48 protein-coding genes and 2 riboswitches (2 of these 50 cut by a window edge) are annotated in these 57671 nt (G+C 39.4%); of the genes, 32 read left to right on the top strand and 16 right to left on the bottom strand.

The window, feature by feature from the left end; all coding sequences use genetic code 11:
- Positions 1-463, top strand: partial view of an RNA polymerase sigma-I factor gene (sigI, locus tag MKZ10_RS18385; protein WP_342506650.1) — the 3' portion only. 293 nt of this gene lie to the left of the window's left edge; only the last 463 of its 756 coding nucleotides appear in the window; its start codon lies off the left edge, out of view; the stop codon is at positions 461-463.
- Positions 460-1509, top strand: coding sequence for an anti-sigma factor domain-containing protein (locus tag MKZ10_RS18380; RefSeq protein ID WP_342506648.1), 1050 nt, complete (start codon positions 460-462; stop codon positions 1507-1509). The genes sigI and MKZ10_RS18380 overlap by 4 nt, the downstream gene beginning before the upstream one ends.
- Before the next feature lie 36 nt (positions 1510-1545).
- On the opposite strand, the gene MKZ10_RS18375 is transcribed toward MKZ10_RS18380, so the two are convergent.
- Positions 1546-2112 (bottom strand): hypothetical protein, encoded by a 567-nt coding sequence (locus MKZ10_RS18375; RefSeq protein ID WP_342506646.1) that lies wholly within the window; start codon positions 2110-2112, stop codon positions 1546-1548.
- A gap of 172 nt (positions 2113-2284) precedes the next feature.
- Here MKZ10_RS18375 and MKZ10_RS18370 point away from each other — a divergent pair, with 172 nt between their 5' ends.
- A complete protein-coding gene (locus tag MKZ10_RS18370; protein WP_342506644.1) occupies positions 2285-3631 on the top strand; it encodes a hypothetical protein in 1347 nt (448 codons plus the stop codon).
- 176 nt (positions 3632-3807) lie between these two features.
- Here MKZ10_RS18370 and MKZ10_RS18365 read toward each other — a convergent pair whose 3' ends face one another.
- Positions 3808-5547, bottom strand: coding sequence for an ABC transporter ATP-binding protein (locus MKZ10_RS18365; RefSeq protein WP_342506642.1), 1740 nt, complete (start codon positions 5545-5547; stop codon positions 3808-3810).
- A 169-nt stretch (positions 5548-5716) separates the two neighbouring features.
- On the opposite strand from MKZ10_RS18365, the gene MKZ10_RS18360 reads away from it, so the two are divergent.
- From MKZ10_RS18360 to MKZ10_RS18345, 4 genes are all read left to right on the top strand, one after another.
- Entirely contained in the window at positions 5717-7093 is a 1377-nt protein-coding gene (locus tag MKZ10_RS18360; RefSeq protein ID WP_342510278.1) for an ABC transporter permease, read from the top strand.
- A gap of 13 nt (positions 7094-7106) precedes the next feature.
- A complete protein-coding gene (locus tag MKZ10_RS18355) occupies positions 7107-8603 on the top strand; it encodes an ABC transporter permease (protein WP_342506641.1) in 1497 nt (498 codons plus the stop codon).
- Between the two features lie 29 nt (positions 8604-8632).
- A complete protein-coding gene (locus MKZ10_RS18350; RefSeq protein WP_342506639.1) occupies positions 8633-10447 on the top strand; it encodes an ABC transporter substrate-binding protein in 1815 nt (604 codons plus the stop codon).
- A gap of 546 nt (positions 10448-10993) precedes the next feature.
- Positions 10994-11563, top strand: a complete 570-nt coding sequence (locus MKZ10_RS18345; protein WP_342506637.1) for a DUF6434 domain-containing protein — start codon at positions 10994-10996, stop codon at positions 11561-11563.
- Positions 11564-11566: 3 nt separating this feature from the next.
- Here MKZ10_RS18345 and MKZ10_RS18340 read toward each other — a convergent pair whose 3' ends face one another.
- Together MKZ10_RS18340 and MKZ10_RS18335 are read right to left on the bottom strand one after the other, a co-directional pair.
- Complete coding sequence (locus MKZ10_RS18340; RefSeq protein ID WP_342506635.1) at positions 11567-12574, bottom strand: IS1595 family transposase; 1008 nt, start codon at positions 12572-12574, stop codon at positions 11567-11569.
- Between the two features lie 446 nt (positions 12575-13020).
- Positions 13021-13929, bottom strand: coding sequence for an AraC family transcriptional regulator (locus MKZ10_RS18335; RefSeq protein WP_342506633.1), 909 nt, complete (start codon positions 13927-13929; stop codon positions 13021-13023).
- A gap of 168 nt (positions 13930-14097) precedes the next feature.
- On the opposite strand from MKZ10_RS18335, the gene MKZ10_RS18330 reads away from it, so the two are divergent.
- A complete protein-coding gene (locus MKZ10_RS18330) occupies positions 14098-16221 on the top strand; it encodes a glycoside hydrolase family 3 N-terminal domain-containing protein (RefSeq protein ID WP_342506631.1) in 2124 nt (707 codons plus the stop codon).
- Between the two features lie 110 nt (positions 16222-16331).
- On the opposite strand, the gene MKZ10_RS18325 is transcribed toward MKZ10_RS18330, so the two are convergent.
- The gene (locus tag MKZ10_RS18325; RefSeq protein ID WP_342506629.1) at positions 16332-17093 is read right to left on the bottom strand and encodes a DeoR/GlpR family DNA-binding transcription regulator; all 762 of its coding nucleotides are present in this window, start codon (positions 17091-17093) and stop codon (positions 16332-16334) included.
- A gap of 317 nt (positions 17094-17410) precedes the next feature.
- Between MKZ10_RS18325 and ugpC the strand changes: the two genes are divergently transcribed.
- The 8 genes from ugpC to MKZ10_RS18285 all read left to right on the top strand — a co-directional run bounded on the left by ugpC (position 17411) and on the right by MKZ10_RS18285 (position 24741).
- Positions 17411-18490: a sn-glycerol-3-phosphate ABC transporter ATP-binding protein UgpC gene (gene ugpC, locus MKZ10_RS18320; protein WP_342506627.1), complete on the top strand. Its 1080-nt coding sequence runs from the start codon at positions 17411-17413 to the stop codon at positions 18488-18490.
- Positions 18490-19362: a sugar ABC transporter permease gene (locus MKZ10_RS18315; protein ID WP_342506625.1), complete on the top strand. Its 873-nt coding sequence runs from the start codon at positions 18490-18492 to the stop codon at positions 19360-19362. The genes ugpC and MKZ10_RS18315 overlap by 1 nt, the downstream gene beginning before the upstream one ends.
- 19 nt (positions 19363-19381) lie before the next feature.
- Positions 19382-20221 carry a carbohydrate ABC transporter permease gene (locus tag MKZ10_RS18310; RefSeq protein ID WP_342506624.1) on the top strand — a complete coding sequence of 280 codons (840 nt, stop codon included), beginning with the start codon at positions 19382-19384 and terminating at the stop codon, positions 20219-20221.
- 23 nt (positions 20222-20244) lie between these two features.
- Positions 20245-21549, top strand: coding sequence for an ABC transporter substrate-binding protein (locus MKZ10_RS18305; protein WP_342506621.1), 1305 nt, complete (start codon positions 20245-20247; stop codon positions 21547-21549).
- 18 nt (positions 21550-21567) lie between these two features.
- On the top strand, positions 21568-23010 hold the full coding sequence (locus MKZ10_RS18300; RefSeq protein WP_342506619.1) for a CehA/McbA family metallohydrolase: 1443 nt from the start codon (positions 21568-21570) through the stop codon (positions 23008-23010).
- Entirely contained in the window at positions 23003-23713 is a 711-nt protein-coding gene (locus MKZ10_RS18295) for an HAD family hydrolase (RefSeq protein WP_342506617.1), read from the top strand. The genes MKZ10_RS18300 and MKZ10_RS18295 overlap by 8 nt, the downstream gene beginning before the upstream one ends.
- A 355-nt stretch (positions 23714-24068) precedes the next feature.
- A complete protein-coding gene (locus tag MKZ10_RS18290; RefSeq protein ID WP_342506615.1) occupies positions 24069-24383 on the top strand; it encodes an SMR family transporter in 315 nt (104 codons plus the stop codon).
- Positions 24384-24390: 7 nt separating this feature from the next.
- Positions 24391-24741 (top strand): multidrug efflux SMR transporter, encoded by a 351-nt coding sequence (locus tag MKZ10_RS18285; protein WP_342506613.1) that lies wholly within the window; start codon positions 24391-24393, stop codon positions 24739-24741.
- A gap of 166 nt (positions 24742-24907) precedes the next feature.
- On the opposite strand, the gene MKZ10_RS18280 is transcribed toward MKZ10_RS18285, so the two are convergent.
- A complete protein-coding gene (locus MKZ10_RS18280; protein WP_342506611.1) occupies positions 24908-25840 on the bottom strand; it encodes a response regulator in 933 nt (310 codons plus the stop codon).
- 4 nt (positions 25841-25844) lie between these two features.
- Positions 25845-27074 (bottom strand): sensor histidine kinase, encoded by a 1230-nt coding sequence (locus MKZ10_RS18275; RefSeq protein WP_342506609.1) that lies wholly within the window; start codon positions 27072-27074, stop codon positions 25845-25847.
- Positions 27075-27350: 276 nt separating this feature from the next.
- Between MKZ10_RS18275 and MKZ10_RS18270 the strand changes: the two genes are divergently transcribed.
- The 10 genes from MKZ10_RS18270 (at position 27351) to xylF (ending at position 39976) form a co-directional block, all read left to right on the top strand.
- Positions 27351-28142, top strand: a complete 792-nt coding sequence (locus MKZ10_RS18270; RefSeq protein ID WP_342506606.1) for a transporter substrate-binding domain-containing protein — start codon at positions 27351-27353, stop codon at positions 28140-28142.
- A 143-nt stretch (positions 28143-28285) separates the two neighbouring features.
- The gene (locus MKZ10_RS18265; protein WP_342506604.1) at positions 28286-28930 is read left to right on the top strand and encodes an amino acid ABC transporter permease; all 645 of its coding nucleotides are present in this window, start codon (positions 28286-28288) and stop codon (positions 28928-28930) included.
- The gene (locus MKZ10_RS18260; RefSeq protein ID WP_342506602.1) at positions 28927-29655 is read left to right on the top strand and encodes an amino acid ABC transporter ATP-binding protein; all 729 of its coding nucleotides are present in this window, start codon (positions 28927-28929) and stop codon (positions 29653-29655) included. The genes MKZ10_RS18265 and MKZ10_RS18260 overlap by 4 nt, the downstream gene beginning before the upstream one ends.
- A gap of 945 nt (positions 29656-30600) precedes the next feature.
- On the top strand, positions 30601-31707 hold the full coding sequence (locus MKZ10_RS18255) for a sugar-binding protein (RefSeq protein ID WP_342506600.1): 1107 nt from the start codon (positions 30601-30603) through the stop codon (positions 31705-31707).
- Between the two features lie 90 nt (positions 31708-31797).
- Positions 31798-33318 (top strand): sugar ABC transporter ATP-binding protein, encoded by a 1521-nt coding sequence (locus MKZ10_RS18250; RefSeq protein ID WP_342506598.1) that lies wholly within the window; start codon positions 31798-31800, stop codon positions 33316-33318.
- 11 nt (positions 33319-33329) lie between these two features.
- The gene (locus MKZ10_RS18245) at positions 33330-34505 is read left to right on the top strand and encodes a sugar ABC transporter permease (protein WP_342506596.1); all 1176 of its coding nucleotides are present in this window, start codon (positions 33330-33332) and stop codon (positions 34503-34505) included.
- 223 nt (positions 34506-34728) lie between these two features.
- A complete protein-coding gene (locus MKZ10_RS18240) occupies positions 34729-35706 on the top strand; it encodes a substrate-binding domain-containing protein (protein WP_342506594.1) in 978 nt (325 codons plus the stop codon).
- Complete coding sequence (locus MKZ10_RS18235; RefSeq protein ID WP_342506592.1) at positions 35706-37175, top strand: histidine kinase; 1470 nt, start codon at positions 35706-35708, stop codon at positions 37173-37175. Before MKZ10_RS18240 ends, MKZ10_RS18235 begins: the two co-directional genes overlap by 1 nt.
- Entirely contained in the window at positions 37150-38697 is a 1548-nt protein-coding gene (locus MKZ10_RS18230) for a response regulator (protein WP_342510276.1), read from the top strand. Before MKZ10_RS18235 ends, MKZ10_RS18230 begins: the two co-directional genes overlap by 26 nt.
- A gap of 205 nt (positions 38698-38902) precedes the next feature.
- The gene (gene xylF / locus MKZ10_RS18225) at positions 38903-39976 is read left to right on the top strand and encodes a D-xylose ABC transporter substrate-binding protein (protein WP_342506590.1); all 1074 of its coding nucleotides are present in this window, start codon (positions 38903-38905) and stop codon (positions 39974-39976) included.
- Between the two features lie 763 nt (positions 39977-40739).
- Here the strand turns inward: xylF and MKZ10_RS18220 are convergent.
- The 3 genes from MKZ10_RS18220 to MKZ10_RS18210 form a co-directional block, all read right to left on the bottom strand.
- Positions 40740-41126, bottom strand: a complete 387-nt coding sequence (locus MKZ10_RS18220; protein WP_342506588.1) for an SET domain-containing protein — start codon at positions 41124-41126, stop codon at positions 40740-40742.
- A gap of 28 nt (positions 41127-41154) precedes the next feature.
- A complete protein-coding gene (locus MKZ10_RS18215; protein ID WP_342506586.1) occupies positions 41155-42240 on the bottom strand; it encodes a CotH kinase family protein in 1086 nt (361 codons plus the stop codon).
- Between the two features lie 88 nt (positions 42241-42328).
- Positions 42329-42523 (bottom strand): hypothetical protein, encoded by a 195-nt coding sequence (locus tag MKZ10_RS18210; RefSeq protein WP_342506585.1) that lies wholly within the window; start codon positions 42521-42523, stop codon positions 42329-42331.
- 323 nt (positions 42524-42846) lie between these two features.
- On the opposite strand from MKZ10_RS18210, the gene MKZ10_RS18205 reads away from it, so the two are divergent.
- The 4 genes from MKZ10_RS18205 to MKZ10_RS18190 all read left to right on the top strand — a co-directional run bounded on the left by MKZ10_RS18205 (position 42847) and on the right by MKZ10_RS18190 (position 47290).
- Positions 42847-43332: a hypothetical protein gene (locus tag MKZ10_RS18205; RefSeq protein WP_342506583.1), complete on the top strand. Its 486-nt coding sequence runs from the start codon at positions 42847-42849 to the stop codon at positions 43330-43332.
- A 73-nt stretch (positions 43333-43405) separates the two neighbouring features.
- On the top strand, positions 43406-44941 hold the full coding sequence (locus MKZ10_RS18200) for a DUF2642 domain-containing protein (protein WP_342506581.1): 1536 nt from the start codon (positions 43406-43408) through the stop codon (positions 44939-44941).
- Between the two features lie 49 nt (positions 44942-44990).
- On the top strand, positions 44991-45659 hold the full coding sequence (locus MKZ10_RS18195; RefSeq protein WP_342506579.1) for a DUF2642 domain-containing protein: 669 nt from the start codon (positions 44991-44993) through the stop codon (positions 45657-45659).
- A 272-nt stretch (positions 45660-45931) separates the two neighbouring features.
- A complete protein-coding gene (locus tag MKZ10_RS18190; RefSeq protein WP_342506578.1) occupies positions 45932-47290 on the top strand; it encodes an arsenic transporter in 1359 nt (452 codons plus the stop codon).
- Between the two features lie 179 nt (positions 47291-47469).
- Here the strand turns inward: MKZ10_RS18190 and mnmH are convergent, their stop codons facing one another.
- Positions 47470-48519, bottom strand: a complete 1050-nt coding sequence (gene mnmH / locus MKZ10_RS18185) for a tRNA 2-selenouridine(34) synthase MnmH (protein WP_342506576.1) — start codon at positions 48517-48519, stop codon at positions 47470-47472.
- Between the two features lie 21 nt (positions 48520-48540).
- Complete coding sequence (gene selD / locus MKZ10_RS18180) at positions 48541-49590, bottom strand: selenide, water dikinase SelD (protein WP_342506574.1); 1050 nt, start codon at positions 49588-49590, stop codon at positions 48541-48543.
- A 151-nt stretch (positions 49591-49741) separates the two neighbouring features.
- A riboswitch (SAM riboswitch) is annotated at positions 49742-49849 on the top strand.
- Positions 49850-49971: 122 nt separating this feature from the next.
- Here selD and MKZ10_RS18175 point away from each other — a divergent pair.
- On the top strand, positions 49972-51840 hold the full coding sequence (locus MKZ10_RS18175) for a bifunctional homocysteine S-methyltransferase/methylenetetrahydrofolate reductase (RefSeq protein ID WP_342506572.1): 1869 nt from the start codon (positions 49972-49974) through the stop codon (positions 51838-51840).
- A 119-nt stretch (positions 51841-51959) separates the two neighbouring features.
- Here the strand turns inward: MKZ10_RS18175 and MKZ10_RS18170 are convergent, their stop codons facing one another.
- The gene (locus MKZ10_RS18170; RefSeq protein ID WP_342506570.1) at positions 51960-52946 is read right to left on the bottom strand and encodes an iron-siderophore ABC transporter substrate-binding protein; all 987 of its coding nucleotides are present in this window, start codon (positions 52944-52946) and stop codon (positions 51960-51962) included.
- A gap of 258 nt (positions 52947-53204) precedes the next feature.
- On the opposite strand from MKZ10_RS18170, the gene MKZ10_RS18165 reads away from it, so the two are divergent.
- On the top strand, positions 53205-54047 hold the full coding sequence (locus MKZ10_RS18165; RefSeq protein ID WP_342506568.1) for a pirin family protein: 843 nt from the start codon (positions 53205-53207) through the stop codon (positions 54045-54047).
- A 55-nt stretch (positions 54048-54102) separates the two neighbouring features.
- Here MKZ10_RS18165 and metC read toward each other — a convergent pair whose 3' ends face one another.
- The 3 genes from metC to MKZ10_RS18150 all read right to left on the bottom strand — a co-directional run.
- Positions 54103-55293 carry a cystathionine beta-lyase gene (gene metC / locus MKZ10_RS18160; protein ID WP_342506567.1) on the bottom strand — a complete coding sequence of 397 codons (1191 nt, stop codon included), beginning with the start codon at positions 55291-55293 and terminating at the stop codon, positions 54103-54105.
- Entirely contained in the window at positions 55290-56411 is a 1122-nt protein-coding gene (locus MKZ10_RS18155; protein ID WP_342506565.1) for a methionine biosynthesis PLP-dependent protein, read from the bottom strand. The genes metC and MKZ10_RS18155 overlap by 4 nt, the downstream gene beginning before the upstream one ends.
- Before the next feature lie 126 nt (positions 56412-56537).
- Positions 56538-56644: riboswitch (SAM riboswitch) on the bottom strand.
- A 74-nt stretch (positions 56645-56718) separates the two neighbouring features.
- A protein-coding gene (locus tag MKZ10_RS18150) for an AI-2E family transporter (protein WP_342506563.1) crosses the window boundary here: on the bottom strand, positions 56719-57671 show its 3' portion. The gene runs 76 nt beyond the window's last position; the window shows 953 of its 1029 coding nt (coding positions 77-1029); the start codon falls outside the window, past its right edge — the gene reads right to left on this strand; its stop codon occupies positions 56719-56721.

Here is a 57671-nt window from a genome sequence, read left to right as displayed (position 1 = left end):
CGATCATTTTCGAAAAGAAGCAGCAAGAAATGGCGCGATTCACTTACTGAAAGGTGAAGATGAAACGGCAGCCTCTGATGCTCAACGTTACGTATTTGATCAAGCATCGATTGTATCCTATTCGAGTGAACAACAAGCAGCAGAACGCCGTGAAGAGATCATGGAATATAACAAACTGTTAAAGGACTTTGGTTTATCTTTTCAAGAGCTTTCCAAGTCATCTCCGAAACATACAGATTCAAGGAAGACAGCCTTTCAGATTGCACAAATCATAGCTGAAACACCGGATTTTTATGCTTATCTTATGGCAAATAAAAGATTGCCGATGAAAGAACTTGAATCGACTGTTGAGGTTTCGAGAAAAACGATAGAACGACATAGAAAATATATAATCGCAGTGACGTTACTACTGAATAGTCATTTTGTGTACATAAAGGAATATATAAAAGGGGAACTAATATGATGCGGACATACAGAGGCGTTGTTTGCGAAAAGAAAAATAAATATACTGTATTCCTAACGGATAAAGGCGATTTTCTACGGGGCATTCCAATTGGTAAAACACCAGATATTGGAGAAGAAGTCGACTTTCATCCTGTTTTTACTCCTGCTCTTTTTGGTATGAAAGTAAAGCCGCGATTCGCTGGAGCAGTGATGATTGCTGCAATGCTTCTACTTGCCATCGTAGCATCTTTATTTCCCATGAATGATAAAGTGATGGCTTATGTTCAATTAGAAAACGGTATGGCATTGGAGTTTGGTGTCAATCAGGCTGGAGAGGTCATTACCTTACGTTATTTGAACGATAAGCCAATTGAACACGAAAAGAAACTTGGCGATTGGAAAGGCCAGCCAATCAGTACAGTATTAGACACAGCTGTAACGGAATTATCAGCAGAAAACAATGTAATAATTACGACAATCTTTCCAAACGCCAAAAATCAACAGAAGGTGCAAGGAATTGTTGAAAGTGCAGTTCGAGAAGTACGAAATGCGAATCAAGAATTGACTATCGAAATTGGCGAAGGTACAGCGGAGGAAAGAGTGAAGGCCAATCAGCATGAAATGTCCATTCACAAATTCAAGGCAAGTCAACAAGGCACTCCGATGAATGAAAAGAAACCATCAACAGAAATCAATGACGATAAAACAAATTCAGGAAATCAGCAAAAAGGTCAAGATGAGCTCAAAAAACCGGATAAGCAATCAGTCCCTTCAGCACCTGCTGACAAGAAAAACAATGGAAATGAAGAACGGAAGGATTCAAATGAGCTTAAAGATCCGAAACTGAAAAAACCTGATACAAAGCCGAAGAATGAGCAGGATGAAAAACTGAAGCATTCTCCAACAGAGAAGGAGAAATTATCTAATCCCGCATCGGAAAATAAAAATTCCAATAACGGAAATCAAAACCCGGCATCTAAGCAGCCTAAGGAAAATCAGAACCCGCAGAAACAAAATGGCTATGGAAATCAAGCGCCTCCAGCTGTTGGAAACAGTGAGAAATAATCCTACTGCTCAAGTTTTTTAGAATCAATCTAAACACTATTTCAGCACTAAGATGGCTTTAATCCTACGAAGAATAAATAAACCTAATTCCATCCAAAGCCAACTATAGAGAAGTGAAAAGATGAAAATAATAAGCAAGACCGCTGGATTGAATGAAGAGGAGACGGTTGGGCCGAAAACAGGAAAGCCGAATACGTACAATGGGGTGCAAATCCCTATACTTAATAGTAAAGCATTCGTTATGATAATTTCCGTGCGCTTACTTAGCAAGTGGAATGACCACCCCAACCCTAATCCAAGCAATCCGGTAGTGAAGGGGAAAATAACTAGCTCACTTGGCTCAATCAATACTAATAAACAGATGGTTACGATATAAGTGAAAATCCCTGAGCGCAGGGCCATCAAGGCGACTAACAATATAGGAGCGGTAGCGAAGGGACTAATGGCGTATCCGATACCAGGTAAAAATCCCCCAGCTGATTGTAAAATCGCTGCAAGCGCTGCCATCAACGCCATAAAAAGCAGCTTTTTTGTAGACGACCAGCTAGTAAGTATTCGATGAATATCCTTTGGATGCGTTGGAATAGATTTCGTAAAAGACATGATCCCACCCCCTCTTCCTTCCCTATAAATCTCCAACTGTTCAATATCACTCAAATCTCAAGCCCTATTCTTATACTATTTTTCAAGAAGTATTCTGTGACTGTTATAGGTAGCGGATAGGTGGGCGTCTGCATAAAGTGATAAGGAATATGGAGAGAGGGGATAGGCGTCTATGTCTGAACAGGGATTTCAGAATCAGGCTCATTCAAATCAACATAAAAATCCACAACGAAAACTAGAACCTAAAGATATCCTGTTGCCACCTGGCTATACGATAGATGTGTTTGCAACGGGGTTAACGACACCTATTAATGTCACTTTTACGAGCAAGGGAGAAATGCTCGTTGCTGATTCGGGAATAACGGATGGGAATGGAAAGGTGTTAAAACTGACGGAGCATGGTTTTATTACAATAGCTGATGGATTCCATCCACCATTAACAGGAATTACTGAATATCAAGGGAATATCTATGTTGCACATCGTCGCTATGTCACAATCATCCAGCCTGATGGATCGAAAAAGGACATTATCGAAGGGCTACCAAGTAATGGCGATCATCATAATAATCGAGTGATATTCGGCCCCGATGGAAAAATGTATTTTGGTCAAGGCACCGCTACTAACAGTGGTGTTGTAGGGAAGGACAATGATTGGGTGAAGGAGCATCCTTTCTTTCATGATTATCCCGGTAGCAGGATTACTCTAAGTGGCCAAAACTTTCAAACATCCGGATTTTTAAAGAGCTTTCAAAATCGAACCGTCACTACCGGTGCATATGTACCTTTTGGAGTCGAAACATACTCGGGGAAAATGGTGGATGGAATCAATCGCGCAAGCGGAAGCATATTACGGGCAAATCCTGATGGATCGGAGCTTGAGCTCGTTGCATGGGGTCTTAGAAATCCTTTTAGATTACGGTTCGATCGATTCAATCGATTGTTTACCGCTAATCATGGGATGGATGTTCGGGGAAGCCGCCCGGTCGCCAACTCTCCAGATGAATTTCAATGGATTCGTCCAGGATTGTGGTATGGATTTCCCGATTTCACCGGAGGGTTACCAGTTACGTTACCCCAGTTCCAACCCGAGGGAAAACCTCAACCAAGCTTTTTGTTAAGGGAACATCCAATGCAACCCCCACATCCGGTTGCCAACTTTCCGGCCCATTCTGCTACGATGGGCTTCAGTTTTAATGACAACCCTTCATTCGCGCCGATTGGGGATGTTTTTATTGCCGAGTTTGGAGCGAATGCACCAGGTACGACAGGAGGGAAACCACTCCCACGTGTCGGCCATCGCGTTTCTCGTATCGACATGCAAACAGGGCAAGTACATGGGTTTGCATTGAATCGATCTGGTCTGCCAGCTTCTGAAACAAATGGGGGCGGATTTGAACGACCTATTGATGCCGTGTTCGACGCAAATGGCACACTTTATGTAGTAGATTTCGGTTTGTTTTCTGGAGCGGCGGCTGTTCCACGTACTGGAGTTATTTGGAAAGTGACGAGGGCATCATAACTTTCGCTGCAGGGCCAGTTACCGAAAGAAGACTTCCTCTTCAATCAAGTAAAGCGTGTAGTCCAGTGAGAAGTGTGAGATGAATTTTGGTTGGTCAACGAGACAAAAAAGTAGCCTCTTTACAGTTTTAATTAGCTGCGAAGAGGCTACTTTTTAGTTTCAAGTGCTGTGTCAAATCATTTAATAGGAACAGCCACCCAATGCCCTTTGGATACCTCCACAAATTCAGAATTCCCCAGTTGGTAGCGATCTTCTGTCGTTTGTTCCTCCATCAGTACTCGCTTTTTCTTCGATTCGATACGGGGATCTGGAATTGGAATGGCGGCCAGTAATGATTTTGTATACGGATGTTGCGGATTGTTGTATAGCTCTTCACTTTCGGCAAGTTCAACAATTTTTCCAGCATACATAACTGCGACTCTGTCACTGATATGTTTGACCATCGACAAATCATGGGCAATGAACAGATAGGTTAACCCCAGACGATGTTGAAGGTCCTCTAGTAATTCTACGATTTGTGACTGGATCGATACGTCGAGTGCTGATAAAGGCTCGTCACAGACGATGAAGTCTGGCTCTACGGCCAATGCACGTGCGATGCCGATTCGTTGGCGCTGTCCGCCTGAAAATTCATGTGGGTACCGCATAGCGTGCGACGGTTCCAAGCCGACCATGACGAGCAATTCCTCTACTCTCTTTTTACGCTCTTCATTATTTTTACTTAAGCGATGAATATCAAGTGCCTGACCGATAATATCGAGTACTTTGAAGCGCGGATTCAAGGATGAATAGGGATCTTGGAAAATCATTTGCATATGGCGCCGCATCGTTTTCATTTCATTTTTTGATAATCGATTGACTGCCATTCCTTGATAAAGTACATCACCATCGGTTGGCTCATGAAGACGTAAAATCGCACGGCCTGTTGTCGATTTTCCTGAACCAGATTCGCCAACGAGTCCCAGTGTTTCACCAGGTCGAATATGAAAGCTGATGCTATCCACAGCCTTCGTCAAGTTTCCTTTTCCGGCATCAAAATACTGCTTTAAGGACTTTACCTCAAGTAAAGGGCTAGCAGGATCTAAGCCTTCTTTAATACGGGGAGGTTTTTTGGTCTTTTTCTTTTCATCTAATCTTGGCAGTGCGTTCAATAGCTTTTTTGTATAAGCATGCTGTGGATTTTCAAAAATTTCATTTGTTGTACCCGTTTCTACAATTTCTCCATCTTTCATAACAGCAACACGATCACACATCCCAGCAACAACACCAAGATCATGCGTAATTAAGATGATGGATGTACCGAAACGTTCTTGCATATCTTTCATTAAATTTAAAATTTGGGCTTGAATCGTTACATCTAGCGCAGTTGTCGGTTCATCAGCAATCAGTAGAGAAGGGCGGCAGGCAAGTGCCATGGCAATCATGACACGTTGGCGCATGCCTCCCGAAAATTCATGAGGGTATTGATTGAACCGAGCTTCGCTATTGTGAATACCGACTACTTTTAGTAAATCTAGCGCTTCCTTTTTAGCTTCTCGCTTTGAAAGGTTTTGGTGCTTCATCAAGCTTTCAGCAATCTGTTTACCAATTTTGATTGTTGGGTTAAGAGATGTCATCGGATCCTGAAAAATCATACTAATATCTCGTCCGCGAATGCTTTCCATCTCTTTTTCCGTTTTTAGCGTAAGGTTCTGACCTTGGAATTCAATTGTGCCTTCTTTCATATAGGAAGGGGGAGATGGTAGAAGACGCATGATAGAGCGGGCCGTTACACTTTTACCACTACCCGACTCACCTACGATTCCTAGTGTCTCTCCCTTTTTAACTTCGAAACTAACACCGCGCACTGCATTGAAATCTTCCTCTTGGGATACAAAGGAGACATGCAAATCGGTAACTTTTAAAACAGTATCCAATGTAGACACCTTCCTGTTGACATATTTAGTAAGAAAAGATAATAGAATTGACAATATTAATCTCTTTACATATAGTATAGTTTACAGGTAGGGATAATGCAATTTAGGGAGGAGGTTTTATTAAATGAAGCAAGTGGTGTCGGATATCCTTCAACAATCCCATCGAAAGATGCAAGGGAGATGGATGTATAAGTATCTGCTTTTACTAGCCGGTATTCCAATTCACTTGATCACTTATTTATTCTACTTATTTAAAAGAAAGGATCACACCTATTTTTCTTCTCTGGCAGAAGTGAGGAGCGAGATGATTGCGGCTGGTTATAAGGAAGAATTACTAGGTTTGTATAAAGAGCAATTGCTAAAGAAACAAGTTTTCTTTAGAGAAGAGGAAAATATAGAGAAAACAAATCAGCAAGCGATTCAACTGGCTGAAGAACAATTTGAAAAGAAGGCTATTGAAAAGACGGATGAGATTACTGGACAAAAAGGGATAGGCAAGCCGAGCTATTCCAGCTATTTTGAGTCGCTATTTGCTCGATCTTCCTTTTTACTAGTTTCTTTTGTTCCTGGTATTTTCATGTATGTTCTTCTTTTTTTGCTCAGTAATCCGTTTGTTAAATATATAGTAGAGCGACTTATACAAAGTATTTTTGTTATTGCGGGTGTTGCTGTTCTTGTGTTTACAATACTATACATATCACCATTTGACCCCGCCTCCAATATTATTGGGGTCTCTGCAACAAAAGAACAAATAGCTTCATTTAATCATTTGTATGGATTGGATTTACCTTACTGGCAGCAATTGTGGAATGCTGTCAAGGGGATTGCAACATTCGATTTGGGTGCATCTTTTGCCGGCAATGAAGATGTAGCAGCAAGCATTGCAAAAAAATTCCCAATCACTTTTACAATTGCGATGTATTCTGTGTTGATGGCAATACTAATCGCCATTCCAGTTGGCATCATTTCCGCGACAAAGCCAAACTCTTTTCTGGATTATACATTTATGTTCATTGCGCTGATAGGCCTATCCATCCCAAACTTTTGGCAAGGACTGATCTTCATCTTGAACTTTTCGATAAAACACCAATGGTTGCCTGCTACGTTTAGCCCAAACAATGCGCTGTCGATGATTATGCCGATTATTGTGCTGGGAACAGGGCTGACGGCATCAGTGGCTAGAATGATGCGCTCTTCTTTATTGGAAATCATTCATGAAGATTACATCATTACTGCCAAAGCTAAGGGGTTAAACAAACATCAAGTGTTATGGAAACATGCGGTGGGAAATGCAATGATTCCAGTTATTACGGTCATTGGACTGTTATTTGGAGGTATGTTGGGCGGAGCGGCAGTCACGGAAAAAGTTTTTAATATTAAAGGAATTGGTAGCTATATCGTTGATAAGCAGTTCATTCCGGATATTCCAGCCATTATGGGTGGGGTTGTTTATATTGCGATTACCATTTCACTGGTCAATTTGCTTATCGATATTTTGTATGCTTTCCTTGATCCACGTATTCGTTCCAAAATGAAACAATCGTAAAGAAGGTGTGAAAATGAAAGCAACATCAACCAGAGGGCATGCTATAAAATTGTCTGGGGAATATTCACAGTCCATTTTCACATGGATTATTACCCTGGCCTTGACGGTAATTTTTCTTTCGAACAGTTTCAATTTTAAAACTGGTGATATAAACAGGAATATGCTTATCCTTTCTATTTCGTATGCTGTGTTCACGCTTATTCAAGTATTCATTACTTGGAGAGTAAAAAGAGATTTAACTAGATACGGTGATATTCAAAAGGCAACAAGACGCCTAGGTTTCATTCAATTATTTAGCTTGTGTACTGGAAATATTTTCACCATTGCATTTGCATTTAGTTTATTGAATAAGAAAAAAACACCGGAGTATACATTTGCCGTTTATATGCTGCTCACGCAGATTTTTGCAATTGCGATATCTGCACTTAATGTATTCAAACCATATGTGTCGGATACATTTTTACCGGCAATGGGTGTTTTAATAGGAATCACAGCTTTTTATGTAGTTACATTGATACTCGTGATCAAATTTGTAGATGATACAACGGCTTCGCCATTGATGTCTTTGATTGCGATTGTCACTATAATTACTGCTTTATCAGGTAATCTTTTTGCACTGATTCTAGGCTATAGTTTGCTACTGAAGTCAAGAAGCCGCGATCAATCAAGGATTATAAAGTGGAATACGATGTGGTTGAAAATTACACGTAACTCCACGGCGGTCATGGGCTTGTTTTTCATAATCCTGCTGCTTACCATTTCAGTCATTAGCAAATTCACCTTTGATTATGATCTTGCAGTGGATAATGATTATGGAAATCTATTGCAGAGCCCGAGCCTTGCCTATCCATTAGGGACTGATAATTTCGGACGAGATTTATTTTCAAGAATCATATTCGGTGCAAGAATATCCTTGCTTGTTGGATTTGCCTCCACCGCCATTCCAGTCATTATCGGAGGATTTTTAGGAGCAATTGCTGGTTATTATAGTAATCGAACGGATAATATCATTATGCGGCTACTGGATATTTTATATGCCATTCCTGGAATCCTATTGGCGATTGCTATTATTGCAGCTTTTGGCGCCAATACAACAAATCTTATTATCGCACTCAGCGTTGGGTCCATCCCGACATATGCTAGAACGATGCGGGCGAATGTATTGATGGTATCGAACTATGACTTTGTCGATTCGGCACGTGCACTTGGGACATCGGATTTTTCGATTATATTTAAACAAATTGTGCCGAATTCACTTGCACCGATGATTGTGAAGTCGACATTGACAATAGGGAGTGCAGTCATTGCGACAAGCAGTTTAAGTTATTTAGGACTTGGCGTAGAGCCACATATTCCGGAGTGGGGGAATATACTAAAGATTGGTAGTACCTATCTTGAATCCCATTCCTATTTGGCTATTTTTCCTGGACTTGCGATTATTGCCCTCGTGCTGTCATTCAACTTTTTGGGAGACGGTTTACGGGATGCATTAGATCCGAAGTTAGATTAAACGAACACAATTGAAGGAGGAAAAAGCATATGAAGAAAATTTTATTTCCAGTCTTACTCGTATTGATATTGGTTTTGGCTGGTTGTGTGCAAACAAAATCAGATGTTAATGAAAAAGATGAACCGGCTAAAGGCGGCGTTAAGGACGATACACAGGTTGTCATTGAAGTTCTTGGTATGAGTTCTAGTGAAGAGGACATGAATATCGTTCGAGATCAATTGACTAAAAGCGGCTTCGACGTAGAATTAAATATCCAGCCTGATTATGGTAGTTTCAAAGCGCAACAAGATGCGGGGAATTATGATGTTGCTGTATCTAGTTGGACGACAGTTACGGGAAATCCTGACTACGCAGTCCGTTCTTTATTCAAAACAGGCGGCGATTATAGTATTCTGGCCGATTCCAAAGTGGATGAACTAGTCGATAAAGCAAGTACAGAAACGCCAGATCAATTTGTAGAGACATATAAGCAACTGGAACAGCAGCTTGTTGCAGAGAAAGCTTATATTGCACCACTTTATAATTCTTTCAAAGCACAAGGGGTTAATAAAGAAGTGCTGAATGTAGATACGGTTCGACTTGCAAAATCACGTGCAATTGCATGGGAAACAATTGACTTTAATGATGCGTCCAAGAGGGAGACAGAGCCTTTAATCACGCAACAAGCATTGGGTTCATTGACGTCGCTTGATCCAGTTAAAGGAAATGACGGATCCATTAATACGTTAAACACCAATTTATATGTTCGACTTGTCAATTTAACGGACGATGATGTTGTCGTTTCAGATGGTTCACTCTCTTATAATCACAGTATTGCTGAAGGAAATTCTGAGTATTACTTCATTCTTCGAGATGATATCAACTTTGCAGCAGTTTCAGATGGGAAAGCTGTAGATACAGGAGAGCGTGTAGGGGCAGATGATGTGATTTTCTCATTGAACCGGGCGAAAGACAAAGACTCCGTTCCTGATCACCGGACATATAGTTTGCATGAGCATATTAAAGACGCGGAAGTTGTAACAGATCTTGCTGTTCTCGATCAAGTCCAACAATCAGATGGTAGTGGGACGGTTAAAGAGGCGCTTGAAGAAGGCCTAGATGTAAAAATTTCAGAACTTGTTGAAGATAAAACACAGGCAAATAGTGAAGAAGGAAAATACCAAGTTATCAAAATGACAACGACTGAACCTTTCCCACAAGTATTGAATTATTTGGCGCATCAATCTGCGGGAATTGTTTCGAAAATACAAGTTGAGAGTATTAATACCTATGATGTTGCAGCATTTGACGTGAACAAAGATATCCCATACGGTGATCAAAATACCGTTACGGAAGGTGCAAGCTATAACAATACGTTGTATGCAAGTGGTCCTTACATTTTGGTGAAAAAGAATGACTACGAAGCTGATTTCGTGAAAAATCCAGGGTACCGACCTGGAACTGATTTTGAACCACTCATTTCAAATGTCGTTGTGCGTTTCATCGCAGATGCAGATAGTTCATTATCTGCATTACGAAATGGCGAAATTCACTTATTCAATGGCGTACCGGAAACAAAGTATGAACTGGTTGAGAATGATGAGAAGCTGTTCTTGCAAAAGAATGACAGCAATGCTGTATCATACTTGCTTTTCAACACCGCAGATCGTGAAGTTGCGACAAGCGATGATTTAAGAAAAGCAGTGCTCTATTCAATCAATCAAGATGAATTCTTAAGCTATTACCAAGGGAATAAGAAAAAAGCATTTTCTACAGTAAGCCCACTTGTGAATACAGGTAATGAGCTTGTCGCGGATGCTGCAAAAGCAAAAGAGTTTTTAGAGAAATACAAGGCAACTAAATAAATAAAAGTGAAAGAGCATCCCGTTTATGAGGATGCTCTTTCTTTGTACTGGCGATATGCTTGGATGAGTGATGTACTAGACGCGACCTACTTATAATTTTTATCACGTCTGCTTATTAACCATTTACTTATAATTAAAACTAGAAAGCAAGAATCAGAAAACTTCCTGTTGACTTGGGCATTTCCGGCTTACTTTCGGCAATGGATGGACGATAAAATAACCGTAGGAATCATGTTTCCAGCAATGACTCCGTCATTACCGGAAACGCAGTTATCGATTATCCTATTGTGCATCATTGCCTGTCGCAAACCTCCAATGCTCAAATGAATAATATAGGTACTTGGAAAGAAAAGAAAAGAAAAGAATAGATGACATTGTAAAAGTATGTAAGTTCCAGAAGATACAATTTCGGGAACTATTGGACATTGAATAAAGTCTTTACTTTTGGCTGTTTTCGTAAAGTATATTGCTATTGGATATTATTATTTTTGATTTTCAGGAACGGTTGTTCTATAATGTGATTAAGTATAATTGGAGGTGATTCTATTGAGACCTAATCTAACGAAAGATATTAGTTTCCAGAGTTTTAAAGATTTCTATTGGTTAAAAGAAGAATTGCAAGCATTTTGCAGAGAAAGCGGAATTAGTTCTTCTGGCTCGAAAATAGAGATTTCAGATAGGATTGAGACATTTCTTCAAACAGGAGAGATAAAAAAAACTATCAGAAAATCAAGTATAAACAAGAAAATAAAACCACAAGTTGATTTAAGTCTCGATACAGTTATTACTGAAAACCATCGTTGTAGTCAAGATGTAAGAGCCTTTTTCAAGGCGACTATTCCCAAATTTCATTTTTCAACGTATATCCAAAACTACTTTAAAAGTAACGTAGGAAAAACGTATCGTGATGTTGTAAATGCTTGGTATGAGGAAGAAGAACGAAAGAAAGACCCCACATTCAAGAAAAAGATTGCACCTCAATTTGAATACAATCAATTCACTCGTGACTTTTTTGCTGACCCGAAGAATCAAGGTAAAACTCGTGCAGAAGCAATTGAAGCCTGGAATAAAATCAAGAAACTTCCTGGAAGCAACAAATATGACCCTAATAATTAACCTTTAAGGACATCTTAACATTTCTACTGTATAGTAATTTGACTTTCGACAAGCAGAAACAAGCATTTGTTTGACTCGTTCATCAAATGCTATTTGTTTGTCTATTTCAAGCCAACGGAACCAGTAAAGGTAGTTGTCAAGGTACTTAGTGGCAACTCCTTGAAAACGTACCATCCAAGCCTTTAAACGATTGTGGAAGTTGTTGACGTGTTGGATGTGATAGATACCCTTCTTAACACGCTGTTTTTGACGTTCATTTACCGTTTCGTGCTTGAGTCCCTTTATTTTGGCGAACTTCTTGTAGTTCGTGGCTGTATCTGTACATAGCAAAGCAGATGGGTGAATGTATTCACCTATCACCGTGTCAATTTCTTCGGCTTTGGGGCGACCTCTTCCCGCAATACGAGCAATCACACTTCCATTTCGGTCTTGTGCGACCACAACGGCAATTTTGAGGTTGGATATCCCACGCTTTTCGTCTTTCTCCCCACGTTTTTTCGCTTTTCTGTGAGTGATTTCCTTTCCTTTCATGGACTCACGAAAGAAGGTTTCATCACTTTCAACGATACCTTGTAGTTGATTAAAGCCTTGGCTTCCTAATGCATTCAGGATTTTATGTCTCCAGTAAAAAGCCGTAGATATATGGATTTGTAGGCGTTTGGCGATTTTCGGCAGTGTATAGCCTTCAACCATCAGTTCAATGTATTTGACCCACTTCTCGGGGTAATGTGAGCCTGAAAATGGCGTGTTTGTCATATCGTTAAAAGATTTATCGCAATCACTACACAGGTACCGTTGTCTTGAGCGATATTTGCCATTACGTTTGACTGATTTACTCCCACAATGAACGCAACCCAAACCAGAAGCAAAGCATGCTTCACGAATGCTTTTGAGTAGTGATGTGATTTTATCGGGGTCATCTGGAAATAAGTCTTGTTTCATTGCTTTAAACAATGCCAATTGCTCTGATTTGGTTAAATCGCTGAAGTCTTCATATACATCTGTCCACATACTTGAACGCCTTCTTAACCGTATTGTATCAACATTTTAACAGTCTGGTCAAAAAAGCAACAATCTATACGAAAACAGCCTTACTTTTTCATGTTGCGAAACACTTTAGAAGAAAATGATAGGGTTTAAAATAATAATGGTAGAAATGATGAAGATAGCTTCTGCCGCCAAAATTGTATCTTTGGCGGCCCTCTCTAGTTAAGAAGCCCTCTATTCCCTCGTCCTAAAAAATATTAGCACTTCGTGTATCTACGTTTTTGGAGAGCGACGGATGAACTACCATCATACGATTGCCGAAAATAATGTATGGGGATGCGGCGAAGTCGCATCCCCATACATGAAAATAGCACGGTTATTGTATAGAAGTTGTTTCATCCAAAGCGAACTAAAAAGCGATTGAACTTAGATTGCACATTATTTGATTAAGTTTGGTTAATCAACAGACATTAATTTTTATATTCCATTTGTAACTTTTTTGGTGAAAGATTGTATTCCTTTTTGAAGAGCCTATAGAAACTTGAATAATCTAGAAAACCGCATTTCAAGGCTACTTCCTCAATGGGGAGCTGATTTTGTTTAATCATCGTTACAGCAAAGGATAGACGCTTCAGTGATACATAACGGTAAAAGGGGAGGTTCATGTTCTTTTTAAAGTAATGAGAGAAATAGTATTTATTCAAATGAAAATGAGTAGATACTTTGTCTAAGCTTAAATCCGGTTCAGTCAAATGTAATTCAATATATTCTAGTATAGATACGAATCGTTGGTCTAGTTTATTGTTGTTGCTAAGGTTGGGCATACTACTTGTGGGATCAAAGAGTATTTGAAGAGCCTGAAACAACTGATAATTTATGGTGAAAGGAAAGTTTTCTTCTTCATTTATAATTTTATGATTTATTTCATTGAGTAGAAAATGTACGTCTTGGAGTTTTTTTTCATGCAGATGCAATACGTGCGAGCTTTGTGTCTTTTGATTAACAATATTTTCTTTCATAGATGGTGAGCTGGATAGAAAGTCGTCCATTAACTGCTCGCTCACGCTAACAATTATGCGTTCGTAACTATCCATATGCTTAACAGTAGCTTTGTGTACAGCGTAAGGAGGGATGACCACAACGTCTCCTCGCCGCAAGGAATATGTCTTCCCTTCACAAAAGAATTTACACTCGCCATTTAAAAAGACAAGAACCTCCAAAACATCATGCCTGTGCAATTGGAATAAAGACTCCCATTGGGAAAAGTCCTCAGATGATTCGTTAAATTTTTTGAACCAACCTTGGGAATGATTTTTTTTACTAAAGTAATTTATTTCAAACCCTTTATTGACGACTGGAATTAAATCAGATTGCTTCATATGACACCATCTCCTACACAGCAACATTTACAATATTTTAAGCAATAAACGCTATATATTTTTAATTTTTTGCTGTTATTCTTATAGTATAAAAGAAAGCGTTATCAAATTCAATGCGCATAGAGCAAGGGAATAACTAGGGCAAGACTATACTGAGGAGGCGTTAAAATGGGAATGAACCATAAACAACCCAATCTAGAGGTCAGAGTCAAGAACATCATTGAAGTGGATGGATTAAAATTTAAAGACTTGAATAATAGCGGGAAGCTAGAACCTTATAAGGATTGGCGTTTGAGCCCGAAAGAGCGTGCAGAAAACTTAGTGTCATTGATGAACATCGACGAGAAGGTTGGGATGATGCTCATTAATTCACGTAAGATGGGACTTGCTCAGGAAGATAAGGAGAAGACCAGTCATGATGGTGTGTTGGATGATGCTGTTGTAGAAAAGGGCGAAAATATATTCGCTGCATCCAAAATTTATGGCTCCACACATACGATTGCGAAAAGAAATTTAAGGCACTTCATTTTAAGAGATAACTTTAGTCCAGCTGAAATGGCGGAGTGGGTTAATAAAATGAATGAAGTTGCTGAGGGAACGCGTTTAGGTATCCCAGTTATCATAGCGTCTAATTCAAGAAATGAAAATGCTGAACCTATTTTTGGAATGAATGATGCGGGTGGTATTTTTTCTACATGGCCTGGAACTTTAGGACTTGCAGCGGCAGCACAAGGAGATATTAAAGACGGTGGAGACGCATCGTTGATTAGCGAATTTGCTAAAATTGCTCATGCAGAATGGAATGCTACGGGGATAAGAAAAGGGTATATGTATATGGCGGATACCGTTACAGATCCAAGATGGCAGCGGACATACGGTACGTTTGGAGAAGATCCAGAATTTATTTCTGACGCGATTGGTCGCCTTGTTGTAGGTTTCCAAGGTGAAGAGTTAGGAAGAGATAGTATTGCGATGACAACGAAGCATTTCCCGGGTGGTGGAGCTAGGGAAAATGGATTTGATCCCCATTATGTAGAAGGAAAGTGGAACCTGTACCCGACTCCAGGAAGCCTAGAAAAGTATCATTTGCCGCCGTTTAGAGCAGCAATAAAATATGGTACATCGTCAATCATGCCGTATTATTCTATCCCAAGTATTAAGAAAAGTGTCGTCCAAGAGTTCGAAGGTGAAGATATTCCGTTCGAAGAGGTAGGCTTCACATTTAATCATTATTTCATTACCCATATTCTAAGAGATAAACTTGGATTTAAAGGCTATATAAATAGTGATAGTGGTATCGTCAATAAGATGAGCTGGGGTGTTGAAGAACTGAGCGAGGCGGAACGTTTTGCTAAAGCTGTCAACGCTGGAACAGATATCGTTGCGGATACAGGAGATATCGAAAATCTTAAATTAGCCGTTAGCAAAGGCTGGATTAGTGAAAAACGGATTAATGAAGCGAATGTCCGACTCCTTACGGAAATGTTCACGCTAGGTCTTTTTGATGATCGTACGTATAATTCACCAGAATCGGCGACAGCTGTCGTTAGTAACAAAGCGAATTGGGATGCAGCTTATGAGGGACATAAAAAATCTGTTACCGTCCTTAAAAATCAACAGCAGACATTGCCTTTAACAGCTGAAAAGCTGGCGAATAAAAAGGTTTACGTGGAAGTATTGCATAAGGATACGACACGAGCAACTGCTTACACTGAAAAGGCAAGAAAAGAATGTTTAGAGCTTGGGCAATTTACGTTGACTGATAACTATGTAGAAGCTGACGTCGCGATCATGTTCATACATCCAAAGTCCGGATCCTATTTTGATGCAACACTAGGATTATTAGAACTTGATATTTGTGAAGATAAAGTAGTATCAGGTTTGGATGGTTCATTGTATCAAGAAACAACTCTAACGGGCATGGATCATCTACAAGAGGTGGCAGACAATATTCATAGCCGTGGTGGAAAAGTAGTCATTAGTGTGAATGTGACATTGCCATGGTTACTAGGAAATGTTGAACCATTGGCGGACGCATTAATCGTTGGATATGATACCTTCTACAATGCACAGTTTGAAGTGATCGCAGGAAATAGTAATCCTGCAGGCGTTCTACCATTGACATTGCCTGCAAGCGATCAAGTCATTGCTGTTTATCAGAATGGTGAGTGTGTATCGAGAAATGATGTACCGGGCTATGACAAGGACAAGTATATGCCTGAAGGCCTCAGCTATGCCTATAAGGATAGCGATGGCAATGTCTACAAACTTGGTCATGGACTACGTTATTAAAAGCTGAAAAAAGAAGCCATTCGACAGTTCAATTAACTGCGAAAAGGCTTCTTTTTTCGTGATTTTATCTAAGATATGCATGAATTATTTGCCACGCTGGACTTGACAATTTAGCTAAAAATATTAATATCATGTTTCTCGTATTTATCAAGCAGTTGTTGGCTAATATTGGAGTCTGTAATAATACCATCCACACTTTGTAAGTTCCCGATATTCAACATAGCAATGGAATCAAATTTCGTATGATCAGCTACAACAAATACTTTATTGGCATTTCGAAGCATAGCCATTTTTACCTCATATTCGCCATACCCATAATCTGTTAATCCTTTTTCTAACGATAGTCCACTAACGCTCATAAAAAAAATATCAATATTAAACTTTTTAATATAGGTAACACAGGAATCGCCTACTATACATAGCTCTGAATTTCTAATTTTACCGCTAGGGAAATAAATACTAAAGTTAGGATTTTCACTTAAAATGGTTGCGATAATAATTGAGTTTGTAATAACGGATAATGAATTAAAACTATGTACGAGTTCTTTCGCAATTTCTGTATTTGTTGTACTGACATCTAAAGATACAAAACTTCCTTCTTTGACAAATTGAGTTGCATGCTTCGCAATCATCTTTTTCTCTGCAATGTTAATAGATTCTCGTACTGTGAAATTCGTTTCTTGTATATTATTATTCTTTAAAACAGCTCCGCCGTGGACACGTTCAATTTCTCCTAGCTGTTCTAGATATTCTAGATCTCTTCGAATTGTCTCCTGTGTAACATTTAACAAACCGCTTAATGACACCACTTTCACAGATTTATACTTAGTTAAATAAGTCATTATATAGTTATAACGATCATTTTTTAACATATAATCCCTCAATTCTTAGAAGATAGATCCGCCTATTGGAAAAGGAAATAGTAGGATGCTGTTACCTATAACTATAAACAACTTTCAAAAAAATAAAAGGTTAAGAAATAGAATGACATATTCTTTTCAAAACACATTAAAGTGTTTCGAAAGGATAGCCGAAGGGGTTTCGTGGAATATATAGTGTCGAAATAACACAACAATTTACATTAGTTTTACACTATTCTTTATTTATATTTACAATTGTTGTGTATTGTTTGATTTGAGAGGATTATCAAAGAAAATCAAATTAAAGCAAAAGAAGGTGCAGGAAAATAGTGAAAAAAATTTCGATGAGAAATATCAGTAAACAATATGACAACAGTCAAGAAATGATCCTTGAAAATTTCAACCTGGATATCTTTGAGAAAGAATTCATAGTCTTAGTCGGTCCATCAGGTTGTGGAAAATCAACAACTTTACGCATGATTGCTGGTTTGGAAGGCATCACAGCTGGAGAGCTTTCGATAAATGGACAGATCATGAATGATGTCCCTCCCAAAAATCGAGGCATCGCAATGGTATTTCAAAACTATGCACTTTTCCCGCACTTAAATGTATTTGATAATATTGCATTCGGATTGAAAATTAGAAAAGAAAATAAAAAGGTCATAAAAGAACGTGTAGAGGAAACTGCACAGAAGTTAGGACTCACCGCCTATTTAAAACGTAAGCCGAAAGATTTATCTGGAGGACAGCGTCAGCGTGTTGCATTAGGTAGGGCAATCGTGCGTAATACTGATATCTTTTTAATGGATGAGCCGCTATCAAATTTAGACGCCAAGCTTCGTATTCAAATGCGTGAAGAGATTATTCAATTACATAACCAGCTGGGAACAACGACTGTCTATGTGACACATGATCAAACCGAGGCAATGACAATGGCATCCCGTATTGTTGTGTTAAAAGATGGTGAGATCCAGCAAGTCGGTACACCAGATGAAATTTATATGCATCCCGCTAATATGTTTGTGGCGAGTTTTATTGGTTCGCCGACCATTAACTTTTTAACGGTGAATGCAACTAAAACTGAACTCAAAATCGATAATGAGAAAATTATTGATTTACTGTTAGAAAAAGAGAGTCTTGGTGAAGTAATAGCGGGGATTCGACCAGAGGATATCGAGGTGACAGATGATCCCACTGCTATTAAATTGACCATTCATCGTGTTGAAATGATGGGGGCAGATAAATTTGTATACGGAGAAATATATGGTCAAAAGCTAACCGTCCGTGTGCAGAACGAATTAACTATTCAAGAGCAGCATTTGCTGATTAAATTCAGCCCACATAAAGTACATCTGTTTGATAAAAAAACGGGGAAATCGATCATTAAAGATATGGTGGTGGCTTACTAGTGGAGTTAATAAGACGTTATGGATTATTACTGTTTTTTGTAGGCATTCCGCTAATTCCATTGCTCGCATTTTGGTTTATCCCAATGTTTGTATCCCTTTGGTTGAGTACGACGGATTGGGATTATATTAGTCCAGAATATAGCCACGTTATGCTAGAGAACTATCAAACGATACTAACAAGTGATAATTTCTATGCAGCACTAAAAAATACTGCTTTTTTCAGTGTGATGACAGTTATACCGACGATTATCTTTGGTCTATTATTTGCTAGTTTGTTGAAAAATGTTATGAAGGGCTCCACGTTACTGAAATCTTTACTCTTCTCACCGTGGATTACACCGATGGTTGCCATGTCGATTGTTTGGACATGGATTTTTCAACCGGATGTCGGCTTGTTAAACCAGCTATTGGGTTTACTCCATTTACCACAGCCATCATGGCTAACAGATTCTGATACTGCCATGTGGTCAATTATTATCGTATCTATTTGGAAAAATGCGGGCTGGGCAATGATTTTCTATGCAGATGCATTATCAAAAATTCCTGGTGAATTATATGAGGTAGGGGATATTGAAGGGACATCTTGGTGGCAAAATAGTCGATTCATTACAATCCCATTAGTTTCGCCTACTACTTTGTTTTTAATTATTATCTCTCTAATTGATGCCATTCAGGCCTACGATCAAATACAGGTTATGACGCAGGGAGGGCCAGCCGGTAGTACGCGGACGCTATTATATTTATACTACCAGATGGCATTTGAGCAGTTTAATATGGGGCAGGCTACAGCGCTGTCAACGCTAATCGTGTTATTAACGGGTGTACTTGCTTTTCTCTTATTCTACACATCGAAAAAATGGGTCCATTATTAAGGGAAGGGGGACGTAGAAAATGCATGAAATGCTTCACACATCCAAATCTTTTTTTCGCTACACCTTCCTAATAATTCTTAGTCTGATCATGGTATTCCCGCTTATTTGGATGATGTTAAGTTCTCTAAAAACTACAGAAGAAATATTTTCAGTACCCTTAACACTTTTTCCGGAAACGCTGCAATGGAGTAACTTTGCAGGCGCACTAGAGCTAGCGCCATTTTGGCTATATATGTTCAATAGTGCTATTACTTCGGTTTGTATTGTTGTCCTTCAAGTGATTCTATCGAGCATGATTGCTTATGCACTGACACAGCTAAAGTTTAGAGGGAAATCACTGTTATTCAATTCGATACTAATTACGTATATGCTACCGGCCGCAGCTACTTATGTACCGAGTTATATATTGCTCTCCAAAATGGGGTTACTAGATTCTTTGACCGGTATTGTGATATCCAACGTTGCAAGTGTCTTTACTATTTTCTTGCTGCGTCAAGCCTTTCTACAAGTACCAAAGGAAATGATTGAAGCTGCTCGATCCGAAGGTGCTAATGATTTTACTGTTTTGCTGAAGGTTATGATTCCGATGTGTAAATCGACTATTTTTATTGCGAGCTTAATTAGCTTTGTGTCGATGTATAACAATTATTTATGGCCTTCTTTAATTGTTAAAAGCCAGGAAAAGTATTTGATTACAGTTGGACTTAACCGATTTTTCACGAATGTAGGATCATTTGCCGATACTTGGCCTTTAATCATGGCGGCGAATGTGTTAACTGTTGTACCTCTTTTACTATTGTTTGTTTTGTTAAATAAGTGGTTTATTAAAGGGATTAGTGACAATGGCTTAAAAGGATAAATAAAAAATGAGGAGTGGTTGAAATGAAGAAGAATCTTTTATTTGTGTTTATCGTGTCGGCAATGATGATATTAGCAGCGTGTACAAGTGAAGCAGGCGAAAGTAGTACGGGCACAGAATCTACAGGTCCCGTTACAATTGAGTTTTGGTATGGTCTTGGTAGTGAAGCGGATATAAAAATGAAAGAAATTATCAAAGGTTTCAATGATTCGCAGGATGAAGTAATTGTTGAAGCGATTCCTCAGGCAAGCTATTCCGAAACTTACCAGAAGTTGCAAGCGGCGATTGCTGCGAAGGACGCACCGGGTTTATTCATCACAGAATCTAGTTCACTTGTAGATTTAGCGAGTAAATCGGCTTTAGCACCATTAAATAAGTATGCAGGTGAAGATAGTATCTACGATAAAGAGGATTTCCTAGATGTATTTATTGACGCAGCCTATGTTGGCGACGAATTATATGCATTACCAGCTTACGGGACAACGCAAGTCATGTATTTCCGAAAAGACATTTATGAGCAAGCAGGAATTGATCCGAAAGAAGCCTTTTCATCTTGGGAAAATGTAGCTGAAACGTCTAAAATGCTACAGGAACAAGGTGTAGTGGAATACGGTCATTTGCCGATGTGGGGGAGCGGAAACTTAATCGATATTGCACTAAGTAATGGTGGAGAAACAATCAGTGAAGATGGTCAGGAAGTATTAATCGATAGCAAGGCTTGGATGGATTCTTGGGAATTTATGCGTAAGCAAATTCACGATGACAAAACGATGAAAGTCAATTCTGGTGGACAGGGCTGGGAATACTGGTATAAAACAATCGATGAAGTATTGGCTGGGAAAGCAGCTGGATACACGGGTTCATCAGGAGATAAAGGGGATCTTGACTTCACAGTTATTGACTCGATTCCACAACCAGGTTTGAATGGTAATGCAGCAGCTCCTATTGTAGGTGCATTGTTTATGGCTGTGCCAGCCATTAATAGTGATGAAGAAATTGCAGCTGCCTATAAATTTATGAGTTATTTCTCAAGTGCAGAGGTGAATGTGGAGTGGGCGGAGCATATCGGCTATATTCCGGTGCGTGAATCTGCAATGGAAGTGCCAGAATATGCAGCATTCATCGAAGCAAATCCTTATGCAGGAATTCCATATAAACAAGCATTGACGGGTTCACCAGATTTTGTAGATCCAACTGGTGGGAAAATTTTCGATGCCATCTCTATTGCGGCAGATAAAGTAGAATTGCAAAATGTTTCCGTAGAGGAAGCGTTGAAAGAAGCGAAAAAGGTAGCGCAGGAAGCATTGGACAACCACAATAATCAATAAATCAGATGAGGTGAGTGCATGATTCAAGATACGGTCAAAATAGAGCTGCTGGATGATTCCAGCGCAAAGATACTGAATAAGAAGTTTACAATGGATGTTGCAGAACATGTCCAATCGATTAGTTTGCAACTCCACCATACTCAAAGTATTTGGGGTACTTATTTGGTATATGATTCGATCGGACAATTACGCGCGCAATATTTAACAGGGAAAACACCGCAGCCAGTCATGATTCATGAACAACCAAAGGACACAAGTCCATATACAATCGGAGGCTCCATTGCAGCGGGAACATGGACAATTGACTTCATTGCTGTAGTGAAGCAACAAGAAGAGATGGGAAAACCATTTTTAGAAGTACAATTTAATGGTGAAAGCAACGCCCATTCGGAAGATGAGTTATATTGGAATCAATTAGATGAAGGTACTCTTTTACTAGCTACTACTAGCTCTGAGCAAGTGATAAAGCCTGAAACAAGATGGTATAAGGGCGACCTTCATACGCACACAATCTATTCAGATGGACAAATGACAAGAGAAGAGAATATGGTAAGTGCAAAAAATCGGCAATTGGATTTTTTTGTGGCAACCGATCATAATATTGTGCCAACCTCTTGGGTAAATGATTCGTCCATACTGGTATTGCCCGGGATAGAAGTGACAGCGCCACTCGGTCATTTCAATATAGTAAATACGAATACATCTCCTTTTGTTAAAAATCGACTAGAAGATATGTTAACTGAGCAAGGCATGAACAAAATTATTAACGGTCATTATGGAAATGCGCTTATTTCGATTAACCACCCATTCTTAACCGAATGGAAATGGCTGTTGAAAGATACACCGTTGCATAAAGTGGACACGCTTGAAATTTGGAATGATCCGACCTATGCGGATAACCCACAGGCAACGGAATGGGCATTGACTGCTTGGGATATCTTATTAAAGGATGGTCATAAAATTACTGGAGTGGGTGGATCGGACTCCCACTTGAAACCGGATGAAAGATATGAGGGGAGTGAAGAAGCTTCTCTCATCGGAGACCCGGGAACATTTGTTTATTGTGAAGGGCTGTCGATTCATAATCTTATGAAGGCCTTGAAAAAAGGACATGTTTTCGTTTCAAGAGGTGAACAGATCAATTTCCAACTTGACAGATTCATAGCTGGCGACCAATGCAATCTACGAACAGGTAAAATAGAAGCCAAAGTTCAGTCGCATGAGCCTGTTGAAATCGAGTGGATTGTCGATGGTAGAATGGTATCGAAAGAGTCAGGCAATCAGTCTAGCTTCGGATTTGATTGGGACGAAAATACTTATCATTATATTCGAGTAAATGTCAGAAAAGAGGATGGCACACTTTATGGCTTTACAAATCCCATTTATTTTAATGATAAGCGTCCATCGCTTCATACATGGGGGCAGCTGCTAGAGCTTATGAAGGTATATGTAAATGATTAAGGGTATTTTGTTTGATAAAGACGGTACATTAATCGAATTTAATAGTTTATGGATTGATTCAACTTACGAATTTTTAAAGAATATTACGGAAATCTACAATCAAGAAAGTAAACTTGAAGAACTAGCATTCAAGGTTGGACTTGAAGGGAAAACGGTTCGTGAAGACAGTGCACTTGCTGGAAAAACATCAGCAGATTTAGCCCGAATTATTAGCAATACATTAGCAGTAGATTTTGACTGGATTTTAAAAGAACTGAATGATTTTTACTATCGGAAAATTAAAGAGAACCCTGAGAAAATCAAACCTGTTTGTGACTTGACGGAGTTATTTGCACAGTTAAAATCAAGTGGTCTAAAGATTGGGATTGTGACAGCTGATAATTACGATGTTACACAGTACATATTGGAGGTTCTTCAGCTGTTGGAATACGTGGATTTTATCGCGACAGCTGATCTGTACGAGCGAAAGCCGAATGTAGAAGCATTGCAGGTGTTTTGTAACCAATATGACATCGAATTAGATGAAGTGATCCATGTCGGTGATACTTCTATCGATATGGAGTTCTCTAAGCATTGTTTATATGGTGTCGGTGTGTTAACAGGTATCGGCTCTGCATCGCTACTATCAACCTATACGCCGTATGTGTTAAATAACGTTGCGGAATTAGTTAATCAAGATGGGAAAGTAACCTTCCCGGCGTAAGAAAAATGAGGCTGTTGAACCTGACTGGGTTTAGCAGCTTTCATTTTCAATCAATCATGCCTCGGCGTGATTGCGTCCAGATTTTGAATTGCGCTTGAGAGCTACAGGATGTAGGTCATGCAACCGTTGCCGCAGGACGCGGCGGTCTTAGGTTGCCTTCCTTAACTCCCTTCAAAATCTGTGACATCCGCCGGAGGCTTAACTTAATTCAGCTGGGGTTTGGAACCCCCACTGAATTGCAGGCATTTTAGTATTCACCCTGCCACTTATAGGAGTAGAGGACTTCTGTAGCTGACGCTTCGCTTTCAGTACAAATACATTTGCTGAATTAAGTTAAGATAGTGAGGAATTGTCTATGTATGGTATCTTTTTCATTTTTTTAATAGCAATCATTTTTGAAGTAATGGGGACAACGCTTTTAAATCCGGCATTGCATATGGGTAAAGGTAAACGAATGGTGGGTATTGGTATATTTTTTACGCTTTCATTTTATTTATTGGCAACTGTCATGAAAACCCTTCCGATAGGTATTGTTTATGCGACTTGGAGCGGTGTGGGGACAGTCTTCGTCATTCTCATTGGAATGGTGTTGTTTAAAGAAAAACTGTCAAAGAAAAAGGGAATCGGCTTAGCAATGACAGTCGCGGGTCTTACGATGATCAATTTATGATGTGTAGGTGAAGAAGGTGACAGGTACCTATTTTTTATGGATAGCAATTGCCTTAGAAGTAATGGGGGCGATGATGCTAAAATTATCAAACGGCTTTCAGAACTTCTTGCCGACCTTATTTATCTTTGTTTTCTACGCAAGTTCGTATTATGTTTTTAGCAAAGCATTGAAAACAATAAGTTTATCAATAGGGTATGCTATTTGGTCGGGGGCAGGCATTTTTTTAATTACACTTATAGGTGCATTCTATTGGGAAGAGTCGATAAAATGGAATACCATGTTTGGCATGATTTTGATTGTTGGAGGAATAGGTTTATTAAATAGTCATGATAAAGAGAAGTATTTGTCAGAAGCCTGATGCCAACGGTAAAAGACTTTACAAATTATATGGCAAGGACAAGCATATGCCTAAAGGTCTCAGCTATGCGCGACGGCATTAGGTCATTAAAATTAAAGGTTGGAAAAGAAGCCTCTTCGCAGTTAATTAGCTGCAAAGAGGCTTCTTTCGACTATATCCTTTGTGTTCAATTATTCCCTTTTAAGCGCTTTGCTTCAAAAAATAACACTTGAATAAACTTCTTTGTATTGACCCGAGTGGGAGTATGGGGAGTGGGTGACTCATTCTCTAATTCTCTCATTTTTTGTCGAACTACTGTGAAATCGAAAAAACTAGATGCGTAATTTTCAAATTTAGGATTTCCATAGTCTGTTAAGCCCAAAGACGCTAAGTGGTTGAGTGAGTTAGTAATCACTCTACGGAGTCGTTGTTCGGAAGCTTTTATTTCTCGATTTATTTCTACTTGTGTGGCTGATGGTCCTAGTTTTTTCTTTGAAATTTCTAGGATTAGATCCTTTAAAGAAGGGAAATCTTGTTCAACGTTTTTATTGCGCCTTAAGGCGAATAAGTAATGTAGAATATCAATCAAATCTCTTGAGCCGTTATCTCCCAAAATGCCTAGCTCTGCTAATAGGAATTCACCAATTTTTGTTATACTTTCTTCAGGGAAATGGGGAGCTGTCGCCGGTGGAGGGTCTTTTATATGGAACAGATTTCCGATGGATGCCTTGATGTCATGTATTGAATTTTCCAATTGGATACGTTCGATGACCTTCTGAATAACGGTAACGATTTCTATCCGATTGATGGGCTTTATAATGTAATAATCGACCCCAAGCGAATAGGCTTCACCGATTAACTCTTTTGTTTCTACTTGGGAAATCATAATGAATTTTCCTTTAAAATCGTTTAGCAAATGTCGAATGGTTTCAATTCCATCCCGATTGGGCATGAGTAAGTCAATAAAAAGAATATCCACTTTCTGCATGTTCAAATAAGAACTTTCTAGCTGATCACCATCCGCTGCCTCCCCAACGATTTCACCTAAGTTCTCGTCCTCGATAATTTGAGTTAATATCGATCGAATGGCGATATCATCATCCACTATAAAAAAGCGCATTACATCACCCTTTCTGTATCAACTGATTCATAGGAATTTTTATAGAGAAAGTAACACCGTTTGCTTCATTGGTAAAAAAGATTTCCCCACCAAGATTCGTAACAGCTTCCTCCACATAAGATAAGCCAATCCCCGTAGATGGATTCCCCAAAGCATCATACCGAGATGTAAAACCGGGTTGGAATATAGCGTGGGCATACTTTTCGGGTATTGTAGAGCCACTATTAAAAACATGAAATTCTGCTACTCCACCAGATTCACTAAATATCAAATCAATCTTCCCGTTCTCTTCAATTGCTTCTACTGCATTTGCGACTAAGTTGTTAAGTAGCGATAATACGGTGTAAACATGATAATCGGGATGGATACCTTCAATTGAATAAGTGATTTTAATATTTTTTTTTAGCAAAAATATATACTTTTCATTTATACGAACAATTAGTTGAATGAGCTCCGTCACATCAATATAATCTTTAAAGCTTTCTTTGGAAATTAATTTTGAAAGACCAGCAAAAATCCGTTGATTATCTTTTTTGATTTCATGTATTTCACCTGCAAGACGTAGGGCTCTTAGGCTGGCCTCTTTATTGTCTACTAATAAATCACGGTATAACGTATAGGATTCTACTGTCACAGTTTCTGCATTTTTTAATGTCTTCTTTAAATAGACAGCCTCTTCATGTAAATTTGAAATAAGCAATAGCATATGCTCGTTTTTTTCCCGTATTTGCTTTTCCCTAGAGTCTGCTTCATAGAGCTTCAACATATTGAAAAAACTGATGACAATAAAACTATGTGCAAATGCAGCTAGATTCATTTCATTCAAATCGGAAAGTGTAATCGTTGTGTTTAAAATAAAGTATTGTGCGAGCAGCTCTGCGGCATCTGATAATAATTCGACGATATAGCCTATGAGCCCGATCGTTAAAGATGATTTGCGAAATCGCTTGGTATTAATGAATTGAAACAAACAAGCATAGGTGAAATAAAAGAAAAAGGTTGGAACATGTTGCTGAAATGAATAGATCATATTTGTTTCATTCAAAAAGACAAAATCCAGGAGCACACGGAAGAGTACTAAAGCCGATGCAGTCAAGAAGCCTGGAAGGGCAGGCGGGACTTTTTTTAGTAATAGTAAAAGAAAGAAGATTGCGGGGGCTCCGAAACTTACCCGAAATGTATCATTTAAAGGATAAAATTTTACTTCACCAGCAAGGGGAACGATTATGATCATCAGTATAATAATATAAATATCCTTCTTTAGTAATAAATTAAACCGTAAGATGTTCCCACTTCCCTTTATGTCTGCTTTTTAGATGTTTGAAAATTAGTATACAGTTCCTAGTTCATTTAAACAATGTCCGATTTTAAATATTTAGGTTATTCCGTATACTATTGTAGGTTTACGTCTAATTTCGTAGTTACTAGTATACAATAAAAAACAAGTTATGAAAGCGCTTAATAACTTGGGATGGTAGTAATGTTTACAATAGAAAAAGGGGGAATTTGTATGAAGAGGTTTGGAATATATACAATGTTCGTAGCAATTTTGTTATTGGTCGCAGCATGTGGTGCTGATAAAGGGGATAGTTCGTCAGAGGGGACAGACAAAAGTTCGGGGGATGGTAATAAAGCCTATATCGTTGGGATAGATACAACGTATCCACCTTTCGAATTTGAGGTGGATGGAGAATATACGGGAATCGATATTGATCTTATTACCGCAATTGCAAAAAATCAAGGGATTGAAATTGAATTTGATGCAATGGACTTTGGGGGAATCATTCCAGCTATGCAAGCAAATCAGTTAGATATCGCAATTGCAGGAATGAGTATTACTGACGAGCGTAAAGAAGTTGTAGATTTCTCAGATCCATATTTTGATGCTGGTCTTACATTAGTTGTTGATGCAAAAACAACAGATATTGCATCTATTGAAGATTTAAAAGGGAAGACAATTGTAGCAAAGAATGGAACGACTGGAGCAAAATTCGCGCAAGAACATGAAGCTGAATATGGCTACACACTTGTATTGTTCGATGACAGTCCTGCAATGTTCCAAGAAGTTTCAAACGGAAATGCTGTTGCATTAATTGAAGACTATCCTGTCATTGCTTATGCAATTTCTCAAAACAATCTTGAACTTCAAATAATCGGCGACCGTTTAAATGGAGATCAGTATGGAATTGCTGTCCTTAAAGGGCAAAATAGTGATGTATTGCAAAAAATTAATGATGGACTAAAAGATCTTCGTGATAGCGGAGAATATGACAAGATCCTTTCAAAATATCTTGCTGAGTAAGTCGTATTGCATGGTGAAGTGAATAATTTGGATATTTGATAACGGAGGCGCCTTCAGGGGCAGCCTCCGTAAAATATCAAGCGACCTAAATGATAGCTTGATATGTTTGTTTGGAAATTTGGCATTCTCGAGGGAGTGAGTAAATGGATACGATTATTGCGGCTTTGCCCTACTTAATGCAGGGGCTAAAAGTTACGTTGTACATCTTTTTCTTTTCAATTATTTTTGGTTTTTTAATCGGGTTAGTTGTTGCACTGATACGTCTTACGCCATTTAAAATTTTGAACTGGATTGCGAAGGCTTTTGTTGATATCATTCGGGGAACACCGTTTATTGTTCAATTATTTTTCATTTACTTCGGGATGAATTCACTTGAATTTATTTCGTTAGATCGAACAGTGGCCGGAATTTTAACCGTTTCGCTAAATGCTGGAGCCTATTTCTCGGAGATTATTCGTACAGGAATCCAATCGATTGATAAAGGGCAGACGGAAGCATCGAGATCACTTGGTCTTTCGCAAGCGTATACGATGCGTGCCGTTATTTTGCCACAAGCATTTAGAAGAATGCTACCAACAATTACGAACCAAACGATTATTAGTTTTAAAGATACTTCTCTCCTTTCTATCATTGGGATTGCCGATATTGTGCAAAAAGGTAAAGTTCAAGCGAGTGCTACTTTTCAACACTTTGAGATTTGGTTAACGGTTGGGGTTATCTACTTTATTGCTATTTATCTATTGTCGTTACTCTCCAGCTTTGTTGAAAGGAGATTTGAACTAAGATGACTTTAATTCAAGTGAGAAATTTAAAGAAGTCCTTTGGTCAACTTGAAGTATTGAAAGATATTAATGTAGAAATCAAAGAGCGTGAAGTTGTTTGTGTAATTGGACCTTCTGGTTCTGGAAAAAGTACGTTTCTTCGCTGTTTAAATCGTTTAGAGGATATATCGGGCGGCCATGTTGTCATTGATGGCCAAGATATCACGGATACAAAGCTTGATATTAATAAAATTAGAGAAAATGTTGGGATGGTGTTCCAACAATTTAATCTGTTTCCGCATATGAGCGCCTTACAAAATGTTATGCTTGCGCCAATGAAGCTTCGTAAAAGTGACAAGGGCGAAATTGAGAAGAAAGCACTGGAGCTACTTCGAAAAGTAGGTCTGTCTGATAAAGCACATGTATACCCTGGAGAATTATCAGGAGGTCAAAAGCAACGTGTCGCAATTGCACGATCGTTAGCGATGGATCCAAATATTATGCTGTTTGATGAACCGACATCAGCACTTGATCCTGAAGTAGTTGGTGATGTTCTGGAGGTTATGAAGCAACTTGCACTTGAAGGAATGACGATGGTTGTCGTCACACATGAGATGGGGTTTGCACGTGAAGTAGGGGACCGTGTTATTTTCATGGATGGGGGCTATATCGTAGAGGAAAATGTTCCAGAGGAATTGTTCGGCAACCCTCAGGAGGCTAGAACTCAATCATTCTTAAGCAAAGTGTTGTAATGTTTCAAAGCAAAAGCAGTTAATTCATCAAATCATATACTTATTCACAATGTGCGTGCCTGAAGATACTATTTCAGGCACGCTATTTATGTTGTCACGGCTATTGATTAATCAAAAACAACTTAATCCATACGAGGCACTCTATGTATAATTCCCTTTGGTTCGCTTTAGCTTGAACGACTACTCTATAATAACCGTGCTATTTTCAAGTATAGGGATGCGACTTCGTCGCATCCCTATACTTTTTTCGGTAATCGTATTGTGGTCGTTCATCCGTCGCTCTTCAAAAAGGCAGATGCATGAAGTACTAATGCTTTTGTAGACGAGGGAATAAAGGACTACTTAACTGGAGAGGGCCGCCAAAGATACAATTTTGGCGGCTGAGGCTTTCACCATGGTCTGTTCCATTTTTATTTTAGGAAGTGTCATTTTTTATAAAACTTGCTACAAGTAGAGTAGGAGCAACTTGTACATAGCGACAGAGTGCCCGAAATTTCATCTTCGGGCACTTACATTCGCTCTAGAAATTTATCAATTCTTTTCTTTCCAAGTAACTGCATTTTTCACTTGAATGTTGTAGGTGCGCGACAGGCGAGTATTCGCAATAAGATAACCGAAAAAATATGTTTAGAAATGACGGAGTCATTTCTAAACATACTTGTCATACGGTAATAGTATCGTGAATAGTTCGCCGAAAGCGAACCGAAAATGGCCTAGTGAAAATATAAATTTTCAAACCTTTGCGTGTCGGTGATTAATGCAATAAATAGTTAATCACTAGGTATGCTGTTTATTATTCATTCATGAATATGCTTAATGAAGGTGTCGTGTTAAAAAAGTACTGTAAATGTTAAAAGAATACCATTGATAGCGCTTTCTTCTCGAATATTCAGAGTCTATGATGTAATTGTAGTTAATTTTAGACAAAGGGAGAGGGATAAACAAATGTTCAAGAAGTTCAAGGGGTTCATGTTATTAGCGATTTTGATGGTGTTCGCAGTAGTAGCTGCTGCATGTAACAACGGCAGTAGTAACTCAATTGACGTGGGAATTGTATTGCCAACAAAGGATGAGCCACGATGGGTACAAGATGAGCAACGCTTCAAGGATGCGTTAGCAGATTCTGATTATTCAACAGAAATTCTATTTAGCCAAGGATCTTCAGCGAAAGAGAAAGAAAATGTAGAGGCATTACTAAATAAAGGCATTAAAGTATTGATCATCACGCCTCATGATGGCGCAGCAGCTGCATCGGCAGTAGAAGCAGCGAAAAAAGAAGGCGTAACAGTCATCGCATATGACCGTCTAATCACAGATACAGATGCAGTCGATTATTATGTAACTTTTGATAGTTTAGCAGTAGGTGCTGCACAAGCACAGTATTTAGTAGACAATGCACAGGGTTCTGATGTTCCACTATACCTATATGCAGGGGGTTCTTTTGACAACAATGCGTTCCTATTCTTTGAAGGAGCATGGCAAGTACTTCAACCCAAAATTGCGGATGGTACATTTAAAATTGCTAACTCAAGTGAAGCAGAAGCGTTAAAAGATTCAGCTGATCTCTCACGGGAGCAGTTAGGGAAAATTATTGGGCAAGTTACAACAAACTGGGATGCAAATGAAGCGAAAAACAAAGCACAAACTCACTTAACAGCAGCAAGCGACGACCAAAAAGGTGATGTTGCTATTCTAGCACCGAATGATGGAACAGCTCGTTCTATCGCAGACGTATTTGCCTCTGATAGTGCGATTTCAAACTACTTTGTAACAGGGCAAGATGCAGAGAAAGCATCAATCCAATACATCATTGATGAAAAACAATCGATGACAGTGTTCAAAGACGTTCGTACATTAGTAAAAGATGCAATGGGGATGGCTGTTGAAGTACTAGATGGCAATACACCAGAAACAACAGGTTCTTATGATAATGGTTCGATTGAAGTGAAAGCGAAACAAACGGACGTTATCGTAGTGGATAAAAACAATGTGAAAGCTGAGTTAGTCGATTCTGAATACTACGAAGCAAGCGACTTCACAGGGTTAGAGTAAAAGTACTGCATTGGAAAGGGAAAAATAGTGATAGGTTTTTCTATCACTATTTCTCCATTTCTATTTTGTTTGGGTTAGGGAGGCGATGAAATGAGCGAATACATTTTAGAGATGAATGATATATCGAAAGAGTTCCCAGGAGTCAAAGCCCTATCGAACGTGAATTTCAAAGTGAAAAAAGGAGAGATTCATTGTTTGGTCGGCGAGAACGGCGCGGGGAAATCGACATTGATGAAGGTATTGAGCGGCGTCTATCCACATGGCACATACGATGGAGATATCGTGTTTGAAGACCAAGTTCAACAGTTCCGTGAGATTAACGATAGTGTAAAAACGGGTATTGGCATCATTTATCAAGAGCTAGCACTTTTTCCTGATTTGACAGTCTATGAAAATATATTTGCCGGCAATGAAGTGAAGAAAGGGCCTTTCGTTGATTGGAACCAAACGATTGTCCAAGCTACACAACTACTAAAAAAGGTAAAGCTAGATGTGACACCGGAAACATTGATCAAGGAATTAGGTGTAGGAAAACAACAACTCGTTGAAATTGCCAAAGCATTAAGTAAAGATGTCAATCTGCTTATTTTAGATGAGCCAACAGCAGCACTGAATGAGGATGATAGTGAAAATTTATTAGAGCTCCTGAAGGAACTGAAAAACCAAGGGATTAGCTGCATCATGATTTCACATAAGCTGAAGGAAGTCATTCACATAGCGGACAAGGTAACTGTTTTACGTGATGGAAAGACGATTTGCACGCTGGATGCTAGTAAAGGAGAAGTGTCGGAAAATGTCATCATCAAAAACATGGTGGGACGTGAAATTGAAGACATTTACCCGAAACATCCAGATAAGATAATCGGAGACACTGTTCTTGAGCTGACTAATTGGTCGGCCTATGACGTGCAATTAGGAAGAAACGTCGTGAAAGATGTCAACCTTCAAGTGAAAAAAGGCGAGATTATTGGCATTGCTGGTCTTATGGGATCTGGTCGTACAGAACTTGCGCTGAGTATCTTTGGAAATCCGAAAAACTATAAGTTGCAAGGAGATTTGGAGATTCACGGGGCGCCTGCAGTGTTGAAACATACGAGTGAAGCCATAAAGGCGGGTATTGCCTATGTAACAGAGGACCGAAAAGGCGACGGACTGTTTTTATTACAGGATATTAAAAGCAATGTCTCAGCCGCGCATCTGAAGGGAATCTCGAAAAAGGGGATTCTTAATTTAAACGAAGAAGTGAAGGTTGGTTCAGAATATAAAGATTCGTTATATATTAAAGCAAGCTCACTGGAGCAAGAAGTCGGCAATCTGAGTGGCGGAAACCAACAAAAAGTATCGCTTGGTAAATGGTTGTTTACTGGACCTAAGATCTTGATTTTAGATGAACCAACACGTGGAATTGATGTTGGGGCAAAGTTCGAAATTTATACGATTATGAATCAATTGATTGATGAAGGCATGAGTATCATTATGATTTCTTCTGAACTTGGTGAAGTATTAGGGATGAGTGATCGTATTTATGTGATGGCAAACGGTGCCATTAAGGGAGAACTAGACAAGACAAATGCGACACAGGAAACAATTATGGAACTTGCGACGCAATAAGGAGGATAATGATGGGATTTTTTAAAGAAGGGAAAGCGCTCGTCAAGGCCAATATTCGAGATTACGGGATGTATATTGCGTTAGTTGTTATTTTGATAACGTTTACGATTATGACGAACGGTTTGTTTATGTCCTCTCGCAATATTAGTAACTTGTTAGATTCTGCTGGTTATATTGCAGTTTTGGCAGTTGGGATGACGCTTGTCATAGTCATTCGTCATATTGACTTATCGGTGGGTTTTTTAGCAGGATTTTTAGGTGCGATTACAGCCATTTTCTTGATGCAAATGGGTCTGTCGGTATGGATTGCGATTCCATTGATTTTAATTTTAGGTGCCGCTATTGGTTTGCTTAACGGGGTATTGGTTGCGAAGATTGGAATTCCATCATTCGTTGCTACGTTGGCAGGAATGCTAATATTCCGTGGTGCACTGCTTCAAGTTACGGAGAAAACGGGAACAATTATTGTAAGAGATGATCAATTTAATGCGATAGGGAATGGATTTATTCCATCCATTATGCAAATTAATGGCTTGCATCTATTGACGTTATTAGTAGGATTGGTTGGAATCCTTTTCTTTATTTATAATGAAATTGCCAATCGACGCAACAAATTGACATATGGCTTCGACGTGATGTCTAAGAAATTATTTAGCGTAAAGATTGCTATGATCGCAGCAGTTATTGCTTATATCACTTGGATTTTAGCTGGGTATAATGGGTTGTCATGGACTGTTATGATTATCATAGCAGTTGTCATCATCTACCACTTCTTAACGACTAAAACAGTGCTTGGTCGTCATATTTACGCAGTTGGTAGTAATCCAGAGGCGGCGCATTTAAGCGGAATCAATGTTCAAAAGATTACATACATCGTGTTTGGCTCGATGGGGATGCTCGCAGCATTATCTGGAATACTGTTTACGTCACGCCTTCAGTCGGCAACGACAACAGCTGGAACTCTTTTTGAACTCGATGCGATTGCAGCAGCGTACGTCGGTGGGGTTTCTTCTGCAGGTGGTGTTGGTAAAGTAACAGGTGCGATTATTGGAGCCATCGTAATGGCTTCGTTATCAAGCGGTATGAACTTGCTAGGCGTAGGAATATCTTATCAGTATATGATTCGCGGAGGGGTTTTAGCTGGGGCAGTCATCTTTGACGTGATGACGCGCAAGCAAAGAGCCTAAAGAGAATAGTAGAATAACTAGGCACCCTATAATTAGGGTGCCTAGTTATTTATCTGAATTCAGATAAAGCCTCCGGCGGATGTCACGGATTTTTTTAGGGAGACTTTTCGAGCGAGCTCGAAAAAATCCGGACGCAATCACGCCAAGGCATGATTGATTGCACTTTGTCAATTTTTCGACAGGTGGTAAGATGAAAGTAAAAGGATTAGAGAGGGGGAGGCATATGCGGAAGAAAGTTGTGCTTATACTTGTTGTACTCATTGTTGTTTTTACCTATATGACGGTACTGTCAGCTGTTAAGGCATTCCGTTCAACGAGTGAAATGCCTGCTAACCTCTCCTCGGCACCGGCAACTATTCGTCTTGTACTCATTACGCAAGAGCTGGACACCCCTTTTTGGAATTTAGTGGGACAAGGGGCTATTCAGCAAGCAAAAGAAGAAAATGTTCAGCTTGAAGTATGGGGAAGTTATGGCAATAACAAAGATGCTTTTTTGAAGAAGATGGAGGTTGCCATTCATTCGAAGGTAGACGGCATTATCGTGCAGGGACTCGATAATGAGGAATTCAAAGAGCTCACAAAGGTGAAGGCAGCTTTTTATGGAATACCTGTCATTACCGTAGCAAATGACGTACCTGTAGAAGAAAGTTTGCGCAAAACATATATTGGTTCAGACCAGTATTTAGCAGGGGAAATAGTAGCCAGTCAATTGATAGACGAAATGGGGACATCAGGTGAAGTCGTTATTCTTGGTGATCAACAACAAGCCCATTATCAAAAAGAGCGTTTGGATGGTATTCAAGATATATTAGGTAAGTTTCCAAATATCAGTATGATTGTGAAGGAGACAGCTGATACAAAGGAACAAGTAATTGCTACGATGCAAAGGGTGATGAATGAAGTCCCTAGTGCCACCGCCTTTATCACAATCAATGCAAATTATACAGGTCCGATGATTCAAGAAATTGAGAGACGCACGCAAGTGAAACCTTATTATATTTACACGTTTGATGATGGAGTGGAGTCAACTACCCTCCTAGCGCAAGGCAAACTCGATGGGGTTTTAGGGCAGAAGCCGGAAAAGATGGGTAGTGAGAGTGTAAAAAGAATGATGGAATGGATATCAGGCAAGACTGTTCCACTTGATTCAAACGGTTATCTCACCGAAACGCGAATGATTGAAGCGAAAGGTGAAGAGTGATGACAACGACAACGATTCAAAAAAAGATTTGGATGTTAGTAACGATGATGCTCCTGATCATGGGGATTATTTGGTTGACGCTGACACATTATAATCAGAAAACACAAGAGCAATCGAATACAATTTTACAGCGCTATTTGCGGATGAATGAAGTGACAACAGCTAGTCAACAAATCATTACGCATTTAAATAATTACTTAGTCAATCCAACAGACCAACATCAGCAGAAAATCGAGAAGAGCATAGTTATTTTGGAAGAAGTGCAGCAGGATGTAGCGGAGCTACGGAACGCTGAAAATACATTTTCAGTAACGAATTATATTCATTTGATAGATAGTCTTATTGAGACGACGAACCGTTCCATTCTCTTTTCAGAGGAGCGAGAAGTGGAAGGGGCGACCAATCAATTCAATGAGGCAAATCGTATTTCTTTGTACATATCAGAAATGACCTTGACGATTTTAGACCGCGAATTAAAGTCTTCAAATCGATTTTACAGAGATATTATTCAGCAGTCAGAGGAGTTGAAAAAGCTTGGTATTTGGTTGCTACTACTGATGACTGCTGTGTTATTATTAGCCACTTACTGGTTTTCACTCAGTATTACACGTCCGATTCATCGACTGACGAAGGCGGCTAATGAATTGTCTAAAGGGCGCTTTACACAACAAATTGAAGTGAAGTCGAACGATGAAATTGCCTTTTTGGCAAAAACATTTGATAAGATGCGGATAAATATTAATGATTTAATAGTAGAAATCCAACAAAAGGCGTTGCTTGAGCATGAGCTTCAGCAAAGTAAGTTATTGTTGAAGGAGAGCCAATTTAAAAGCTTACAAAGCCAAATAAATCCACACTTTTTATTTAACACATTGAACACTTTATCGAAAAAGGCTTATTTGGATGGTGCAGAGGAAACGAGTGATCTTATCGTCAGTGTAGCGGGTTTACTGCGTTATAACTTGAAGCGAATTGACCGCTCCGTGACGCTATTTGAAGAAGTGGTCGTATTGAATCAGTATATGGACATTCAAAAAGCGCGTTTTAGAGATCGTTTGCAATTTAAGATGGACATTGATGAGTCGTGCCTACAAGTGAAAATTCCTGGTTTAACACTTCAGCCGATTATTGAGAACGCAGTCATCCATGCGATTGAGCCAGAGGAGAATGGCGGTACTATTTGGTTTACTATTAAAAGGGATGTCGCTGGTGTCATTATAGAAATCGAGGACAGTGGACAAGGAATGACGCAAGAGAAGACCGAGCAGTTATTGCTAGGGAATGTTGTCCCAACAGAAGGGCATTCCACGGGTATAGGCTTTCAAAATGTCGTAAAAAGATTGTATTTGTTTTACGGACAAGAGAATATCGTTACGATTGATAGTAGAGAAGGGCGAGGGACAAGGGTAGTCATACAAATTCCAACGGTAAGGGAGGAAAATGATGATGAAACTTCTTATAGTGGATGATGAACCGACTGAGCTAGAAGGGATGCAAGTGATATTACAAAAGGCATTCCCTGAACTGACGATTTACCAAGGGAAGAATGGCAAAATGGCGATTGAATTGGCCGATATCGTTCAACCAGATTTGGTTTTAATGGATATAATGATGCCTGGTATGACGGGACTTGAAGCCATTGAAAAAATTCAGGTGAGTCATCCGACGACCAAATTTGTCATGGTGACGGCATTTGATATGTTTGATTATGCGAGACAGGCTATTAAGCTGGGTGTAAAAGATTATCTGTTGAAGCCTAGTAAAGCAAGTGAAATTGTAGCGACAGTAGGAAAATTATTAGAGCAATGTCAGCAGGAACGTGAGATAGAGGCCATCAGTCAGGTACAACAGAAAAAGTGGCAAAAGACGTTGGCATTAGTAGAAACAGATATTGTGACACAGTTATTATTTGACCATGTACATGAAGTGCATATTGATATGCTCGTCGAGATGTTAGCAATTCGTTCTACTTACGAAAAATTTGTTATGGTCATATTACTACCAGAAAAAGCAGAGCGTTATTATGTGCCGATTAAAGAAAAGGTACGTGAATTGGGAGATGCGTGGGTAGGTGCATTGTATGGGCGGCAACTTCCTATTATTGTTTTCCGAGACCAAACGAAGTCCTTCCGCTCGCAGGCAATTGCATTGGCCAATTCGATTATATGGTTGGATAAAGAGAAAGTGGGCTCAGATTGGTTTATAGGAATAGGTCAAGTATATGAGTCATTGGACGAAATTCGTCAGTCCTATCAAGAGGCACTAATTGCCACAATGGATACAACGTTGGCTGTTAAAAGCCGGTTTTATTCTGATGTTCCAGCTCTTAGTTTAGAAACGGACAATCAGTTGATTAAACAACAACAGAAAGATTTCTTTGACCAAATACGCTTAGGGGACTGGGTGTCTCTTCGATCTGGCGTATTGGATTTAATTCGTCAGTATGAGAATGCAGGGAATTCACTAGTGTATACGCAGCAGCGAGTACTCGAGTTGTTGTGGGTTGCGCATCGGGTGATGGATGAGATGGGGATTACAACAGAAACTTCATTTTTCTCCTTTCAAGTACAGGATTATCGTCAATTATGTACAGAGACGCTTCTATTGATTGAGCGAATGAATGCAAGTTACGAAACACACTATGATCGGTTAGAAGCTGATAAAATCCATCAAATAAAACACTATATTAGTGAGCATTCACATCAGGATATTTCACTAGATGTTCTTGCGCAGAGGGTCAATTTAAGTCCAATTTATATCAGCAAAATGTTCAAGGAAAAGTTAGGCATTAACTATATCGATTTTTTGACGGAGTGCCGAATTGAAAAAGCGAAGAAGTTGATGCATGATCCAGAGCTAAGTTTAAAGGAGATTACGTTTGAAATTGGTTATAATGAGCCGAATTATTTCAGTAAGGTGTTTAAGAAAATGTGCGGAGTATCCCCAAAGGAATACCGGAAAACGTTAGTGAGTAAAAAAGTTGAAGTTTGACTTGATTCAGCAGAAGTCCCCCATTTTTATAAGTGGCGGGATGAATGGCGAAAAAGCATTTCAATTCAGTAGGGGTTCAAACCCCCTGCTGATTCAAGTTAAGCCTCCGGCGGATGTCAGAGATTTTGAAAGGAGTCAATTGAGCAAGCTCAATTCAAAATCTCGACGCAATCACGCCGAGGCGTAATTGATTAGGGGTGATTGGTTGAAACAAAAGGTAATCATCGCGTTATTTTTTTGGATGTTTTTCTTACTGAGTGCTTGTACAAACACGCCACCGAAGGAGTTGGAGGCTGTTAAGCCAGAAGAACAAGTTCCTCATGTTGGGAAAGAGGGTCCAATTCGTATTGGATTTGCGATGGATTCATTTCTTGAAGAACGGTGGCTGAGAGACCGTGAAATGTTTAAGGAATCTGTCGAAGCACTGGGAGCCGAGGTCGAGATTGTTGCGGCATATGGGAATGATGCGCTTCAGATATCACAGGCAGAGACGCTGATTCAAAGCGGGATTGATCTTTTAGTCATTGTTCCACATAATTCTGAGGCGACAGCCGCGATTGTCCACAAGGCACATCTTGAGGGAATAAAAGTTATTGCTTATGACAGGCTTGTTAAAAATGCGGATCTTGATTTGTATGTATCTTTTGATAATGAGCGGGTGGGTGAGTTGCAGGCCGAAGCGATTACTGCACTCGTGCCGAAGGGGAATTACGTCTTTATTGGTGGTGCGATTACGGATAACAATGCGCATTTATTGAAAAAAGGTGTATTTAATGTACTGCGTCCCTATATTGAACGGGGTGATATTACCATCGTCTATGATCAGTGGACGAAGGATTGGACTCCGGTGAATGCAAAAGCCAATATGGAAGAAGCCCTTCGAACGACAAATATGCAAATTGATGCGGTGATTGTTGCGAATGATGCGACAGCAGGCGGAGTCATCCAAGCACTTGCAGCTGTAGGGTTAGCGGGTCAAGTGCCGGTTACTGGACAGGATGCGGATTTGGCAGGGGTACAGCGTATTGTTGCTGGGACACAAACGATGACGGTCTATAAGCCCCTTCATATGCTTTCGCAGGAAATTGCAAAATTAGCGGTTGCAATGGCTAAAGGTGAGGACGTAATTACAGAACGGAAAGTGAATAATGGTAAAATTGAAGTCCCTTCCGTGTTGTTAACACCCACTGCGGTAGATAAAGACAATGTGGAAAGTACAGTCATTGCAGATGGATTCCATTCTTTAGAGGATGTGTACCGAGCGACATCAAAGGAATAAGAATGAGTATTTTAAATGGCTAACCGTGGAAATGAAGAAATAGATTTGAAAAATGGGCTAACCTTGAAAGTATATCGAGACTACCTGAAACCATTGTGAGTATTCACAGTGGTTTTTCTATAGTGTTTCCTGTTCAATCTATGACATCAAACCACGTCTGTTGATTTAACCAAACATAACTTAATTAAACACTAGGCGCTCTGCGTCTAGACGCTTTTGACCGCTTTGGGATTGAACGACTTCTATACAATAACCGTGCTGTTTTATGAATAGGGATGCGACTTCGCCGCATCCCTATTCATTCTTTTGGGTAATCGTATAGTGGTCGTTCATCCGCCGCTCTCCAAAAATGCAGATACATGAAGTGCTAATGCTTTTGGGGACGAGGGAATAGATGGCTTCTAACTGGAAAGAGCCGCCAAGGATGCAATTTTGGCGACCGAAGCTTTCACCATGGTCTTTTCCATTTTTAGTTTATAAAGTGTCACTTTCTTATAGGGCTTGCTAAAAAGTAAAGTAACAACACTTTATACAATGTGCAAGAGTGCCCGAAATTGCATCTTCGAGCACTTACGTCCTTTATAGAAAGTCATCTATTCTATTCTTTTCTTTCCAAGCAACTGCATTTTTCACTTAAACATTGTAGCCACACTTGCTCCCCGGTAATTATGTCTTGAATATTTCGCCGAAAGCGAACCGGAAATAGTCCAGTGAAAATGGGGTTTCAATCCTTTTTTTAGTTACAATTTATACAAGTAAATGGTTAATCAACAGATATGACATCAAACCATAATGGAGATCTATCATTGGCATGCTCATTATAATTTATAGTAATTTCATCACCCATCTTAATGTCATCTAGCGCATAAAAATCGATTGACAAATTATCTGTATTATTATCAAACGTTGCATTGGGAGTATAGGAGTGGTTATAAAGTGATCCATACCCTAGCGCAATTGCAATATGCTCATAATTGTTACCCCAAGTAAAGCAGTAATCAAAAAGGATAGTCTTCTGTAAATACTTCCATTCATTTTTATGCGATATTAAAACAGGCGATACCTCGATGATTTCACCTGTTTTAATATCACGCGTAGCATAGATTCCCCTGCCATACTTACCGGTATCTTTTATGCATATTGGCTGCACAATGTATCTCCTTTCAATAATTCCTCATTCAATTAAAATTTACAAATTGTTCTTTCAAAAAGCTATTACGGTCGCGAATAAATTGAAATATGAGCTCAGGTTCACTATCAAATGCATCAATCTTACTTTTTTTATAAGGGTCAAGAAGGATATGTGGCCTTAGAGCTTCATGTAGGGAAACTACGTTGCTTTCCATATAATCAACTGTAAACTTAGTTTCCAAAATTTCTTCCAAGATGTCACGGTAAAATTTCCGGAATTCCGGAACGCGCATAAGAAGGTAGCAAAGGTGATTGCTCTTTTTACCTTCTAAAGGAACGTAATCGTATGGCATGATTCCTCCGTCGACCTTTCTGCCCCAAGTCGCGTCATAGTCCCAAGGGATAATTTCAAATAGACCCGTCCCACTATTGCGATACAGTGCATAGTTGTGCGTGAAGCCATCATTATTCATTGTGCAAACAGCCCCAGCAAGCCAGCGTAACAATCTATCAATATTGAAAGACTGAGAAATTTCATGAGGGAAATCAGCTAGAGGCACGGTATTTATTTTATTTATTAGTTCGAGGAGGAGTTCATCATCGGACGGTTCTCCAATAGCCCTTTGATAACCAGAAAGTAGTGTCTCTTTCATCTTTTCATCTCTCATCAAGGAAAAATTGGCATCATTGTTGGCTGCGTAGTAAATAGGACCAGAAGGGAGTCCCCTCTTTTGTAAGAAAAACTCATCAACAGATTCTAATTGTAAATAGACACCTTTGAGGGAACCGTTTCTAGTCAAATTAACATGCTGACTTTCTGGTGATAAAACACCTATATCATTGAAGAAGTCGAAGGAAAGTTTACTGCGGAATAAGGAAGGGTCTTTGTATTCGGCATTTAGATGAATTTCGCGGGCTCCGGAGAATGTTTTTGGGTCGATAAACTCGATGCGATAGGATCTTTTTCGGAATTTGCGTGTATAGGATCCCCGATAGGCAATATCAACGTCATATGTAGTGCCTTCAACCTGTAAAGAAGCAGGGACAGGATCATCGTTCCATAAATCACCCCGTAATTCTTTTAAATCCTTTTCCTTAAGTATTAAAGCATAAGAAGGAATTAAATGGGACATTAAACTTCTTTCCTTTCAATTATTCAATCTGCTACTTACGCTTGATCAAAGGATGATTGTTCAAGCGTAAGTGGCTAATCAATCGTTGCTAACGACGACTTTTACGTGAACCCGATGAATTATTGCCTTTTGAGGACTTACCTTTTGATGCATGACCTTTTGACGCGGCACCTTCCGATGCATTACCATTACCTGTCGAAGCGTTACCTGCTGACGCGTTACCTGTCGATGCATTTCCATCTGTTGAATTTTGACCGGCTCTAGCTTTTTTTCCTTTTGGCATAAAAATCCCACCTTTTATTTTAAGTCTACTACCAATGTATTCAGTGAATTTTTTACTGTGCCGGCAGCTCACTTTTTAAAGTTAAAAGCACCCATAAAATAGCAAGGGTTGATTGTAGAATACGTACATAGGACGTAGATAAGGCAGAGTGGACGAGTCTGAAAGTGGAAGGTAGCGATAAAAAAGCACTTTAATATTGTAGTTAATGAAAAAGATCTAGTAAGTGCTTGACCCATTCATCTACTTATAGGCATATGTACGTGGCTTCGTCATTCAAAGCCACATATAGATACTAGGATACTATAGAGGAGGGTTAGAAAACTATGAATAAGGAAATGATACACTCGCTCGTAGACAGAGTCATTAAAGTTGATAGAGGTGGACCAGAATCTCGTGTGGGTAAGTTGTTAGCAGCGGAAGAGGATTATATTACGTTGCTGAATGTTGATGAAGGAGTAATCTATTATAATACACAGCATATCAAAAGCCTAACGTATGATGCGAAAAATCAGGTAGAACTCAACGTTGAAATTCCAGAGGATTTTACGTTCATTCAAGCTGCAGATTTCAAGGATATTTTACAACAACTCACACTTCGTTGGGTGAAAATCAACCGTGGTGGGCCTGAAACTTTAGAGGGGGTTATGGACGCTGTTACAGATGATTTTGTAACAATTGTCGCGAATGAGGAAATAATCCGAGTTTCCCTGTTCCATATCCGTAACATCAGCTATGGTGTGAAAATTGAAAAAGCAGTTAAAGATGATGAAAAGAATAAACAGGAAGATTCAAAAAAAGAAAATGAATAAATGGGTATATGAATAAAATCGTCGCTTCTGTAAATCAGAAGCGACGATATTCTTATGAGGGAGGCGCCCCAAATTGCAAAAGCGAAAATTTGAAGAAATAGTAGGCGGCCTTAAAGGTTTAAAAATTGGTTTATTACTTTGTGGCAATCAATTCATAGAGGGTATTTTGTTGGACGTTAAACAAGATCATCTTGTCGTTGATATCGATCAAAAGGTTATGTATGTAACACTCCAACATATTAAGGTTCTTTCTAAGAATTCTAAAGATGCTCATATTGTGACTGTAAAAGTTCCATATCTCAATAGAAGCTCACTAGCCAATGTATGGACGGCTCTTCGGTACACCTGGGTCACTATTAATAGCCTGAGTAACGAAAAAGTTTTCGGGGTGTTAAGCAAGATATCTGAGGATTACATCATAGTAATAAATAGTGGGGAACTCCTCTATATTCCCCAATCCCATATATCCAATATGTATAGTGAAATAACGGATGAACAAATTATCTTGCTCAATCAAATGGAACAACTAGCTAGTCAGAAAAAGCATATATCAATCATCCCTAGTGAGATAGCAGAAATTAACGAGCAGCAAGTAAAACAGGTTGTCATCGAACAACCCTCATTAATGAGCAACAATGAGTCGGGAAAAAGTAGTGAAAATCCAATTTTAGAAAAGGTAACAGGACAGGGAATAGAATTACAAATAGAGTACGATGTCGCAGGAAATCTAGAGGTTAATTCTAAGTCTGTGAGTAGTAACAAACCTAATGAACTAGGGTGGGGTGGAGAACTGCATATAGAAAGCAATCAAGAAAAGGTGATTCGTGGATTTGCACCCCAAACCAGTGAGGATATCCAACATAATCCTCTTCAGGAGGAGCAAATTGTCATTCAACAACTTAAACCAATAAACGACAATCCAGGAATGGCGCTAGCAATAGAAAATCTGATTGGAGCAGTAAGAAGTATCGCAAGTAGTAGGCAAGAATCTTCAGAATTTTATGCAGAGACTACAGATATACTTTTATTGGGTAAACAGGACGAATATGAATCGTCTAGTCATGAAGAACGATTTAACCTAGCTGAATATCAGTCTAGGCTAAATGAAAAAAGGATACTCCTTTCTGAATGGAACACCATTATGACTGATCATCATAAATTGTTAGGCCAAAATAACTCTGAACAAGATGATAAAAAGGAAATACTAGATCATTTTAACGTCGATGTGGAAAGTGAATCTTTAGTCGATGATAGCATTGCTTTAAAAAAGAGACGGCGTAAGAAACGACTTAAACGCATAAAGCACTCGTTGCTTAAAACGAATTCAATAAAAGCAGTGGAGAACGATTTTGAAATTGTAGATAAAAAAAACGAGCTCGCTGGAATAACAGCTGATACTACTAGACAAATAAGTCGTGAAGAACAACAAGCAAGCTTGAAGATGCAGTACCATTCATTAATGATGCATGCAGCTGGAAATGTTGTTGATGAAAATCCCTCTTATCTGTCTGTAAGACAAACGAATCCTGAAGGAATGGAAGAGAAACAGTATCGTTCATTAATGAAGTATGCAGAAAAGATGTACCATCAATTGAGAGATTTACGATAAGAGAAGTATGTTGGGTATTACTAGGCATAAATCAAAAGGAGCTGTGGATGTGAATCAAATTATTCAAAGCTTGGTCAAGGAAGTTGTTCGACTGGAGGTTTCCGGAAAAAAACTACTGAATGGAACTGTAATTGATTCAGGCATGGACGCGATGGTACTTTTTAATGGGAAAGTATTTGTCTATATTCCCTTAGATCATATCCAAAACTTTGAGGTTGATTACAATAATGACGATTGTATACAAGCCCCGACAGAGTTGCCAAGTATAAGTGCAGATGAAATGGATGTAGATTTATCATTTAGAAAGGTTCTTACTCTAGCTCGGGGAAAATATGTTGAAATCTACGTAACAGGCGGAGAGCCTTTGCATGGCTATATTACGAGTATTATGGATAACTATTTTGTATTCCAATCCCCGATTTATAAAACAATGTACATTTCCTTAAAACATCTGAAATGGCTGATTCCTTATGCTCAAAATGAGCTTCCTTACGGCTTGAATCTCTTAGTGCAGCCTAATAATGAAACACTAGCAAGCACCTTTGAAGTTCAGGTTGAACAGTTTAAAGATGAAATTGTAGTATTAAATATTGGCGGCCCTAAAAGTCATATAGGAAAAATAACAAATGTTGAGCAACAATTTGCCAAGATTCAAACTGCAAGAGCGGACTCTATGTATGTGAACTTGAGCCATATTAAGACATTACATGTAGTGTGAGTCAGTTGCATCCATGCAACTTTGCTGAAGGGAAGACCCCTTTTCAGGCTGACGAGAAACCATCGACAGCCTATTTTTTTGTGGACAAGTTTCCTTAGGATGTTGTTGTCATCTGAAATTTGAACGGTTGTCCATCTTTTTAAGGTCGGTTTTGCGTTTAGTCCGAATATACATTTTGAAAGAGGTGGACATACATCTTGTTTTCGGTTGTACAGAGTGAATATACATACAAGGAAACGGACAAACAATAAAAAGAAGGGATATGTATATGCATGAGCTTTCAAATTGGAATTACCGGTTTGGTCTTCTTAACAACTATGTTAGTCATATTTTGGAGACCTAGAGGAATGAATGAGGCATGGCCAGCGTCGATTGGTGCAGCAATCATTTTATTGACGGGGATTGTTTCACAAGCAGACATTATGGATATCATCAGTAAAATTGGTGGTGCATCCGTTACGATTATTGCGACGATTGTTATGGCTGTTATCTTAGAGAGTTTTGGTTTTTTCCATTGGGCAGCCGCCAAGCTAGCCCATTTCTCGAAAGACTCAGGTCACCGTCTTTATTGGAATATCCAGTTGCTATGCTTTTTGATGACACTTTTATTTAATAACGATGGGAGTATTTTAATAACGACCCCAATTTTAATTTTACTACTTAAAAATCTCCGACTAAAACCTCACCAACAAATACCTTATCTATTAAGTGGCGCTCTCATTGCCACAGCTTCGAGTGCACCAATTGGCGTAAGTAATATCGTGAACTTGATTGCTTTGGAAATTGTGGACATGTCTCTTTGGATGCACACGGCTATGATGTTTGTCCCGGCGACGATAGGCTTGTTGTTTATGTCAGGTCTGATGTATATGGTAGTGAAAAATAAGCTACTCAAAACATTACCTAGCTCCGCGAATGATATAGAAGAAATTTTTTTCAATAAAAATTTCCATCCATTAAAAACAAAGATTTCTGTTGAAACAAAACAAAAACGCACAAAATTTATGATGAAAATTTTACTGTTTGTCTTTGTAATGCGTTGTCTCCTTTTCGTTGCCTCTTTTATCAATGTTCCCATTGAAATTGTGGCAGTACTTGGATCAGTCGCCCTGTTAGGCTGGAGATGGTATCATTTGCGCACGAACCCGGTGGATCTTTTGAAGAAGACGCCTTGGCACATTCTTATATTCGCCTTCTCTATGTATGTAATCATTTATGGCTTGCACAATGTGGGACTAACAGCTTTGCTCGTGCAATGGTGCGAACCAATTGTAACGCAGGGATTATTTCAAGCAAGTTTTATCATGGGGGGGGTAGTTTCATTACTGGCGAACATCTTTAATAATCACCCGGCTCTAATGATTGGGACAATCACTTTAACTGAAATGGGGCTAGATCCAATCACATTAAAGACTATCTATCTTGCGAATATTATAGGTAGTGACATGGGATCGTTATTGTTACCGATTGGTACCCTCGCTTCGCTAATTTGGATGAGTATCCTAAGAAGAAATAAGATAAAAGTGTCTTGGAAAGATTATTTGAGCATATCGTTAATCGTCATACCGATCACAACGATAGTAACGCTGACATTGTTATACTTCTGGGTGCAAATGGTCTTTGCCAATTGACATCTACGCTGGTCATGCTCGTATGTAGTCCCTTATATGTATATGTAATCGTCGTGTTAAAAGTGTGTGGTTTTAACTTGAATCGGCAGAAGTCCCCACTACTAAGGTGAGATGAAGTTCAATCTCTCCTTAGTAGTGGGATGAATGTAAAGTGGTATATAATTTGTACGGTTATTTCCTTATTTTAACTTACATAGATTTAAATTTCTGATAATCAAAAGTAGTTGTCGAAAAGCATCGTCCATATTGCTAGCAGTGATATGAACATGTTCAATCTCTGTATGCTGATGGATAGAATGCTCATAGCGCGGGTCGTAGTAGTGTTCGAGTAAGAGTTTTGTAACTGATGCAAAGTCACCGATTGCCAAGTCATCTTCGATTTGTTTGGCAATGGGGGTATGCAGCCGTTTTTTAATAATTTGAAAGGCATCTTTGAAATGAACTGGATATTTTTGTGGCTCATAATCAGCAAGAATATTATTGACTCGTTCTTCAATAGGTAAGTGTATGCTGAGTTGTACGCCTGTTTCTTTTTTATGGAATAAGAAGGCAGGCATACTGACTTTGCCAATCCGTCTACTTTCGCCTTCGATGAAAACATACGGTGCTGTTCTCAGTCGAACCAATTCATGAACGAGCAGTGAGTCGAATTTCTTTTGATTGCTTGGCTCCAGTCCAATTTGACCGAAAATAGAACCACGGTGGCCCGCGATATGTTCGAAATCGAGGACGGGAAATCCTTTGTCAGCTAGCCTCTTCAAAATAGCAGTTTTGCCTGATCCGGTATAGCCGTTAAGTACAACAAAGGTCGGTGCGAAGTCCTCACGTTCCAACTCATGGACGACCCATTGTCGAAAAGTACGAACCCCACCTGTCAACCGAGTTGTATGGATACCCATTAAATCAAGGACAGTGGCGGCCGTTTTACTGCGAATACCGCCACGCCAACAAAATACGGTCATCGGTGTATCAATGTTTTTGAAGGCGCGGATGAAGTCGGGCAGTTTTTTCGAAAAGATTTCAAGTCCCCTATCCTTGGCGACATCTTGCCCGACCTGTTTGTATAGCGTTCCAATTTCAGCTCGTTCTTCATCATCAAAAACAGGAATATTGATGCTTCCAGGAATTGTGGCCTCATTAAATTCTTTCGGGGACCGAACATCAATAAATGTATGTGGTCCCTTTGCTTGCACAGCCAATAATTCGTCTATTGTCAAGTCTTTAAACATCTCTTTCACCTTCTAGCTAAATTATGAAACCGTGATACGACCTTTGTTGTCCTCTGTTACCTCTCCGATGATTCGTGCATCAACGCCTTGTTGCTGAAGGTCATTCAACAAGTTGGTGGCCTCATGTTCTGCTAGTGCAATGAGCAATCCACCAGAAGTGACCGCGTCGCATAAAATCCAACGATCAATTTGATCTAATGTATCTGCATACGTTACGATATCCGCTACATGAGCAAAGTTATTTTTTGTGCCTCCAGGTACTTTACCTACTGCGGCAAGTTCTTTTGTACGTGGTAAAACAGGTACTTGGTTGGCATGTATATGAATGCCAACGTTACTTGCTTTGGCCATTTCAGATGTATGTCCTAATAATCCGAAGCCTGTTACATCAGTGGCAGCATGGACATCATATGTAGCCATTGCTTCTGCAGCTGTTTTATTAAGTGTAGTCATCACTTTTGTCACTTCAACCACTTCATCTTCAGTCAATAATCCATTTTTCAATGAAGTCGTGTAAATACCAACACCAATCGGTTTTGTTAATAACAGCTTATCGCCAGGCTTAGCTCCGGCATTGGTCCGTACTTTATCGGGGTGAACGACTCCTGTAACCGCCAGTCCGAATTTCGGTTCCTGATCGTCGATGGAATGTCCGCCGACCAGTGTAACGCCAGCTTCTTTTAATTTATCACCCGCGCCGCGTAAAATGGCTGCAAGGATGTTTTTATCTAAAGTGGCAATCGGGAAAGCTACAATATTGAGTGCTGTAATTGGTTTACCACCCATCGCATAGACATCGCTAATCGCATTGGTCGCCGCAATTTGCCCGAAATCATAAGGATCATCAACAATCGGTGTGAAAAAGTCGAGCGTTTGCACCATTGCAATGTCGTCCGTTAGTTTATAAACACCTGCATCATCACTTGTATCAAGACCAACGAGTAAATTAGGATCAGGTGTTGCAGGAGGAAGACTACGCAATACTTGCGCTAAATCAGCAGGTCCAATTTTACAGCCGCAGCCGCCTTTTGTTGTGAGTGAAGTCAATTTTACTGGAATCGTATTGTCCATCGTGCATCCACCTTTCGATTGTAAACCTGTTATTAATCTTAACACAATGATGGGAAATGCTTATTATTCATCACTTCCCAAAAAGGTATTGCTAATTTTCACTAAATAGCGTATGGTTATCAATAACAGAAATTTAACTTAATAATAGTTTTTCTTATCTAGAGAGGTATAGGGACTGGCCCATTGACACCTCAGCAACCGCCATAATTGGTACGGTGCTAATTCCAGCAAGTCGAGAAATCGGCTTGATAGATGAGGAAAAGACTTAGTCAAATGTAGAGTCTTCTTCCTTTATTCAATTAAAGGAAGAGGCTTTTTTGTTTCTATATTAATTTTTAAAACAGGATAAATAAAAGGTGAAAATAGAGAGGGGATAGACAGTTGGCAAATTTACTTGAGACGATGAAAGAGCGTATTTTGATTGGTGATGGTGCGATGGGAACATTGCTGTATACAAATGGGGTAGACCGTTGTTTTGAGGAGCTAAATTTGACACATCCTGAGCAAGTGTTAAATATTCATCAAGCTTATATTCAGGCAGGGGCTGATGTGATTCAAACGAATACATACGGCGCCAACTACATAAAATTAGCACGTTATGGACTAGAGGATAATGTCGAAGAAATCAATAGGGCAGCCGTTGCTATTGCTAAAAAAGCGGCCGGGAAAAATACGTTTATTCTCGGGACGATTGGTGGCATTCATGGCTCCAAAACACTGATTGGTACAAAAGAAGAAATCGAGCAAAGCTTTAAGCAACAACTACAATGCCTGCTTGCTGAAGGTGTGGATGGCATTTTATTAGAAACCTATTATGATTTTGATGAATTAACAGCAGTGCTCAAAATTGCACGGGAAGCGACGGATATTCCAATTATTACGAATGTCTCGATGCATGAAGCAGGAGTGCTACAAAATGGCTTGGCGCTGGCAGATGCTTTGCAGCAGTTGGAAGTGATAGGTGCGGATGTTGTGGGAGTTAATTGTGGATTAGGGCCTTACCATATGTTAAAAGCTTTAGAGGAAGTCCCATTGCCGAAACATGCCTTATTGGCTGTGTACCCGAATGCTAGCTTCCCGAGCTATACGGATGGCAAATTAACGTATGAAAATGAACCCGATTATTTTGGTAAACTGGCGCTTAATTTCCGTAAGGAGGGTGTTGGTTTACTAGGAGGATGTTGTGGTACTACGCCGGCGCATATTCGCGCACTGGTAGAAGGGCTAACGAATCGGGTACATGTGCAAGATAAGCAAGTGAAAGAGCATTCAGCTCCGGTGAGTGCTACAGAATCGAAGGATTTGGATAAACCGACCTTGCTTGAAACAGTGAAAAAGCGGCATTCGATTATTGTGGAATTGGATGCGCCTAAGCATCTAAACACGGCTAAGTTTTTTGAAGGGGCACAGGCTTTGCATGATGCAGGTGTGGATGCTATTACATTGGCTGATAACTCCCTGGCATCCCCAAGAATTTGTAATGCATCAATGGGATCATTAGTGAAGCAAAATATTGGTGCAACGCCTCTTGTCCATGTGACCTGTCGAGATCGTAACCTCATCGGCTTGCAATCGCATCTTATGGGACTGCACACAATGGGCATTACTGAATTATTGGCAATCACAGGAGATCCAACGAAAATTGGTGATTTTCCTGGTGCGACATCTGTTTTCGATGTGACATCTTTTGAATTGATTCAACTCATTAAGCAATTTAATGAAGGAATCTCATGGTCAGGTAAGTCGTTACAACAAAAAACATCGTTTACAGTGGCGGCAGCCTTTAACCCAAATGTGCGTCATATCGAGCGAGCTGTACAACGAATGGAGAAAAAAATAGATGCTGGGGCTGATTACTTTATCACGCAGCCAATCTATAGCCCAGAAAAAATTATTGAATTGTATGAAGCGACAAAGCATATTCAAGCGCCGATTTATATTGGTATTATGCCATTGACGTCGTCACAAAATGCAGAGTTTCTTCACAATGAAGTGCCAGGTATTAAGCTAACAGATGAAGTCCGTGCAAGAATGGGACTATTTGCGGGAGACCGTGAACAGTCTACGCGAGAAGGTATTGCAGTGGCGAAGGAATTGATTGACGTGGCTTTGGAGCATTTCCATGGGATCTATTTAATTACGCCGTTTATGCGTTACGATATGACTGTCGATTTGACAGAGTACATTAATGAAAAAGTAGATGCAGGTGCGACGAATAAGGTCATGAGAACAGCGAGTATTGTACATTAAAATGAAAAGGTATCTTCCTTGTTCGTTGTGTGAACTGGAAGATACCTTTTTAATGCAATATATATTATACTGTCTTCTGTTCAATTGAAAAGCTGCCCGAATATCGGTATTAGCTTTGTTTATTCAGCTAAAATATGCTGTGATACAATCTCTAAAGACTTCTCATTAATAATTGGAAAGTCTCTTAATGTCCAATAGGGTACGATGAAAATATGGTTATTTTTGACGGCTTTAAGGTTTTTCCAAAGTGAACTGTCCATCATTTCCTCGAAATTTTTCTCTGCATCGGAATCTCCACCTATGACTGGAAACCCAACTTGAACAAAGATATAGTCAGCATCAAAATCTGGTAAAGTCTCGATGGAAATAGGTTCAGCCTTGCCGATGGCTTCTACGCTTTCACTAGCTTGAAGCCCCAAATCACCATAAAGAATTCCACCTAGTTGTTGTTTTGTTCCATAAACACGATATTCTTTAGGCAAAATACGAAGGACAACAGCCGTTTTACCAGAGTCGATGAGGGGAGCAATCTTGCTTTTAGCATCGGCAACTTTATCTTCGTATTGCTTCAGCCAGTTATCTGCCTCTTGTGTTTTACCAAGTACTTCTGCAAATAGGCGAAAATCATCACGCCAATTGGCGCTTTCCTCTAAAATGATTGTAGGTGCAATTTTATTCAAAGAGTCAAATTGTTCAACATGTCCTTGTCGGGCAATGATTAGATCAGGCTCCGCTTGTAATATTGCTTCGAGATTAATATCATCCCCAAGTCCTACTACTCCGTCAAGTGGATTCCCTTCCATGTATTCCAAGTCTGTATTTCCTAAATATGTAGCCATCGCATATGGTTTTGTACCTAAAGCAATCATGGAATCAGCTAGGCGATAATCCAACACGGCAATTTTACTTGGTTCACCAATGATTGTCGTTTCTCCTTGGAGATGCTTAATGACACGCTTCGTTTGCGAATCTGAAGATGTTTCATTACTTTCAGGTTCTACGACTTGCTGATTGTCTGCATTTTTTTCATTTGAACTACATCCAACTGTGAATAATGTAACAACTGTAAGTGCTATAAACATAGTGATAAATGATTTGCAATTCATGAATAATCCTCCCGGTTACTTTTAATGGCGAAAAGTATATTTTTGTTAACTAATAATGATAATCATTCTCAATTAATTAACTTGATATAATAATAGACGATTATTAAAATTTAGTCAACACTGGATAGAAATCTTTATTAGTATCCTTTTGTATACTATGGCACTTAAAAGAACGTACTTCCTTTATTGGTTAATTTGCCCCATACTAACATATATAGAACTAGTACTATTCAACAAAGATAGAAGGAGGATTTTATAATGAGTAACGAAAACGTTGTATCAAGAGGTATTAGAAGTGTAAGAGATGTTGTTTTCCAAGAAAATTCACCGACACATAAAGTAGGATTGGTTATTGAGCCTGGGAATTGGGAGGAAGCTGATCCTTTCCTATTGATGGCAGAGGACTTTTTTGTACGTGGCACATTCGGTATGCACCCACATCGTGGCATGGAGACGGTGACGTATGTTATTGAAGGCAAGCTAGAGCATTCGGACAATAAAACCGGTGGCGGAGAGCTGCTACCAGGGGACGTCCAGTGGATGACTGCGGGACGAGGAATCATTCATACAGAAGATCCGGCTGTCGGTGATGTAGTTCGTTCCTTGCAACTATGGGTCAATCTTCCAAGTGATAAAAAAATGACGGAGCCACGCTATCAAAATATGCGTGCGCAAGATATGCCTGTTCGCGAAGAAGAGGGGGCTGCTATCCGTGTGTTTTCCGGTTCCTCAATGGGCGTAACGGCTGCTACGAAAAATCATGTACCTGTGACGATAGTGGAGTTAAACATCGATGCAGGGGTGACAGTTATGCAAGATCTACCGGGAAGTTATAACGGGTTTCTATATATCGTAGAAGGACAAGGAACGTTTGGCAAAGACAACACGGTAGGCAAAGAAGGACAAGTTCTCTGGCTTGAACGTGGAGTGGATACTGAACAGACTGAATTGACCATTCATGCGACAGAGCAATTACGCGTCGTCTTATATGCAGGACAACCGATTGGTGAAAAAGTCGTCGCACGTGGCCCATTTGTGATGAATTCAGAAGAAGAGATTGTTCAAGCATACAAAGATTACCGAGAAGGCAAATTCGAGTAAGTTTTTTAAAGACCCCTTGTAAATGGGCATTCCATTTACAAGGGGTCTTATTGGCTTATGATGAAGTTTTTGCTGTGACTAATTTCTCTGCAACCTGCAAGGCTTGATCAAAATCAGCTATCAAGTCATCGACATGCTCAAGCCCTACTGAAAAGCGCAGCAGACCATCTGTGATGCCACGTTTTTCTCGTTCAGCTTTAGGCATTGCAGCATGGGACATTTGTGCTGGATAAGAAAGTATAGATTCGACGCCACCTAGACTGACGGCGAAAACTGGGATTTTGACGTTTTCGACAAATGCTTTGGCTGTCTCTCTGTTTGGTAAGCGGAATGATAATACAGCGCCTGCACTTGTTGACTGTTTTGCATGGATAGTGTGTCCTGGATGATTTGGTAAGCCAGGGTAAAACACTTCTTCCACTAATGCATGCCCATCCAAATAGGCAGCGATTTTAGTTGCGGAGGCAGTTGATTGCATCAAGCGAGCGCCCAATGTTTTGATGCCTTGTATGAGTGCATAGGAATCTTGTGCACCTAAAATAGCACCGAAAGAATTTTGGATGAATGCTAAGCGATTGCCGAGCTCCTCATCCTTTGCCACAGCGAGACCAGCGATGATATCACTATGCCCCGATAAAAACTTCGTTGCACTGTGCAGGACAATATCCACACCAAGATCGAGTGGACGCTGATAAAGAGGTGACATGAATGTATTATCAAGGAATGTTAAGCATTCATGCGCTTTGGCAATAGTGACGACCGCTTCAATATCCGTAATGCCAAGACGTGGATTGGAAGGTGTTTCGATGTAAATTAATTTCGTATTTGGTTGGATAGCTTGCTTGACTGCTGCTAAATCGCCTAAATCTACAAAAGTATGATCAATCCGGAATTTCGTCAATACTTCAGTGACAAAACGAAATGTTCCACCGTAAACATCCTCGGTGATGACAATATGATCATCAGCAGACAACAGCATGAATGCAGAGGAAATAGCAGCAATGCCAGAAGCAAATGCCAGCCCTCTCGCACCGCCTTCCAAGGCTGCAATTGTTTTTTCCAAAGCATCCCTTGTTGGATTGCCCGAACGACTGTAGTCATATGGACCGAACTTATCAAAGCTCTCCTGATGGAATGTAGAGGATAAGTAAATCGGAACGTTGACAGCACCTGTTTTTTGCTCAAAATCGCCACGTGTCGATGCGTGGATAATCGTCGTTTCCAATCGTTCTTCATGTGAACTCATAGTTGAGGCACCTCGCTTTTTAATGTGGCAAATACTTGTTTCAAATCGGCAATTAAGTCTACCGCATCCTCTACTCCTACTGAAAAGCGTAACAATTTTTCATCGACACCTCGGCGTAGTCGTTCTTCCAGCGGGATATCTGCATGGGTTTGTGTCGTTGGGTAGGTAATGAAACTCTCCACACCACCAAGACTTTCTGCAAATGTAATGAGTCTTAGGTTTTCTAGAAATGGTCCAACCCATTCGCCCTCTTGTAGGCGGAAGGATAGCATCCCACCTTTTCCTGGATATAGTACATCTTTGACAAGTGGCTCACTTTGTAAGAAATCTACAATAGTTTTCGCATTGGCATCATGCTGCTTCATGCGTAAATGAAGCGTTTTTAATCCACGAACGATTAACCATGAATCGAAAGGCGACAAAACCGCGCCAATCGCATTGTGATTAGTACCAAGTTTGGTACAAAGCTCCTCTCCCTTCGCCACAACCAATCCAGCAAGCACATCATTATGACCGCCAATATATTTCGTTGCACTATGCAAAACAATATCAGCGCCAAGCTCAATTGGTCTTTGGAAATACGGTGTGTAAAATGTGTTATCGACAATGAGCAACAAACCATGCCTTTTAGCGAGTTCTGCGTATTGAATAATATCAATTTCCTGCATCAAAGGATTGGTTGGTGTTTCGATAAAAAGGGCTTTTGTTTTCTCTGTAATCAAGTTCTCAGTCTCTTTAACGTCTTTATAATCTGTATACGTCGTCGTAATCGAATAGATATCGGCATAATAGTCTAGCAGACGATAGGTCCCACCGTAAATATCTTCTGGACCAATCAATTCGTCGCCTGAGCGGAATAGAGATAACACTAATTGAATCGCAGCCATACCGGAACTACAGGCAAAACCCGCGTCTCCGCCTTCTAAGTTCGCAATGCCTTCTTCTAAAATGGAGCGTGTTGGATTTTTGGTTCGTGAGTAGTCATAGCCAGTCGATTGACCGAGTCCGTTGTGCTTAAAAGCTGTAGATAAATAAATCGGTGGGTTCACCGCCCCAGTTTTCAAATCGCTGTTATTTCCTAGCTGCACTAATCGTGTTTCAAAACTTTTGTTTGTCATTGTCATCATCCTTTTCGTTTGAAATAAATTACGCCGGGCTGTAAATGAAGAGGGAATCCCTGCAGAATAAAATTGAAAAGAGGACCCTCTATAAGAAGAGGGCCCTCAAAAATATTGAAGTCAATCTTCTTATCTTCAAGACAGCTATCGTCTATTGGAATTAGCACCATACCCTAATTAGGCTGGTTGCTGAGACATCATCGGGCCACTCCCTACGTCTCTCTTGATAAGAATAAAATATGAAGTTGTTAGAAAATATTAATTTATCCAACTCTATCACGTTGAGAAAAAAAAGACAAGAGGATTATTAATCCGACTTGTCTTTTTTGATGGTGGGTGTCTTATCTGTAACATCTAGTATGTCTAGCAGGAACACAAACACAGGAATCCCAATAATCAATCCCCAGACGCCAAAGAAGTTTTGTGAAAAAATGAGCACAATAAACGTATAAAAAACGGGTAAATCTGTTTTCGAAGACATCAGTTTTGGATTTAAGATATAAGCTTCAATTGCATGGATAACCATGACGGCTATAAATAAGTAAATGACTGTTAAGTATCCGCCAATCGTAAAACCAATAATAGTGAGGGGGACTAAAGAAATAATGACCCCTGCGACTGGGATGAGCCCTAAGAAGAAAATCATAATGCCCAATCCAATAATTTGTGGGAATCCAAGTATCATCAAAATAATGACTGATAACACTGTATTCACAAGTGCGATAATAAACTGAGCTTCTATTACTTTTCCAAATGTACGCGAAAACTTTTTCCCGAAGAATTCAATTTCATAATAGAACGGTGCAATTTTACTACTTTTAAATTTATTCGTGAATTCAATTAAACTTGGCTTTTCAAGAAGGAAAAACAGGCTAAGGATTAAGGCAATCAATACTTGAACACTGGTTTTACTAATATCTGTAAAGGATTTTAGTAGAAATGAAAAACCATTTTCTAAATAGGCAGTAATTTTTTCACTAGAAACGATGGACTCAATAAAATTGATTAATGGATTATCGTAGGATTGGGTAGAGAAGCTTGTAATCTGCTTAATTAACTGGCTGATTTCTAGTGAAATAATCGGTAAATACTTAACTAGACCAACCGTCAGTATACCGACAATCGTCGTATAGAGTAGGAGAACGAGTGCTTTTCGATTGAGGCGGACGTGCTTGAACGTAAATTCTACAAGTCGATCCATCAAAAAGGCGAAAATAAATGTTAGTAGAATTAAATTCATCATACTTCTGACGCTGTACA

Source organism: Sporosarcina sp. FSL K6-2383, from assembly GCF_038618305.1.
Lineage (GTDB): Bacteria > Bacillota > Bacilli > Bacillales_A > Planococcaceae > Sporosarcina.
The sequence above is the reverse complement of the archived record's forward strand: the minus strand, read 5'-3'. Positions and strand labels throughout refer to the sequence as shown.

Bases quoted from the DNA above. Each gene is read 5' to 3' on its own strand.
- MKZ10_RS18270 (WP_342506606.1), top strand. From the start codon at position 27,351: ATGAAGAGGTTTGGAATATATACAATGTTCGTAGCAATTTTGTTATTG.
- metC (WP_342506567.1), bottom strand. From the start codon at position 55,293: ATGAGTTCACATGAAGAACGATTGGAAACGACGATTATCCACGCATCG.
- MKZ10_RS18205 (WP_342506583.1), top strand. From the start codon at position 42,847: ATGAATAAGGAAATGATACACTCGCTCGTAGACAGAGTCATTAAAGTT.
- MKZ10_RS18190 (WP_342506578.1), top strand. From the start codon at position 45,932: ATGAGCTTTCAAATTGGAATTACCGGTTTGGTCTTCTTAACAACTATG.
- MKZ10_RS18325 (WP_342506629.1), bottom strand. From the start codon at position 17,093: ATGTTAAAAAATGATCGTTATAACTATATAATGACTTATTTAACTAAG.
- MKZ10_RS18280 (WP_342506611.1), bottom strand. From the start codon at position 25,840: ATGCGCTTTTTTATAGTGGATGATGATATCGCCATTCGATCGATATTA.
- MKZ10_RS18235 (WP_342506592.1), top strand. From the start codon at position 35,706: ATGACAACGACAACGATTCAAAAAAAGATTTGGATGTTAGTAACGATG.
- MKZ10_RS18290 (WP_342506615.1), top strand. From the start codon at position 24,069: ATGTATGGTATCTTTTTCATTTTTTTAATAGCAATCATTTTTGAAGTA.
- MKZ10_RS18355 (WP_342506641.1), top strand. From the start codon at position 7,107: ATGAAAGCAACATCAACCAGAGGGCATGCTATAAAATTGTCTGGGGAA.
- MKZ10_RS18335 (WP_342506633.1), bottom strand. From the start codon at position 13,929: ATGAAGCAATCTGATTTAATTCCAGTCGTCAATAAAGGGTTTGAAATA.
- MKZ10_RS18350 (WP_342506639.1), top strand. From the start codon at position 8,633: ATGAAGAAAATTTTATTTCCAGTCTTACTCGTATTGATATTGGTTTTG.
- MKZ10_RS18275 (WP_342506609.1), bottom strand. From the start codon at position 27,074: ATGATCATAATCGTTCCCCTTGCTGGTGAAGTAAAATTTTATCCTTTA.
- MKZ10_RS18215 (WP_342506586.1), bottom strand. From the start codon at position 42,240: ATGTCCCATTTAATTCCTTCTTATGCTTTAATACTTAAGGAAAAGGAT.
- MKZ10_RS18260 (WP_342506602.1), top strand. From the start codon at position 28,927: ATGACTTTAATTCAAGTGAGAAATTTAAAGAAGTCCTTTGGTCAACTT.
- mnmH (WP_342506576.1), bottom strand. From the start codon at position 48,519: ATGTTTAAAGACTTGACAATAGACGAATTATTGGCTGTGCAAGCAAAG.
- MKZ10_RS18155 (WP_342506565.1), bottom strand. From the start codon at position 56,411: ATGACAAACAAAAGTTTTGAAACACGATTAGTGCAGCTAGGAAATAAC.
- MKZ10_RS18300 (WP_342506619.1), top strand. From the start codon at position 21,568: ATGATTCAAGATACGGTCAAAATAGAGCTGCTGGATGATTCCAGCGCA.
- MKZ10_RS18245 (WP_342506596.1), top strand. From the start codon at position 33,330: ATGGGATTTTTTAAAGAAGGGAAAGCGCTCGTCAAGGCCAATATTCGA.
- MKZ10_RS18360 (WP_342510278.1), top strand. From the start codon at position 5,717: ATGCAAGGGAGATGGATGTATAAGTATCTGCTTTTACTAGCCGGTATT.
- MKZ10_RS18255 (WP_342506600.1), top strand. From the start codon at position 30,601: ATGTTCAAGAAGTTCAAGGGGTTCATGTTATTAGCGATTTTGATGGTG.
- MKZ10_RS18250 (WP_342506598.1), top strand. From the start codon at position 31,798: ATGAGCGAATACATTTTAGAGATGAATGATATATCGAAAGAGTTCCCA.
- MKZ10_RS18265 (WP_342506604.1), top strand. From the start codon at position 28,286: ATGGATACGATTATTGCGGCTTTGCCCTACTTAATGCAGGGGCTAAAA.
- MKZ10_RS18170 (WP_342506570.1), bottom strand. From the start codon at position 52,946: ATGAATTGCAAATCATTTATCACTATGTTTATAGCACTTACAGTTGTT.
- MKZ10_RS18240 (WP_342506594.1), top strand. From the start codon at position 34,729: ATGCGGAAGAAAGTTGTGCTTATACTTGTTGTACTCATTGTTGTTTTT.
- MKZ10_RS18305 (WP_342506621.1), top strand. From the start codon at position 20,245: ATGAAGAAGAATCTTTTATTTGTGTTTATCGTGTCGGCAATGATGATA.
- MKZ10_RS18310 (WP_342506624.1), top strand. From the start codon at position 19,382: ATGCATGAAATGCTTCACACATCCAAATCTTTTTTTCGCTACACCTTC.
- MKZ10_RS18230 (WP_342510276.1), top strand. From the start codon at position 37,150: ATGATGAAACTTCTTATAGTGGATGATGAACCGACTGAGCTAGAAGGG.
- MKZ10_RS18380 (WP_342506648.1), top strand. From the start codon at position 460: ATGATGCGGACATACAGAGGCGTTGTTTGCGAAAAGAAAAATAAATAT.
- MKZ10_RS18295 (WP_342506617.1), top strand. From the start codon at position 23,003: ATGATTAAGGGTATTTTGTTTGATAAAGACGGTACATTAATCGAATTT.
- MKZ10_RS18165 (WP_342506568.1), top strand. From the start codon at position 53,205: ATGAGTAACGAAAACGTTGTATCAAGAGGTATTAGAAGTGTAAGAGAT.
- MKZ10_RS18210 (WP_342506585.1), bottom strand. From the start codon at position 42,523: ATGCCAAAAGGAAAAAAAGCTAGAGCCGGTCAAAATTCAACAGATGGA.
- MKZ10_RS18330 (WP_342506631.1), top strand. From the start codon at position 14,098: ATGGGAATGAACCATAAACAACCCAATCTAGAGGTCAGAGTCAAGAAC.
- MKZ10_RS18370 (WP_342506644.1), top strand. From the start codon at position 2,285: ATGTCTGAACAGGGATTTCAGAATCAGGCTCATTCAAATCAACATAAA.
- MKZ10_RS18340 (WP_342506635.1), bottom strand. From the start codon at position 12,574: ATGTGGACAGATGTATATGAAGACTTCAGCGATTTAACCAAATCAGAG.
- selD (WP_342506574.1), bottom strand. From the start codon at position 49,590: ATGGACAATACGATTCCAGTAAAATTGACTTCACTCACAACAAAAGGC.
- MKZ10_RS18375 (WP_342506646.1), bottom strand. From the start codon at position 2,112: ATGTCTTTTACGAAATCTATTCCAACGCATCCAAAGGATATTCATCGA.